The 52,835-nt window shown below is 56.1% G+C and carries 75 protein-coding genes, 3 tRNA genes and 1 pseudogene (1 of these 79 only partly in view); 30 read left to right on the top strand and 49 right to left on the bottom strand.

From position 1 onward, the window contains the following. Positions 1–1,829, bottom strand: the 5' portion of a protein-coding gene (locus B3M52_RS10700; RefSeq protein ID WP_286749537.1) for a hypothetical protein. The gene continues 361 nt to the left of window position 1, outside the view; 1,829 of the gene's 2,190 nt are visible here — the first part of the coding sequence; its start codon is at positions 1,827–1,829; the stop codon falls past the left edge of the window. Next, positions 1,829–2,956: a hypothetical protein gene (locus B3M52_RS10705; RefSeq protein WP_286749538.1), complete on the bottom strand. Its 1,128-nt coding sequence runs from the start codon at positions 2,954–2,956 to the stop codon at positions 1,829–1,831. Before B3M52_RS10705 ends, B3M52_RS10700 begins: the two co-directional genes overlap by 1 nt. Before the next feature lie 178 nt (positions 2,957–3,134). Between B3M52_RS10705 and B3M52_RS10710 the strand changes: the two genes are divergently transcribed. Further along, the gene (locus B3M52_RS10710) at positions 3,135–3,683 is read left to right on the top strand and encodes a PEP-CTERM sorting domain-containing protein (protein WP_286749539.1); all 549 of its coding nucleotides are present in this window, start codon (positions 3,135–3,137) and stop codon (positions 3,681–3,683) included. Positions 3,684–3,878: 195 nt separating this feature from the next. On the opposite strand, the gene B3M52_RS10715 is transcribed toward B3M52_RS10710, so the two are convergent. The 17 genes from B3M52_RS10715 to B3M52_RS10795 all read right to left on the bottom strand — a co-directional run bounded on the left by B3M52_RS10715 (position 3,879) and on the right by B3M52_RS10795 (position 11,847). Further along, complete coding sequence (locus B3M52_RS10715; protein ID WP_286749540.1) at positions 3,879–4,280, bottom strand: DUF2570 family protein; 402 nt, start codon at positions 4,278–4,280, stop codon at positions 3,879–3,881. Continuing rightward, complete coding sequence (locus B3M52_RS10720; RefSeq protein WP_269399856.1) at positions 4,277–4,486, bottom strand: hypothetical protein; 210 nt, start codon at positions 4,484–4,486, stop codon at positions 4,277–4,279. The genes B3M52_RS10715 and B3M52_RS10720 overlap by 4 nt, the downstream gene beginning before the upstream one ends. Then, positions 4,479–4,847 carry a hypothetical protein gene (locus B3M52_RS10725; protein ID WP_286749541.1) on the bottom strand — a complete coding sequence of 123 codons (369 nt, stop codon included), beginning with the start codon at positions 4,845–4,847 and terminating at the stop codon, positions 4,479–4,481. The genes B3M52_RS10720 and B3M52_RS10725 overlap by 8 nt, the downstream gene beginning before the upstream one ends. A 29-nt stretch (positions 4,848–4,876) precedes the next feature. After that, entirely contained in the window at positions 4,877–5,284 is a 408-nt protein-coding gene (locus B3M52_RS10730; RefSeq protein WP_286749542.1) for a M23 family metallopeptidase, read from the bottom strand. A gap of 256 nt (positions 5,285–5,540) precedes the next feature. Next, positions 5,541–6,059 (bottom strand): hypothetical protein, encoded by a 519-nt coding sequence (locus tag B3M52_RS10735; protein WP_286749543.1) that lies wholly within the window; start codon positions 6,057–6,059, stop codon positions 5,541–5,543. Between the two features lie 29 nt (positions 6,060–6,088). Next, the gene (locus B3M52_RS10740) at positions 6,089–6,352 is read right to left on the bottom strand and encodes a hypothetical protein (protein ID WP_286749544.1); all 264 of its coding nucleotides are present in this window, start codon (positions 6,350–6,352) and stop codon (positions 6,089–6,091) included. A 133-nt stretch (positions 6,353–6,485) separates the two neighbouring features. Further along, positions 6,486–6,653, bottom strand: coding sequence for a hypothetical protein (locus tag B3M52_RS10745; RefSeq protein ID WP_286749545.1), 168 nt, complete (start codon positions 6,651–6,653; stop codon positions 6,486–6,488). Next, a complete protein-coding gene (locus B3M52_RS10750; protein ID WP_286749547.1) occupies positions 6,650–6,955 on the bottom strand; it encodes a Ref family recombination enhancement nuclease in 306 nt (101 codons plus the stop codon). The genes B3M52_RS10745 and B3M52_RS10750 overlap by 4 nt, the downstream gene beginning before the upstream one ends. Next, on the bottom strand, positions 6,945–7,697 hold the full coding sequence (locus B3M52_RS10755; RefSeq protein WP_286749549.1) for a hypothetical protein: 753 nt from the start codon (positions 7,695–7,697) through the stop codon (positions 6,945–6,947). Before B3M52_RS10755 ends, B3M52_RS10750 begins: the two co-directional genes overlap by 11 nt. Next, positions 7,694–7,930 (bottom strand): hypothetical protein, encoded by a 237-nt coding sequence (locus tag B3M52_RS10760; protein WP_286749550.1) that lies wholly within the window; start codon positions 7,928–7,930, stop codon positions 7,694–7,696. Before B3M52_RS10760 ends, B3M52_RS10755 begins: the two co-directional genes overlap by 4 nt. Beyond that, positions 7,923–8,255 carry a hypothetical protein gene (locus B3M52_RS10765; RefSeq protein WP_286749551.1) on the bottom strand — a complete coding sequence of 111 codons (333 nt, stop codon included), beginning with the start codon at positions 8,253–8,255 and terminating at the stop codon, positions 7,923–7,925. The genes B3M52_RS10760 and B3M52_RS10765 overlap by 8 nt, the downstream gene beginning before the upstream one ends. A gap of 30 nt (positions 8,256–8,285) precedes the next feature. After that, a complete protein-coding gene (locus tag B3M52_RS10770; RefSeq protein WP_286749552.1) occupies positions 8,286–8,588 on the bottom strand; it encodes a hypothetical protein in 303 nt (100 codons plus the stop codon). A gap of 150 nt (positions 8,589–8,738) precedes the next feature. After that, positions 8,739–9,140: a hypothetical protein gene (locus B3M52_RS10775; RefSeq protein WP_286749553.1), complete on the bottom strand. Its 402-nt coding sequence runs from the start codon at positions 9,138–9,140 to the stop codon at positions 8,739–8,741. A 37-nt stretch (positions 9,141–9,177) separates the two neighbouring features. Further along, on the bottom strand, positions 9,178–10,086 hold the full coding sequence (locus B3M52_RS10780) for a replication protein (protein ID WP_286749554.1): 909 nt from the start codon (positions 10,084–10,086) through the stop codon (positions 9,178–9,180). A 35-nt stretch (positions 10,087–10,121) separates the two neighbouring features. Beyond that, entirely contained in the window at positions 10,122–10,868 is a 747-nt protein-coding gene (locus B3M52_RS10785) for a Rha family transcriptional regulator (protein WP_286749555.1), read from the bottom strand. A gap of 65 nt (positions 10,869–10,933) precedes the next feature. Then, complete coding sequence (locus B3M52_RS10790; protein ID WP_286749556.1) at positions 10,934–11,338, bottom strand: endodeoxyribonuclease RusA; 405 nt, start codon at positions 11,336–11,338, stop codon at positions 10,934–10,936. 179 nt (positions 11,339–11,517) lie between these two features. Next, the gene (locus B3M52_RS10795) at positions 11,518–11,847 is read right to left on the bottom strand and encodes a hypothetical protein (RefSeq protein WP_286749557.1); all 330 of its coding nucleotides are present in this window, start codon (positions 11,845–11,847) and stop codon (positions 11,518–11,520) included. 669 nt (positions 11,848–12,516) lie between these two features. Between B3M52_RS10795 and B3M52_RS10800 the strand changes: the two genes are divergently transcribed. From B3M52_RS10800 to B3M52_RS10870, 15 genes are all read left to right on the top strand, one after another. Continuing rightward, positions 12,517–13,434: a hypothetical protein gene (locus B3M52_RS10800; RefSeq protein WP_286749559.1), complete on the top strand. Its 918-nt coding sequence runs from the start codon at positions 12,517–12,519 to the stop codon at positions 13,432–13,434. A gap of 115 nt (positions 13,435–13,549) precedes the next feature. Then, positions 13,550–13,723, top strand: a complete 174-nt coding sequence (locus B3M52_RS10805) for a hypothetical protein (protein WP_286749560.1) — start codon at positions 13,550–13,552, stop codon at positions 13,721–13,723. A 144-nt stretch (positions 13,724–13,867) separates the two neighbouring features. Next, complete coding sequence (locus B3M52_RS10810; protein WP_286749561.1) at positions 13,868–14,266, top strand: response regulator transcription factor; 399 nt, start codon at positions 13,868–13,870, stop codon at positions 14,264–14,266. 190 nt (positions 14,267–14,456) lie between these two features. After that, positions 14,457–14,906: a hypothetical protein gene (locus B3M52_RS10815; protein WP_286749562.1), complete on the top strand. Its 450-nt coding sequence runs from the start codon at positions 14,457–14,459 to the stop codon at positions 14,904–14,906. 17 nt (positions 14,907–14,923) lie between these two features. Beyond that, on the top strand, positions 14,924–15,115 hold the full coding sequence (locus tag B3M52_RS10820; RefSeq protein ID WP_286749563.1) for a carbon storage regulator: 192 nt from the start codon (positions 14,924–14,926) through the stop codon (positions 15,113–15,115). Continuing rightward, positions 15,108–15,317: a hypothetical protein gene (locus B3M52_RS10825; protein ID WP_286749564.1), complete on the top strand. Its 210-nt coding sequence runs from the start codon at positions 15,108–15,110 to the stop codon at positions 15,315–15,317. Before B3M52_RS10820 ends, B3M52_RS10825 begins: the two co-directional genes overlap by 8 nt. Positions 15,318–15,321: 4 nt before the next feature. Continuing rightward, the gene (locus tag B3M52_RS10830; protein WP_286749565.1) at positions 15,322–15,549 is read left to right on the top strand and encodes a hypothetical protein; all 228 of its coding nucleotides are present in this window, start codon (positions 15,322–15,324) and stop codon (positions 15,547–15,549) included. A gap of 3 nt (positions 15,550–15,552) precedes the next feature. Beyond that, positions 15,553–16,167, top strand: a complete 615-nt coding sequence (locus tag B3M52_RS10835) for an HNH endonuclease signature motif containing protein (protein ID WP_286749566.1) — start codon at positions 15,553–15,555, stop codon at positions 16,165–16,167. Then, a complete protein-coding gene (locus B3M52_RS10840; RefSeq protein WP_286749567.1) occupies positions 16,167–16,397 on the top strand; it encodes a hypothetical protein in 231 nt (76 codons plus the stop codon). Before B3M52_RS10835 ends, B3M52_RS10840 begins: the two co-directional genes overlap by 1 nt. Then, on the top strand, positions 16,394–16,654 hold the full coding sequence (locus B3M52_RS10845) for a hypothetical protein (RefSeq protein ID WP_286749568.1): 261 nt from the start codon (positions 16,394–16,396) through the stop codon (positions 16,652–16,654). Before B3M52_RS10840 ends, B3M52_RS10845 begins: the two co-directional genes overlap by 4 nt. Then, positions 16,635–16,826, top strand: a complete 192-nt coding sequence (locus B3M52_RS10850; RefSeq protein ID WP_286749569.1) for a hypothetical protein — start codon at positions 16,635–16,637, stop codon at positions 16,824–16,826. The genes B3M52_RS10845 and B3M52_RS10850 overlap by 20 nt, the downstream gene beginning before the upstream one ends. Further along, complete coding sequence (locus B3M52_RS10855; RefSeq protein ID WP_075196182.1) at positions 16,820–17,047, top strand: hypothetical protein; 228 nt, start codon at positions 16,820–16,822, stop codon at positions 17,045–17,047. The genes B3M52_RS10850 and B3M52_RS10855 overlap by 7 nt, the downstream gene beginning before the upstream one ends. 296 nt (positions 17,048–17,343) lie before the next feature. Then, complete coding sequence (locus B3M52_RS10860) at positions 17,344–17,661, top strand: hypothetical protein (protein WP_286749570.1); 318 nt, start codon at positions 17,344–17,346, stop codon at positions 17,659–17,661. After that, positions 17,603–18,730, top strand: a complete 1,128-nt coding sequence (locus B3M52_RS10865) for a hypothetical protein (protein ID WP_286749571.1) — start codon at positions 17,603–17,605, stop codon at positions 18,728–18,730. The genes B3M52_RS10860 and B3M52_RS10865 overlap by 59 nt, the downstream gene beginning before the upstream one ends. Continuing rightward, complete coding sequence (locus B3M52_RS10870; protein ID WP_286749572.1) at positions 18,727–19,107, top strand: hypothetical protein; 381 nt, start codon at positions 18,727–18,729, stop codon at positions 19,105–19,107. Before B3M52_RS10865 ends, B3M52_RS10870 begins: the two co-directional genes overlap by 4 nt. Positions 19,108–19,109: 2 nt before the next feature. Here the strand turns inward: B3M52_RS10870 and B3M52_RS10875 are convergent, their stop codons facing one another. Continuing rightward, positions 19,110–19,772, bottom strand: coding sequence for an SOS response-associated peptidase (locus B3M52_RS10875; RefSeq protein ID WP_286749573.1), 663 nt, complete (start codon positions 19,770–19,772; stop codon positions 19,110–19,112). Positions 19,773–19,879: 107 nt separating this feature from the next. Here B3M52_RS10875 and B3M52_RS10880 point away from each other — a divergent pair, with 107 nt between their 5' ends. The 11 genes from B3M52_RS10880 to B3M52_RS10930 all read left to right on the top strand — a co-directional run bounded on the left by B3M52_RS10880 (position 19,880) and on the right by B3M52_RS10930 (position 25,773). Then, complete coding sequence (locus B3M52_RS10880) at positions 19,880–20,149, top strand: hypothetical protein (RefSeq protein WP_286749574.1); 270 nt, start codon at positions 19,880–19,882, stop codon at positions 20,147–20,149. Then, on the top strand, positions 20,083–20,535 hold the full coding sequence (locus B3M52_RS10885) for a hypothetical protein (protein WP_286749575.1): 453 nt from the start codon (positions 20,083–20,085) through the stop codon (positions 20,533–20,535). The genes B3M52_RS10880 and B3M52_RS10885 overlap by 67 nt, the downstream gene beginning before the upstream one ends. A 10-nt stretch (positions 20,536–20,545) precedes the next feature. Further along, on the top strand, positions 20,546–21,214 hold the full coding sequence (locus B3M52_RS10890; protein ID WP_286749577.1) for a hypothetical protein: 669 nt from the start codon (positions 20,546–20,548) through the stop codon (positions 21,212–21,214). Next, positions 21,211–22,518 (top strand): hypothetical protein, encoded by a 1,308-nt coding sequence (locus B3M52_RS10895; protein WP_286749578.1) that lies wholly within the window; start codon positions 21,211–21,213, stop codon positions 22,516–22,518. Before B3M52_RS10890 ends, B3M52_RS10895 begins: the two co-directional genes overlap by 4 nt. After that, on the top strand, positions 22,515–22,937 hold the full coding sequence (locus tag B3M52_RS10900) for a hypothetical protein (RefSeq protein ID WP_075196189.1): 423 nt from the start codon (positions 22,515–22,517) through the stop codon (positions 22,935–22,937). The genes B3M52_RS10895 and B3M52_RS10900 overlap by 4 nt, the downstream gene beginning before the upstream one ends. Continuing rightward, a complete protein-coding gene (locus B3M52_RS10905; protein ID WP_083637243.1) occupies positions 22,928–23,470 on the top strand; it encodes an HNH endonuclease in 543 nt (180 codons plus the stop codon). Before B3M52_RS10900 ends, B3M52_RS10905 begins: the two co-directional genes overlap by 10 nt. 151 nt (positions 23,471–23,621) lie before the next feature. Continuing rightward, positions 23,622–24,071, top strand: a complete 450-nt coding sequence (locus tag B3M52_RS10910) for a hypothetical protein (RefSeq protein WP_286749579.1) — start codon at positions 23,622–23,624, stop codon at positions 24,069–24,071. Then, positions 24,068–24,271 carry a hypothetical protein gene (locus B3M52_RS10915; protein ID WP_286749580.1) on the top strand — a complete coding sequence of 68 codons (204 nt, stop codon included), beginning with the start codon at positions 24,068–24,070 and terminating at the stop codon, positions 24,269–24,271. Before B3M52_RS10910 ends, B3M52_RS10915 begins: the two co-directional genes overlap by 4 nt. Next, positions 24,268–24,465, top strand: coding sequence for a DNA-binding protein (locus tag B3M52_RS10920; RefSeq protein ID WP_286749581.1), 198 nt, complete (start codon positions 24,268–24,270; stop codon positions 24,463–24,465). Before B3M52_RS10915 ends, B3M52_RS10920 begins: the two co-directional genes overlap by 4 nt. Beyond that, positions 24,465–25,607 (top strand): phage integrase Arm DNA-binding domain-containing protein, encoded by a 1,143-nt coding sequence (locus B3M52_RS10925; protein ID WP_286749582.1) that lies wholly within the window; start codon positions 24,465–24,467, stop codon positions 25,605–25,607. The genes B3M52_RS10920 and B3M52_RS10925 overlap by 1 nt, the downstream gene beginning before the upstream one ends. 62 nt (positions 25,608–25,669) lie before the next feature. Beyond that, positions 25,670–25,773 (top strand) — tRNA-Val (locus B3M52_RS10930). A 139-nt stretch (positions 25,774–25,912) separates the two neighbouring features. Here the strand turns inward: B3M52_RS10930 and B3M52_RS10935 are convergent. From B3M52_RS10935 to dapA, 8 genes are all read right to left on the bottom strand, one after another. Beyond that, on the bottom strand, positions 25,913–27,172 hold the full coding sequence (locus B3M52_RS10935; RefSeq protein ID WP_075196195.1) for a TRAP transporter large permease: 1,260 nt from the start codon (positions 27,170–27,172) through the stop codon (positions 25,913–25,915). After that, positions 27,169–27,687: a TRAP transporter small permease gene (locus B3M52_RS10940; RefSeq protein ID WP_075196196.1), complete on the bottom strand. Its 519-nt coding sequence runs from the start codon at positions 27,685–27,687 to the stop codon at positions 27,169–27,171. The genes B3M52_RS10935 and B3M52_RS10940 overlap by 4 nt, the downstream gene beginning before the upstream one ends. A 20-nt stretch (positions 27,688–27,707) precedes the next feature. After that, positions 27,708–28,709 (bottom strand): TRAP transporter substrate-binding protein, encoded by a 1,002-nt coding sequence (locus B3M52_RS10945; protein WP_273623500.1) that lies wholly within the window; start codon positions 28,707–28,709, stop codon positions 27,708–27,710. Positions 28,710–28,891: 182 nt separating this feature from the next. Next, the gene (locus tag B3M52_RS10950) at positions 28,892–29,899 is read right to left on the bottom strand and encodes an NAD-dependent epimerase (protein ID WP_075196198.1); all 1,008 of its coding nucleotides are present in this window, start codon (positions 29,897–29,899) and stop codon (positions 28,892–28,894) included. Positions 29,900–29,918: 19 nt separating this feature from the next. Further along, entirely contained in the window at positions 29,919–30,647 is a 729-nt protein-coding gene (locus B3M52_RS10955) for a TIGR04219 family outer membrane beta-barrel protein (RefSeq protein WP_075196199.1), read from the bottom strand. A 35-nt stretch (positions 30,648–30,682) separates the two neighbouring features. Continuing rightward, the gene (gene purC / locus B3M52_RS10960; protein WP_036205376.1) at positions 30,683–31,396 is read right to left on the bottom strand and encodes a phosphoribosylaminoimidazolesuccinocarboxamide synthase; all 714 of its coding nucleotides are present in this window, start codon (positions 31,394–31,396) and stop codon (positions 30,683–30,685) included. Between the two features lie 44 nt (positions 31,397–31,440). Then, entirely contained in the window at positions 31,441–32,538 is a 1,098-nt protein-coding gene (gene bamC, locus B3M52_RS10965) for an outer membrane protein assembly factor BamC (RefSeq protein ID WP_041334314.1), read from the bottom strand. A 37-nt stretch (positions 32,539–32,575) separates the two neighbouring features. Beyond that, positions 32,576–33,451 (bottom strand): 4-hydroxy-tetrahydrodipicolinate synthase, encoded by an 876-nt coding sequence (dapA, locus tag B3M52_RS10970; RefSeq protein WP_075196200.1) that lies wholly within the window; start codon positions 33,449–33,451, stop codon positions 32,576–32,578. 74 nt (positions 33,452–33,525) lie between these two features. On the opposite strand from dapA, the gene B3M52_RS10975 reads away from it, so the two are divergent. Next, positions 33,526–33,993, top strand: coding sequence for a peroxiredoxin (locus B3M52_RS10975; protein WP_036205373.1), 468 nt, complete (start codon positions 33,526–33,528; stop codon positions 33,991–33,993). Here B3M52_RS10975 and B3M52_RS10980 read toward each other — a convergent pair. Both B3M52_RS10980 and B3M52_RS10985 read right to left on the bottom strand, forming a co-directional pair. Beyond that, on the bottom strand, positions 33,990–35,069 hold the full coding sequence (locus B3M52_RS10980; protein WP_036205372.1) for an AI-2E family transporter: 1,080 nt from the start codon (positions 35,067–35,069) through the stop codon (positions 33,990–33,992). The genes B3M52_RS10975 and B3M52_RS10980 overlap by 4 nt on opposite strands. Positions 35,070–35,099: 30 nt before the next feature. Next, entirely contained in the window at positions 35,100–35,327 is a 228-nt protein-coding gene (locus B3M52_RS10985) for a sulfurtransferase TusA family protein (RefSeq protein ID WP_036205371.1), read from the bottom strand. A 154-nt stretch (positions 35,328–35,481) separates the two neighbouring features. On the opposite strand from B3M52_RS10985, the gene B3M52_RS10990 reads away from it, so the two are divergent. Then, complete coding sequence (locus B3M52_RS10990) at positions 35,482–36,960, top strand: M48 family metalloprotease (protein WP_075196201.1); 1,479 nt, start codon at positions 35,482–35,484, stop codon at positions 36,958–36,960. Positions 36,961–36,962: 2 nt separating this feature from the next. Here the strand turns inward: B3M52_RS10990 and nadA are convergent, their stop codons facing one another. The 15 genes from nadA to aspS form a co-directional block, all read right to left on the bottom strand. Beyond that, entirely contained in the window at positions 36,963–38,024 is a 1,062-nt protein-coding gene (gene nadA / locus B3M52_RS10995) for a quinolinate synthase NadA (protein ID WP_036205367.1), read from the bottom strand. Positions 38,025–38,238: 214 nt separating this feature from the next. Continuing rightward, a tRNA-Lys gene (locus tag B3M52_RS11000) sits at positions 38,239–38,314 on the bottom strand. Positions 38,315–38,380: 66 nt separating this feature from the next. Then, positions 38,381–38,456 (bottom strand) — tRNA-Lys (locus B3M52_RS11005). A gap of 85 nt (positions 38,457–38,541) precedes the next feature. Next, complete coding sequence (gene ybgF / locus B3M52_RS11010; protein ID WP_075196202.1) at positions 38,542–39,327, bottom strand: tol-pal system protein YbgF; 786 nt, start codon at positions 39,325–39,327, stop codon at positions 38,542–38,544. Between the two features lie 12 nt (positions 39,328–39,339). Further along, the gene (gene pal, locus B3M52_RS11015; protein ID WP_036205364.1) at positions 39,340–39,918 is read right to left on the bottom strand and encodes a peptidoglycan-associated lipoprotein Pal; all 579 of its coding nucleotides are present in this window, start codon (positions 39,916–39,918) and stop codon (positions 39,340–39,342) included. 72 nt (positions 39,919–39,990) lie between these two features. Beyond that, on the bottom strand, positions 39,991–41,274 hold the full coding sequence (gene tolB, locus B3M52_RS11020) for a Tol-Pal system beta propeller repeat protein TolB (protein WP_083637244.1): 1,284 nt from the start codon (positions 41,272–41,274) through the stop codon (positions 39,991–39,993). 62 nt (positions 41,275–41,336) lie between these two features. Beyond that, a complete protein-coding gene (gene tolA, locus B3M52_RS11025) occupies positions 41,337–42,311 on the bottom strand; it encodes a cell envelope integrity protein TolA (RefSeq protein ID WP_036205360.1) in 975 nt (324 codons plus the stop codon). Between the two features lie 78 nt (positions 42,312–42,389). After that, positions 42,390–42,836 carry a protein TolR gene (gene tolR / locus B3M52_RS11030; protein ID WP_036205359.1) on the bottom strand — a complete coding sequence of 149 codons (447 nt, stop codon included), beginning with the start codon at positions 42,834–42,836 and terminating at the stop codon, positions 42,390–42,392. A gap of 43 nt (positions 42,837–42,879) precedes the next feature. Further along, positions 42,880–43,569, bottom strand: coding sequence for a protein TolQ (gene tolQ / locus B3M52_RS11035; RefSeq protein WP_007152467.1), 690 nt, complete (start codon positions 43,567–43,569; stop codon positions 42,880–42,882). 14 nt (positions 43,570–43,583) lie between these two features. Then, on the bottom strand, positions 43,584–44,027 hold the full coding sequence (ybgC, locus tag B3M52_RS11040) for a tol-pal system-associated acyl-CoA thioesterase (protein WP_036205357.1): 444 nt from the start codon (positions 44,025–44,027) through the stop codon (positions 43,584–43,586). Next, complete coding sequence (gene ruvB, locus B3M52_RS11045) at positions 44,020–45,048, bottom strand: Holliday junction branch migration DNA helicase RuvB (protein ID WP_036205355.1); 1,029 nt, start codon at positions 45,046–45,048, stop codon at positions 44,020–44,022. Before ruvB ends, ybgC begins: the two co-directional genes overlap by 8 nt. 162 nt (positions 45,049–45,210) lie before the next feature. Then, entirely contained in the window at positions 45,211–45,843 is a 633-nt protein-coding gene (ruvA, locus tag B3M52_RS11050; protein ID WP_075196204.1) for a Holliday junction branch migration protein RuvA, read from the bottom strand. 31 nt (positions 45,844–45,874) lie between these two features. Further along, on the bottom strand, positions 45,875–46,405 hold the full coding sequence (gene ruvC / locus B3M52_RS11055; protein ID WP_075196205.1) for a crossover junction endodeoxyribonuclease RuvC: 531 nt from the start codon (positions 46,403–46,405) through the stop codon (positions 45,875–45,877). A 9-nt stretch (positions 46,406–46,414) separates the two neighbouring features. Beyond that, positions 46,415–47,164, bottom strand: a complete 750-nt coding sequence (locus tag B3M52_RS11060) for a YebC/PmpR family DNA-binding transcriptional regulator (protein ID WP_075196206.1) — start codon at positions 47,162–47,164, stop codon at positions 46,415–46,417. 51 nt (positions 47,165–47,215) lie between these two features. Beyond that, positions 47,216–49,021, bottom strand: a complete 1,806-nt coding sequence (gene aspS / locus B3M52_RS11065) for an aspartate--tRNA ligase (protein ID WP_036205346.1) — start codon at positions 49,019–49,021, stop codon at positions 47,216–47,218. Positions 49,022–49,203: 182 nt separating this feature from the next. Here aspS and fabR point away from each other — a divergent pair, with 182 nt between their 5' ends. Then, positions 49,204–49,821, top strand: a complete 618-nt coding sequence (gene fabR, locus B3M52_RS11070; protein WP_075196207.1) for an HTH-type transcriptional repressor FabR — start codon at positions 49,204–49,206, stop codon at positions 49,819–49,821. Between the two features lie 27 nt (positions 49,822–49,848). Here fabR and B3M52_RS11075 read toward each other — a convergent pair whose 3' ends face one another. From B3M52_RS11075 to B3M52_RS11090, 4 genes and pseudogenes are all read right to left on the bottom strand, one after another. After that, positions 49,849–50,289, bottom strand: a complete 441-nt coding sequence (locus B3M52_RS11075) for an HIT domain-containing protein (protein ID WP_041334301.1) — start codon at positions 50,287–50,289, stop codon at positions 49,849–49,851. 1 nt (position 50,290) lies between these two features. After that, positions 50,291–51,634: a UDP-glucose dehydrogenase family protein gene (locus B3M52_RS11080; RefSeq protein WP_036205341.1), complete on the bottom strand. Its 1,344-nt coding sequence runs from the start codon at positions 51,632–51,634 to the stop codon at positions 50,291–50,293. A 50-nt stretch (positions 51,635–51,684) separates the two neighbouring features. Further along, positions 51,685–52,668, bottom strand: coding sequence for a UDP-glucose 4-epimerase GalE (gene galE / locus B3M52_RS11085; RefSeq protein WP_075196208.1), 984 nt, complete (start codon positions 52,666–52,668; stop codon positions 51,685–51,687). A 9-nt stretch (positions 52,669–52,677) separates the two neighbouring features. After that, positions 52,678–52,835 (bottom strand): annotated as a pseudogene (locus tag B3M52_RS11090) (tRNA-specific adenosine deaminase); the annotation flags it as partial.

Genomic DNA, 52,835 nt, shown 5'->3' on the forward strand with positions numbered 1-52,835 from the left:
TCGCCAACGCTGTTCAGCGTCAGTGTGGCGTTGTTGCTTGAGACATCCTGTAGCGTTCCGCCTTCCAGTGTGAGGCTGGATACAGCAATGCCGTTGTCGTCTTCGTCACCAGCCTGCACTGTGTAGGTGAACACCAGGGCGCTTGAGCCGCTACCGGATACGTAGTCGGCCTGGCGAGACGTCCCACCTATATCAAGGTTCAGCGCCGGAGTGCCGGTGACCGTAACGGCCTCATCCCAATTGACGGTAAAGCTCAGGTCGTCGCCAGTGGCGTAAGTGCCAGCAGTTGGCACGCCCACGCTTTGGGTAACCGGCCCCGTCACATCGGGCGGCTGCTGGGTGCTGTTGTTCGTTACCGCCTGCCCGCTGAGCGTTGCCAGATCGTTTGGTGTGGCCGCCTGATCCTGGAAGCCGTCTCCGGGCTGCGTGTAGCCAATGGTCAGCGTGTCTTCGTCGGTCAGTGTGCGTGATGGCGTCAGGTTGACAATCGTGTCGTCTGTGCCGTCTACCGACGCAGAGCTGGCAGAGACGCCTGCAAGGCTGATGGTCCAGCCGCCAGATCCGCCTGCGCCAACCTGCATGGATTCGGACATCTGTACGGCAATGTTATTGCCCGCCGTTGGTACAGAGGCGCTTGAGATGGTGGGGGCGGTTTCGTCCGTGCCATCAACGGTCGCCGTCGCCTGAAACGTTCCGGTGGCGCCCGACTCTGGCACAAAATACTTCAGGGTTGCTGTGGACTCTCCAGCAGCAACTTCGGTGCTGTGGAGTGCAATGTCGTTGAGTTCGTCTTCCGCCGCGTCCATGGCGGCCCAATCGACGACGACCACGCCGGAATCAAAGTCAGTTACAACGCCCCACTCTACCGGGCCATCTGTGGCGAATGCAGTATCGAAGAATGCTGAGTTCGCGTCAGGCTCCCCGTGCGTGACCAGCTCATAGGGGTAGCTGTTGGCGTAGCTAATGACTGTGCTGGCTGTCGTGCTGTCCACAGATACAACCAGGTCCGCAGTGTCGTCATCAGCAATCAGCGGAGCGGTGTAGCTGTAGGTTGATCCGCTGACCAGCGTCAGGGTGCCAACGTCTGTTCCATTGAGTGTGGCGCTAACCGGTGCGGCACTATTGTCTGCGAGGGTGAATTCAGCCGTATCGCCTTCGCTGGTGATATCGTCTGCGGCACTAACAGATGGCCCTGATGCAGCAGGATTAAAAACGGCCAGTGCGCCAACGGGGTCCGTCTCGCTGGAATATCTCAGCCCAAGCGTCTCCGATCCTGCCGCGCTCAACACGCCAGAAATCGCCGAGCCTTCATGCCCTGCTGTAGTTTGCGCGTGGTCAACCGTTACTGTCGTTGTTGTGGCAGATATAGTGGACGACTGGTTCAGCGTATCAGCCGGCGAGTTGGAGCCTGCGCCAGCAACTAGAACACCACCATCAACGCCGTTAAACGTTATATCGAGGTCGAACAGGCTCACGCCAACAGCGGAATTGAAGTTATTGACGGGAGTAGCCTGATCAATTCCGCCAAGAGTGTAGACAGCCCCGGTAAATGCATCGTGGACCTGCCCGTCCCAATCAACCGCTATAACACTTGAGCCTGCGGGTATTTGCGACTCCAGTATGTAGTAAACCCCGCCTTTGGCCGTCTCGGTGTCGCCCGTATAGGCTGCCCGAGTCATTGCAACACCACCAAAGGTTATGCCGACAATTTCACGGCTTGAGAATGCGGATTCACCCGTACCGGCAACAACAACCGCCCTATTGCTTCCGGCGACGGCTGTGTAGGAATCGCCCTCCTGTATTGCGAGCTTGCCAAGAATCGATGCCATTAGAGATCGACCCCCGCAATAAAGCTCATATCTTCGTCATACACCAGGATTGCCTTTCCTGAATAATCGGCGAACGTGCCTTTCCAAAGCTTCAGCGTTGCTGTTTGGGTCCCGCTCACAGAAACCACTCTTAATGGCCAGAACAGGCCAGCAGAGGCAGGGTTAGAGTTGTCGGACAAAAAGAAGTGCGTTCCGTTGAGTTGCCAGTATTGGTCGGTTCTCTGAAGCAGAATATTTGTGGTGTTGTCGCCATTGTTTCCAATATAATCCTGAATGGATGCAAACCGAGGGCGCTCCGACTCAGAGCTGCGGACGGTGTCGGTTCCAACATCACCACCCGAATTTGTCATGGTAGAGTCCATGACAATGCCGGCGTCTCCTTCCTTCTGCGTGACCTTAACCATAAGGCCATCTGACTGATCCGGGGTGTTGATCTTCCAGAGCCACCCGTGGTTAAACCAACCATCGCCGTGTTTGGGTACGCTGGTATATAGAGATGCCGCAGCCCCATCATTACCCTCGTACTCCACAATCCGAGATCCAGAGCCCGCCGGGGTTGTCTCGGCAATATAGGCTGAGTTGTGACCAGCTCCGCTGAGGTTGATGTACGCCCGGATGCGCTCCTGCTTCCATTGGAAAGATGCATTAGGCACGTCGCCATCCGTACATCTGACCCGGGCAAACATAAAGATAGCGTCGCCAGCGGCGATAGCAGCGCCATTATCCCAGTTAATGAACCCGGCGTTGAAATCTGTGCCAAGTGACGGAATCAGCGTTGATTCTAAAACCTTTATCTCGCCAGCCGTTTTAACGAATCGCTTTTCGCTGCCGACGCCAAATTCATAAGTGATCGTCTCGCCATTAACACTAACAGATTGGGCCATCGGCGTATCATCAGATTGGCTGTACAACCAGCCTTCGCCAAACCCAAGCCAGGCCGACTTTGACGGGGCGGAAAACGTATAAGTATCAGTCGTTAAAACGATCTCGTTCTGATCACCCAGGCCGCTTGATGCCGACCAGGCAAGGGCGCTCGTGCCACCCGAGCTGCCGCCTCCGCCGCCATCCAGGGACAATACAAGAGCCCTCGCTGCTGCAACGGACAGGGGAGAGTCGTTAGTTGCCATATCTCAGAACCTCAACTCTTTCATGGGTGCAGTCATTGGCGGGCTCAAGAAACTCTCAATATCAATTCAAGGCGTCAGCTTTCGTTACACACAAGCTTCAGCTCGACCTGTAACTAACTGTTTGCATTGAGTAGGCATAAATCGTGCTTTTGGGAATCACCAATACACGGAGGTGCATATGACTTATCTACAAAAATTTCTTCTGCTGCTATTGCTCAGCGCTTCAGCCAGTAGCCACGCCTCGCTTTTGCGGTATGACATGACCTTTAGAGCGTCCAATCCCGAAAACAGCATTGATGGCGAGGGGTATTTCGTTGCTGATACTGAGCTGAACGCTTTGGTCCGGGCTAGGTTCACGTCAACTTATTTTGACGTCCTTTTCACAGGAACGAACCCGCTAACGTCCAACGAATACTATTATTTCGGCCACGTTGTAGAGGCCCACGATATAGCGGACCCCGCATCGGGAATCGTGTTCAGCCCCTTATTTCTAATCAGGGCGCCTGAAGGAGATCGCGAGTTTGCCAGCAACCTTCACAATCACGAAAATGGCGAGTTTTGGGGCTCACTCATCGTTCCGCTTGCAAGCCTTCCGCCTGGCTCTCAAAGATCCTACCTCGACCTGGACTTTCAGATTGGTCAACCCTATTCAGTGATGGAGCCAGCCACCCTGCCACTGCTATTTCTCGGCCTGGCCGCTATCGGCATCAGGCGACGATTCCGCTGACCAGTTGCGCAGTTCGGTTTTGTCGATGCGGGAGATCCAGGGCATCAGTCACTCTCCAAGGGTCGGTCACTCCACGCCTTAATATCGGTCTTGTCGCCTTCACATTTGCCGGCAACGGTCTTCAGTTGCTCGGCCCAGACTGGACACCAGTCAATGCGCCTGGGTGGCGCCGGTAGTTGACGGGGAATCAGGTACTCAGCGGGTACTGGCTTCTTCTTTATTTCGGTCCGGGTCAGCCACTGTGCCGGCCCGCATCCGCTCATAAACAGCATCAGGCCACAGATAATCAGGGCCGCTACAAGGCGCATCTTTTACCAACTCCTTCAACTCGCTTTCGGTGGCGGCAAGTTGGTCGCTTAGGTCTTTTTCGCGCTGGTCGCGGATGACGGCTTGCTGGTCGCGCCAGCGTATATCTGCCTCCAGCCTGGCTATTTCGGTCTGGTTCTGTTCGTTGGTGACCTTGGCCTGGTTGATCGCCTGGGTAAGGTTGGCGTTTTCTTCGAGTAAGGTATCCCGCGACTGCATCAGGGCCCAGATCGTGCCGGCCATTAGCAGGATGACGATGCCTGCACCGCCGATGACGTACTTGTTAATCATTGGTCGCTCGGCTTGCTGCGATACAAGGTGATCACAGTTGCCAGAATGCCGATGACGCCGGTTACGATGGTGGCCACTGCCCCACCGCCAATGACTTCCATTACCTCTGGCTCAGTCACGCGCAGGACGACGATAGAGATCAGCACGCAGGCCCATATCAAGACCAAGCGCGGGATCAATCTGTGTCGTTTCAGAAAGTCAGGCATCACGTTGTTCCTCGTCACTCATCCGGCGCTTCAGTAGCTCAATCTCGCCCTTCATGCCGGCCATCTTGGCGTTGCATTCGTCGCGTTCACGCTGCATCGCCTCACGGTGTTCTATCGCTTGAGTCTTCAGGGCGCTATCGAGATCCGTGACCAGCGCGTTCAATCGGTTGAGCTCTGCCGCCATGTGCTCGGCAAACAACGCTTCCCGCTCCTTCAGGTCCGCATCGCGGGACGTTTTGCCAAGCAGCATCAATTTCACGAACGCCAGCGCGGCGAAGCACATCGTTGTAAACACGACGCCCAGGAAGGCCCAAACGCCATTTACATCCGAAAGCTGGGCTTGAATAGAACTCCAGGGCATTCTCTCGTCTCGGGTCATATGGCTCGGATTTACGCCCGCTGCGCGAGCATGACAGGAGTGGGGTCGATGAACTCGCCGTCAGCGTTCTTGATTTCAAGGTGAACGTGCGGCGTGATACTGGAATAACGGGGCCGCAGATCTTGAGCCTCGCCGATAATGGTGTTTTTGCTGACGTTCTGGCCTTCCTCAACCATCGGATCAACGTAGAAGACGCGGAAGGCATAGCCCTGGTCGCTGATCTCGACGTAGCGGAAGCTGAGATCGTCGCCGTAGGGATAGCCGAGCTTTGTAACTGTGCCGGCGATGGGTGAATGCACCTGGGTTTTCGGCCTGCAGTCCTTATCGATGCCGTGATGCTTTCGGGTGCCGCGTGACGCGAGGTAATGGCCGCAGCCATGGCCGTCGCACTTTCTGTCAGGCATTTCGTGCAGGTGCATGGCGACCTCCAGAAATAAAAAAGCCCGCAACAAGGCGGGCAATGGGTCATGCGTGGTTATGGCTACTGAGTTAGAAAGAGGGCGCCAAGCTCACCGAGCGGCTATGTGTATGCACCGGCCAGGCCGCACGTTGTATCTGGTTCGGGCACAAAAAAACCGCCAGCTCGGAGCGAGGGCGGTTTTTTGGGGGCAATTCGGTAATCTAGGGAAATTGTGCTATTAACCGCGCACGATGTCAACATGTTGTGTTTTCTGCCTATGAAGCCTTCCTGGCAATGCGCTCGAGCGACCGAATTTCAATGTCATCCAGGTAGCGCATGATGTCGGTGAATGGATCGTTCAATCCGTATTTCCGGTACGTGGTTTCGGGTATGCCGCTCATCCTTGCCCTGCTCGCCGCTGATTTATCGGCGTTGCCTGAGCCACCGCACCCTTTACAGTCCGCTATCTTCGAGTCGACTGTTTTGCTGCCCGTACCCTTACAGGAACGGCACCTGGTTGCGCTCACGAATTCCTGAACCATGGCGAGGCCGATCTTGTATCGAATACCTGCATCGCAGTCAGCCCAGAACCGGCTCTTATCGCACATCAGATCCTGAATCTCATTCAGTGCAGCCAGGGCGCTATGTATATCATCGCAATACTTGGCCATTATCAGATGCATGTGCAGCGGTTCAAGGCCGGAGCATGCAGCTGCGATGTCAGTTCTGGTCAGTTCCGGAATGCCGCCGAAAATCATCCCGGCCTGCAGCCCTTTGGTTGTCAGTCTTGCCATTAGATACGCCGCCTTGTTTGAGCTCACTGTTACCCCCGCAACACATTGAAGATTTCCCGAACCTCTTTCTCGTCATCTTGCTCTTTCAGCCAGGCCTCTAGTTCCTCCCGGCTTATCTGTTTTTCCCTGTACTCGCCCCACTTGCTGCGGGCCTTGGTTTCGGTTGGTATCGGTGCGAACCCTTCAAACCTAGCCCCGAAGCGGTCTCTGCAACTCCTGGCCGCTTCTGCAATGCTCCCTTCGGTAAGCATCGTTGCTCGCTTGCCGTCTACGATGGCAGTCAGTTGGAGCATGGTTTACCCTCGCTGGGTGGGCTACTTGCTGATCCTGGTAGCTGCTCCAGTAGCCTGATCACCTCGTTCGGGTCCAGGGGCTTGCCATCTCTGTAGATGTCATAGCCCCCAGGGTGATTCTTTACTGAGTAGGTCATTGCGCTATTCCCCGTACCAACGCAGTCAATAGAGCGGCCGCCAGCCCAGCGGCACTACCAAAGGCCAAAGCGACGACATAATGGCTTAGCCTGCGCCTGGGTGGCACAAGCACGGCAATGAATACCGCCAGCATTGCGATAGCAGGCCAGGCCAGCCAGGTCATGCGGCCTTTTCCAGTAGTTCGTGACACAGCAACAGGATCTCTTCCTGCTTTCCGTATAGCTGCTCAAAACGACGCTTCCAGGGGTGCACGGCCACCAAACCCGGCATTCCGGTGCCGTCCTGGTGGTGGCCTGCGCATAGAGGAATAACGCTCAGGTGAGCGCCTGGCTTTGTCCGGCCGTCTATGTGGTGAATGCTCACCTCTTCGGTGTAATGGCCGTCCAGGTAACAGGCGATACATCCAAGGGCCGCCAGCTGGTCGTGAAACTGTTTCTCAGCCTTGTTTGGGGATCTACCTTTCATCACTCGCACCTTTGCGCAGCATTCCGGCGTCGTAGAGATAGTTTGCAAATTCGGATAGCAAATTGAGCTCTGGAGTAGATGCTGGTTCGGCGCGAGATTTTCGGAAGCCTCCCAAAATATCTGTCAGTAGATCATCCCGTTCCCGGTCTGCCTGTGTGCGGACCACAATGCCAGTGCCTGTCCAGCCAGAAATCTCATCCGGATAGAAGCAGCCACCCTTTGGGTGCTCCTGAAAGCGCGGGCCGTCGGACTGGAATTCGCATAGGAAATAAACGCCGGGGTTCGCCTTTTCGTCGGCTACAACGACCAGTTCGCCGTCGTCGGGCATTTCTCCGTTAAGGCCAGCCTCGGATGGCTTGGAGGGGCGGGGCGCCTCTGGAGGACATTCGTTGTAGTGGCCACATGGCGACTCTTCGCAAACTCTGCATGGCTCTGGCTTGGTGGGCCGGGGGAAGAAGTCTGTCTGGACCTCAATTACATCTGCGGCATACTCGCTCCACTTGCCGCTAATCGTCCATGCATACCAGTAATCGCCTTCTTTCTTCATCCAAGCATTAGGGGCGCCGTCTCCAATGTCATAATGCGTCGCATCTTCTGGCGCATACTCACTCCACCAAACCGGATCTTTCAGTTGCTGCTCCGCTGATTCTTCCATAGGACTTTCTTCTGAGAAGGGAGCCCCAATAGCCAAGGTTGCGGACGCTTGCGCAAACATGCGGCGGGCAGTATCAGCGCGGTTCATGCCGCCACCCCGCCACCAGGCCCCGGCGTAAATCCGCCGTTCACAAGCTCATACTGACGACCGTCGCGGTGTACCTTGACCACGCCGTAGTGCATCAGGTCACTGACAGCCTGGCGCACGTTCTTCGGGTGCCGATCGGTGGCCAGGCACAGCTGGTAAATGCTCGCCGCTCCATTGCCCAGGAAAATCTTGATGCGCTCCATCAGAACCTCGTCAGGGACGTGATCAGTCATGGGTCACCTCGGTTTCATCGCTAGGTCTGATTACCCCTTCCATTTCATCTTCAACCCAGTCACCGCTTTTCAGGAGCTCGGCGGCGCATTCATCGCAAATGCCAAGATATTCGCCGCGTGACTCTTGATGGAAAACGGTGTGGGGGCGGTGCTTGGAGCAAAAGTACTTCTCACACGAAACCTCATCCTCGCCGTGCATGTCGCCGCAGACATAACTCAAGCCGCGATCGATCTGCTCGTCGCATCCAGGGTGATCACAAGTGGCAGCGAACACGTATCCGATCGGACGCCCTTGCGAATCTGTTCCGCAGTCTCCCCACCCCATCACGCACACCCTATGGCTATCAGCTTCATATCAATCCCCATGGTAGGTTTGACCCATCGGGCCATGGCCGCGGGGCCTGCCCTTCGTTCTGCTCAACTGGTCCCGTAGCTGGCGGTTTTCCTCGTTCTTCTCGTTCAGGCGGATCCGCAGCTGTAACACCAGGTCCGCCAGCGGCAGCCCTTCCCCCGTATCCTTGTCGACGATCCCGGAGGCATGGCAGGTGGCACAGGCCATCTCATAGAACATTGGCTTTACCACCCCCCTACCCTTGCACTCGTCACACCGGGCCAGCGCTACCTTCTGCTGGCGGAACGCCGGACCCGATTTCTTCATGCACCCTTTTCCCCGTTCACCATCGCCTTGAGCACCCCCAGCTTCTGCAGGGCCCGTTCCGGGCTTGTCTGGCGATGAGTAGTCCCGGATACGCCTTCAGTTCGATAGCAAGAGTGATCACAGTTCTTGCAACCACACCCCTTCATAGGCTTAGTTTTCATAGGTCACCTCTGGCTTGTCCTCGAGGAAACAGGCGGATCCCGCCAATACTGCCTTCACTGTCTGTGTCGCCAGCCTGCCCCGGGCCATGCGCCTTTGCTTTACCGACTCTGGTTCAGGAAGTCCTCTCGGCAGTACCTGGTGCGATGCGTGGCGGCAGTTTGTTCTCGCCAGCCTCAAAACCTTCGGGATGTCCGGCCAGGTATAGTCCGGGTTCCCATCCGCCAGCTTCTGCCTGAGTCGATCGAAGATGATGTCCAGGCCCTCAAAGCTGAACTTCCCGATCGTCTTGGCCCATTCCTTACGCATCACCTTCAGCTGGTCCTCTGAATCTCCCCACAGGGACTTGACCTTGCCCCGTCCGTAGATCGTCGTCAGACGACTGAAGAACACAGCGACCTTCTGCTTCTCGTCTTCAGTGAATGCACCCCTAATCCCAGTTGTCGATGGCGTAGCCGGGATCTGTGAGTTGTTTGTCGAGTTCGTGATTTGGGCGAGAACCCGATTGATGTTTTCCATGTCCAGCTACCTCGTCACGTTGGGCTTTGCGCTTCATTGCCAGCTTTGTCCAGTTGCGCCGTAGCGCGGCCGGGGATTCGATATTGCCGCTCCAGAAAGAGTCAGCCATTGCGAATGCGAACAGAGCCTTGATCATCTCTGGCGTTCGCTTGTCCTGCTCTCTGATGAGTCGGATATCGTTGGCCCAAGTGGTCATGTTTCGATTTGCAGGGGCGTCCCTGCCAAGCCGGTTATCGACAACCTGGGCGATGAGCTCGGCGAGCTCCACGTCGATCTCGTATCCGAACTTTGTTCCGGAGGGATTTTGGACGGCGGCGCCTTGCACGGTTTTGGAAGAGGATTTTTTCTTACCGGAATTCTTCGAGGAATAATCCGTAGGATTATTACTTTGTCTTTTGTCTTTTAATTGATCGGAATTACTGTTCTCTAAAGGAACAGAATTACTGTTCACTGAACAGAAAGTTGAGTTTTTGTTCACTCGCAGGTTCTGACGGCCATCCGTCGCCTTTTCCCGGAAGCTCCATTGCTCGGTTTTCGTGTTGATCTTGAGAGCTCCCCGGCTTCCTCCCTGACGGATCAGAACACCAGCCTCGAGCAGTTCAGCAACCACCGTCGAACACCGCTGACGGCTCATGCCGGTGATCTTTGCAAGAAGCCCTCCCGGCACCTTCCCTTTCGGCTTTTGCCATCCATAGGTGGCACGAATAACGCCCCATACAACACGCTGCTGGGTGGCTGTCAGAGGGTGTGATGCCAAGCCCTCGGCCAGAGCATTAACGACACGGCAGTAGCCGTCACCGAGCGTCGGTTCGTCATCCATCTGCTGCTCCGGACTGAACTGTATGACCTTGCCCATCACGCCACCTTGTCCATTGCCTTATCGTGAGTGAACTGGCCGTCCCATGTTTGCTTCATAGGCAGCTGGCCGGCGAGGTAGTATTTGTGGATCTGGCTGGCGCCCTTGTGAAGCAGAACCGGTGTGGACCGCAGCATCACCTGGCCATTGCTGCGAGGGATGTTGCTCTGCCGCTCCGTCAGGTAGTTGTCTCGGGCATAGGACGTCGCTCGCCAGTTGCCGACGGCGTCCTTGTAGAGCCACTTGCGCTGTTCCAGCAGCTGGCAGATACGCTGGCAGTTCACGCCATTCAGGCGCTTGGCGAACTCCACTGGCGTCATGCCGTCGGCAAACAGGTTCTCGAGGGACTGGATTTGTAGTGACTGCTGGTCATTCGCAAGCTTCAGGGTTTGGTTCTGCTCCACCTGGTCAGCCCAGGCCCTCGCCGCAATGGCGGGATTGGTGAAATCAGGGAGGTTGGCGGCTTTCTGTTCAAGCTCCTGCCACCGATCAACCACAGCCGCGGTGAATTCCGGGGACAGCCGGGCAACCAGAACCAGAGAATCCCGCTTATTGAAACGGTACTCCTGGTAAAGATTCCCCTTGTGCTCAAAATCTAACCCCTCCAATGGAGAGGTTAAAATTCGGTCAGCCGCCAGCCTTTCAGCAGATCGTTTGACGTTGTCGTGACGACTGCCGGTAAGCTCCGCGATCTCGCGGCTGCTCATCGTTGGGCTACTGTTGCCACTTAGTATTAGGTCAGCCATAATCATTCCCTCTTGGACGTATCCCGCCGAGGTGTTGACGCACCGTTTGAGGCGGGATTTCTCGTTTAGGCCTCTGGCCCATCTTCCCGAATCGTTACCACGACCATTCCTCCTGGATGGGTCTGATCCCTCATCAGTCTCGGGTGGATCCGAAAATTCCGGTCATCAATCTTCAAGGCGTCCGCCACCCCATCCCTGCCACTCTTAAAACTGGCAACCAGGTTGTCGTCGTCACGCCGGCGGGCATCCGGTGGGTAGAAATCGATAAAGACGTGGATGCAACCGCCAGTAGCGACCACATCACGAAGGCGTTTAACGTCCCAGCTGTGCACCTGTATGGCATTGAGTGTCCGGATCTTGGCCGCCCATCGGTATCCGCGGACCACTTCGCACCGGCGTCGCCAGTGAGTTCGTGAATTGGGGCTCAACACCTTGTCAGGCCATTTCAGTGATACGCGCATATCAGCCATGTTTTCTCCGCCGTGCCTGGTTCAGTATTTCCAAAGTTGTTCCAACGTGACATGTCACGTTTCCGCTCCTGGCATTTCGGGCTCCGTTGTCATCGTCATCACCCCTTCAGTTGTCGAACCCGAAGAAAGGGCCTGTCTGGCAAGCCCTTTCCGGCTTCGTGCTCTTTCGAGCAATTGACTTAACTTGTGGTGGGTCCGCGTATACCGATGCCGGCAACGCCATCTGCACCCCCGGGCAGAACTTCTTTTGCGTGGTCGGTGACTTTGGTTTCGCTGGTTACCTTCGCGATCACCCCGCCGGGTGACTCTGGCAATCGCTGGAAACCTTTGATTTCCGAATGCACGGCGCCGGTATCGGTTGCGGTATCCGCAATCAGTTCGGTGGAATCATCCACAGTGGTGAAAGCCTGAACTTCTGAGCCTTCAGCCGCCGGCACGGAGGCCAGCAAGAACAGCGCGACTGCCACAAAGACGATTGCCAGAAAATTTCTCAGGCTCAGTCCCATCATGTGCGTTCCTCGCGTTCAGTTGCCGGGCTTCAAGGCGGGCCCGGAGTCGCCTTACTGGTGTCCGTCTGACGGTTACATGGCTGCTCTCCCCTTCCGGTTGAAATCAGTCTCATGATCAATTCGGCTATGCCGTCACCGCCTTAAGCCCTCGCGGGGCAATGCCCCCAGGGCTCTGAATGCTCAAGGTAGAGGCGGCCTGAACACTCAGCGACTACCGGACGCCTCTCGGCGTTCTACAAGTTCGCAACCATCGTTGCTTGATGCGGGCCGGTCGCTTGCCGGCATTGCCTCGGGCACTGTGCAGCCTTGTGAGTGAGGCAATCCCCTGCACTGAGTCGCTTGATTCCGCATCCGTGGAGGACTCTACCTGACGCGACAGATTGGGGACCTGCCAGGTCATCCTTGGCTGTGGGAGTAGAGCCCTCCCGGATGCGCCCTGCTTCCAGGGCCAATTCGTCACTTCTACCAACTTTGGGGTACTGCAAGTTCAGTCCTTCCGATAACCTGCATCCATACTCAGGCGGCTTTATCGGAACGCCGGAACTCAAGGTTTTCATCTCTGAGCTCTCTATCCGTAACCGCTCCTTGAGTAAGAGACTCGATAATCAGGCCGTAAGAGGTTTGTCGGCGACCTCCAATCTCCGTGATCTCTGTCGCAGGCAGCACGCCTTGAGCAAACCACTTGCGAACTGCCTGGTGAGACTTTCCGCATGCGGACGCCACTCGGGCAATGGAGCCGTGGCCGCCGAGTGCTTTTTTGGTTCGGTCGAGAGCGTTCATAAACAAAGAGTACACCTGTCGGTTGTAGTTTCGCAAGCAAGTATACACCGGTTAGGTGCAAATGGTCAGGATGACAATACCGATGACTGGTTGTATTTTTCTCTCATGAAAAAACTTACCGATGAAGAACGTCAGGCCGTAAAGGCGCGACTTACTCAGCTGGCTGAAGAGAAGGAACGCATTGACGGGGACTCCTCGCATGGAAGATATGCGAGAGTGCAGCGCTTCCTTGAATCCAAGGGGGTAAAAATCAGCCATCAATCGGCAAGAAAGTGGTTCAGTGGCGAGAGTGTTCCAAGCACGGACTCAGCAAAGCTCCTTGCTCAGTACTACAGATCATCATATCTCTGGATACTGCACGGTGAAGGATCAGCCCGAACAGCAAAAGATGCCGCCACCCAAGAAAGCGTCCCGGTATACCTCCTTCCGCTTCTGCGGCCAAGCCAACTCAATGACTGGGCACAAGGAATTTTGACGGACCCAATAGAAGATCATGTCGAGGTTTTTGAGAATTTCGGACCAACCGCTTTTGCTTTTACAATAAATGACAATTCAGCCCTACCCCATGCCGCTAAAGGGATGAGAGCGGTTGTAGAGCCTGACGCTTCGGAGCTGGCGGATCCGGTTACATCACGTAGATTTATTGTGGTCAAAGATCAAAACCAGTTCCTGGTAGGTGAGTATTCCAAGACACCGTATGCCACTATAACCCCGCCAAATAAAGACTTCCGCCCAATCGAGCTATCCGATAACCATCAGATAGTCGGGGTTCTTGCAGCTCTTGCTCAACACAAATTTGAAGGCTGAACGTAACTTCGTGTAATTCCTGTCGCCAATAGCGTGCCTTAGATTTGGGGTATTGCCAGTGTGTGAACTTGCGTCTACTGTACATAAACACACTATATTGGCATCAGAGTTATCAATGACAAAAGCCGCTGTAATGCTTGACCCCTACAAGAAGAAGGTGACCATCCATCATGATGGTAAAATTCAGACCTGCAGCTACCAGGAAGCTATCGGCAACCCCGGAACCGCAAACACCCTTCCGAAAGAAGCCATCACGACAATCTGCAAAGCCCTTTCAAACCCCTGCTAACAACTTTTCTGGCATTTTTTTGAATTAATTTTACCTTTAATATTAACGACTAACACACCTATTGGGTGTACTAATACAAATTAATGGTTGCACAAATACAACCATCGGTTCTACTATGGAGTTGTACTTCAGGGAGAGCCAAAAATGAAAACCTTCAAGCACTGCGAAGTTGAGCTGGGGCCGGCGTCAGACAGACTAACTGGCCAGCAAAAGGCAATTGTCGTTTTTCTCGCGATGGGTCTGAGCAACAAGAGCATTGCTTTGATGATGCACCGATCCCCTGAAACGATTGCCATGCATGTCAGCGCACTGCTGGCTGCCTTCAACACAAGCAGCCGAGCCGGCATTGTCGGACAAGCATTCTGCCACGGCGTGCTTCGACCCTCTATCAAGTCTGTTTCCGTTGTAGCCCTTGGCTTTTTTATCAGCATGAACCCAATAGCACAGTTGGAAGACCGAGCGCCAATCCGACGCGGGCCAAGACCTGTCCGAGTTACGAGCGCCAGGTATGAGCAGGCGAACCTGGGTGTGCTGACGGCATGAATTCCTTTGATATTCGAATAACTTGGCGTGAGGCCAATGAATGCAATCCCCTGCTGGCGTTGACGACGCTGTTTAAGGGCTGGTCTCCACAGTCAGCCCTTCTTTTTCACGCCAGCGATGAGATGCGGCCTTGAGTCGCGACTGACCTCGAACAGATTCGTCCATTCCAGACATGACCAGGAGAACAAATATGGCAACGCTCACGATAGAACTTCCAGAGCAGACGACACAGGGCCAGATGATGCAGGCGCTGGAGTCCCTGGGGTGCGAGCTCCGGCTCGCCCGTGATGGGCGCAACTACATGGCGGTACCACGGGTAAGGTCCGCCCGGCTGGATAGCACGACACTGCAGAGCCAGGCCGCGATCTTCCGAAAGCAATACGACAAGACCCATAGCGGTGGTTACGTGATCTTCTTCAGGGGCCAGGCCGTCGCGTGGAAGCAGCAACTGGATCACCCCAGTGGCTGGGAGCCTGGTTGTATCGCCCTGGACAAGTACGGCAAGCAGTGGGTTGCCGCCGGCGGCAATGGCTATGAAGGCGCCATGCGCTGGGAAGTCGTCGGCAAGCAGCCATCAAATGTAACCCGCATGCCGCCGAGGATTCGGGAGGTCCGCCAGCCGGGCCCGGGCGCAGCGTAACCATAAAGGAGCATGTAATGGCACTCATCTTAACGCGCCGCCCGGGAGAGACGATCGTCGTGCAAACGCCGAGCGGTGAAGTCGTGGAATTCACTGTGGTCGGCACCAGTGGCCCTCAAGTTCGCCTGGCTATTGATGCACCTAATCACACGAGCATCGATCGGCGAGAGATCTACCAGCGCAAGCAGCGGGAGAAGGCACATGGCTGACCCTGTCGTGGTCCAGAAGTATTCAGCCGAATTGCACCAGGTGCTTAGGGATCTGACCGGCTTGGCAAAGCTGGCCAGTGCACCGCTGAACACTTATCAGGCCGCGGTGCGGAATTCGGACGAGCTCCTGAAGCAGATCGAGCGCGAGTCCACTGAGCGTGAGCTCCTCGAGCAAATAGAACGCGAGTCCATGGAGGAGTGATCCTGTGAAAAACAAACTGATTGATCTGAACAACCACCTTTTTCAGCAGCTCGAACGGCTCAATGACGAGGATCTCAGTGGCGAGCAGCTTCAGGATGAGATCGAACGCAGCAAGGCGATCACCGGTGTCAGCAAGGAGGTTGTCTCCAATGCCCGTTTGGTCCTCGATGCCGAGAAGCACCGGCGTGAATACGGCCTTGGCAAAGGCCAGGGTCCGGAGTTGCTGGAGTAAGTCATGGTTACCTGGACCGCACAAAAGGATGACTGGCTGCGATCGCTCTATCCGGACACGCCAAACCGGACCATCGCGAAGATGCTTTGCTGCAGCTACCTGGCAGTGAAGAACCGGGCCACGACTCTCGGGCTGAAAAAGGATCCCGGTTACATGGCCAGTAAGCCTGGCTGTTTCAGACCTGGACAAACCAGCTGGAACAAGGGGCTGAGCTATCAACCCGGTGGCCGGATCGCTGAGAACCAGTTCAAGCCTGGGCACAAACCCCAGACTTGGGTGCCGGTGGGCACTGAGGCGGTCGACAAAGATGGCTACCTAAAGCTCAAGGTCAGTGACGATCGGACAGTGCCGAGCCGGTACAACTGGAAGTTTGTCCACGTCATGAAGTGGGAGGAGTACCACGGCCAACCGGTGCCACCGAAGCATGTCGTTCGCCTGAAGGACGGCGATAAGAGAAACTTCGATCGGGAGAACCTGGCGCTGGTGAGCATGGCCGAGAACGCAATCCTGAACAAGTTCTTTGCCATGAAGAATCCGCCGGAGGGTGGCTTCGATGTCCTCCTGAATCTGGCCAGGATCAAGCTGGCCACCACCAAACGTAAACGGGAGATGGCGTGATGAGCGGCTATACCCCCCCCCAGATCAAGGTGTTGCAACACATGCGTGACACCGGGCAGTGCATCAACGTGGACGCCGGCGGCAAAGCTTTCATGGTCGACGGTACGCAAGTGAACCAGCTGACACTTCAGGCCCTGGTTAAAAAGCAGGTGCTGATCCCGTGCGGGAAGGATCTGTTCGGGCAAGGGGTGACGGCATACAGGATTTCAGAGGAGGCGATCGCGGCATGAACGGAATAGACGCGAGAACAGTTATCAGCCTTTCCGATAAGCGGGACCAGGCCGAAGCCGATAAGCGGCAAGCGCTTCTGGAACTGGCCGAGATGAAACACGAGCTGACGCTGCTGCGGCACATGAAGCGCGAAATTCTGGTTTGCCTTCTGGATCGCCGGTTGCCAATGAGCAAACGCCCCGGGGCGTCCGCCAGCTGCCAACACACGATCGGCCGTATAGCGAGGATTGTTCGGAATGCTCATTCAGGGAAATAAGCCGAGCTACGAGCTCGACGCAGAGGCCGTTATCGAAAAGGTCCAGGAAAACGGGCTGGCCTACATCCATGGCAGCGGATGCGCGATTTTGAAGGATGGCACCTGGCTCCAGCCTGAGCAGTGGGCTCTGTGGCTGGCGCACCTGGAAGAACAGGAGAAGGAAGCATGCTGACTGACGAACAGAAGAAACGGGCCGTGGCCGTTATCGGAACATCCGCCAGCGACTGCGAGATCTCCATGGTTCTGCAGGCTGGCCACAACCCATTGCGCACCCTGGACGAGGTTGCCGGGGCGCTCCACTACATGAACACACACGGCATCGAGAGAATCAGCCACCGAAAGGCTCTGATGAAGGCCGGCCGGAAGGCATTGAATGTCCTGGGGGAACTGTGATGCACCAGGTACACCTCTACGGACTCTCGGAAAATCACCCGTTACGGACAGATCCAACGCGGCCATGGCCATACAAGGTTCTGGTCGGGTACCGGGCACCTGGTAACAGGAAGATACTCGCCACCCGCTTTATTTACGTTCTGTCCTCGGGTGAAGACAGGGCGCGAATGGTGGCTCTGCAAGAGGCCCGGAAAATGATGCCAATGGTTCTCGATGGCCAGAGACTCAAATGTTCTCGGATCGTCAGCAGTCGCCCTCTGGACAAGCAAGACGCGATAAATCTCGGAGGTAAGTAGATGGCCATGACAGCAAAGGAGCGCAAACGGCAGCAGCGCGAAAGGGAAAGGGAAAGGGAAAAGGCCCTGGACATCAAACCCTACACCATGGAACTCGCCGCCACTGAGCGGGCCGCGATCGCAGAGGCCGCAAAGCTCCGGGGATTCGAGGACCAGACCGAATACGTTATGGCGCTGGTTTACAAAGATCGTGACATGTCACGAAAAGAAAACGTGTGCACCTATCCCGACTGCCGGTGCCCGTTCGATATGGGGCCAGATGGTAAATGTTTGGTGGGCAATCCCAGAAAAATTGAGGTGGAAAATGGCACAAATTAACAGACAGGGAAAAGTAAGCTTCGGCGACGCAAGCCTGCGCGTTTGGGAAGACCCGGATTGCCCGGTGTTCTCCGACACCGACTGGGGCCAAGAATTCAAGAAAGATGTGTTCTTACGGATGGCGCAACAGCTTCGAAGGATTGGTTGGGAAACGGAGGTCCCTGCAGACATGATCAAGCAGTATGGCCGGCGTTTTGCTGAAGGACATCGCTACTGCAGGAAAGGTGATCTTCAGGGCTTTCTGGATCTGAGTGGCCGTTGCATTAAGTTCGAAATGTGGCAGGACGTGGCCAATGGTGAAAATCCGAACGGCGGCCGCTACGACTTCGACAAAGAAAAGCGGATGCCGTATCTGCTGTGGCTGGAAATGGAGCGCACCCGTCGCCGGATTCGTGACTACCTGTGTAACGTGTTCTCCGGCTATGAATTCCGGACAGACAGAAATGACGGCCGGATGAACAAGGGGGGGCCCGGCTTCCTGACGGCGCTTGAGTGGTTGGCTGGCTGCTATGAAACCAGCTGGCACTTCAAGGGCGATACCAGCCAATACAAGATTGCCGACTACAACCGAGAGGCTGCCGATGGTTCGATGCTGAGCCACGGTCAGCGCGTCTGGTTCGCGGACCGTAAAGGCAGGATTTGCACCGGCGTTGCTTACTACAACATCAACAATATGTGGTGGGTAGTTACTGGGAAGTACGACGTGAGAAACGAGGCCTCATTTTACCTCTATAACAGTTGCCCAGATAAGCCCAGGCAGAAGCGAAACGCCAAGCTTCGCCGGGACAGATTGGAAGCAGAGTTATCCAGAGCCGCAAAGTCCATGGACTTTATGCGCGCCCAGACCCTCAAAGAAATTCTTTTCCCAGCCGCTGAACCGCTTTTTATGGTGTTCCACAAGCAGCACGGCTGCTATCACCGCTCGAACTTCTGCGGATATACGAGGGATTCAGTAGATGCCGGCCGGTTTACCTGGGAAGAACTCGGTAGGTTCCGGCCCAGAAACGGTGGGATGGAGGACGATCTAAGCCGAATTGTCCCGGTTGATCAGGAGGTACAGGCGGCATGAGTGAACACACCAGGATCTATCTGCAACCAGAATGCTGCGCCGGCGAGGAAGGACGACTGTGGTGCCAAGATAACGAACCGGAAACCTGCCCGGATGGTGAGAATTGGACGCCATACATACTGCTTAGAGAGTACGACGAGGTTAAGGCTCGGCTGGAGAAGGCGACCACCAGAATCGCAGCTCTGGAAGACAGTGAAGAGGTCGCTGCCCGGGAGCTTCTATTCTGGTGGGCGGAACGGTTGAGCAATGCACCAAGCGAGAACCTCCGGCAGGTTGTCAAAGAGGGTTATCAGCGAATAATCAACCTGGCGAACGTACTCGAGGATCCATCTATCCGAATTCGATCGGACGTAGCTGGCTCGGGAGGCGCTCAATGATGTCAATCTGCTGCCAAGATTTCTGCTTCACCCACGGGATCCAGATCGTTGGCGCTCCGAACAGGCTCGCAAACAAGCGGTGCCGCAATGTGGCTCTTCATCAGGCCCTGGAATGCATCGGTCTGGTGGAAGTCCGGGTCCAGCCACATGTCGAAGTCTGCTGGCCTGAGCATCAGCGGAATGCTCTTCGGGTGGATATGGCTGAATCGCGGGTGCGGCGGAAGCGTGATCACCGTGAAGGAGTTAACCAGGTCATCTCCAAACCGCCAGCTCTGCCACAGGCCGGCCAGCACCGTGGCTTCACCCTGGGGGTGAATGTTGTACACCTGCTTACCTCGCCATTCGTGAAAGGCGCTCACAGGGACGATGCAACGCCGGCTCGGGTAAGCCTTCTTCCAGAGCGGACTGGAGGTGAGCCGATCGGATCGGGCATTGAAGGTGTGGAACTTGGGGTTCGGCCTGTATCCGGTACCGTCTGTCTTCTCCTCGATGAGCAAAGACCAAATGCCAGGGACCAGCTGGCGGCCGCCTCCATCGTCCAGGACAAATTCGGCCGTGCCACCAGGTGGGACGTTAAGTTGAGGCTTGGGCCGGTACGGCATTCCCAGCTCGTCCATCAGCTCCCCGACCACAGGGCTGTCAGTCACATTGAATCTGCCACACATGGCAATACCTCCCTTCTCTCCGCCAGCAGTATAGACCAGAGCCGGCGGGCGGTATTAACGATTGGCCAAGAGAAGGTAGTTACCGAGGCACAGCAGGAGAAGGCCGCATGACACCACTCACCTTCACTCACGAAACCCTCGCCTTCTTTGCGAAGTGCAAAAGTAAGGGCATGACCAAACGGGAGGCGTGTACCGAACTGGGAAACCCGAACAGTACGGTCAACCGGCGGGCGAAAAAGGCAGGGCTTTACGACGAGCTTCAGAAAATCTATCCGCCCAGTTTCTCAATGCCGTTCCCGGACAAGAGTACATGGAAGCCAAAGAAACAAATTCTTCATTTCCGGGCGGCCACCATGCAATGGAGAAAGGCGTCATGAATCAGGCTGAGCTTTTCCTGGAGGATCCGCCAGCCCCAGAGATTGAACACGGCGGTTACCTTCCGCCAGCGCTTCATATTTACCGAGGCCATGAACTCTCAACAACTTACATGGTTCTGCACGGCATGACGAAGTGGAGGGTTCCCACTCTATTCTGGCTCATGGATCTGATCATCGAGGCGCTGCAGGCCGGTCCTGTCCATTGGCACAACCTCTGCCGGACCTTCAATGTCCCGGTCGACACAGACACTCTCTCGAGACATCTAACGCTGATGGAGACCAGAGGGCTCATACATGCGGAGCCGGTTTATTACGGCAGCTCCTCGCCGCACCTGGGAAATTATCGGGGCTTTCAGTATCGCTATTCACTAACTGGAAACAGGTAAGGACTGAATCATGATCAAGGAAAAACCAATCCTGTTCAAAGACGAAATGATCAGAGCAATTCTGGAAGGCCGGAAGACGCAGACGCGGCGGGCTGTGAAGTCGCCCGCGAAGAACATGCAGGCAAGCGGCGCGGAGGTTATCAAGCGCCGAGAGCCGGGGGATAAATGGTATGGCGATCGCATCTGGTCTATGAGGGGCCGCACTGGCGTGTGGGGCGACTACACGCATGAGAGATTCCTTTCGATGTGCCCATACGGCAAGCCCGGTGACCGGCTGTGGGTACGGGAGACTTGGGCGGCGCACTTCATCTGGGAGCCCTGCGCACCGTCACGGATTCCTGTCGATGAGGGCTCATGCCTCTTTTACCGTGCAGACGAGTTTTGCCGGGGCGGGTGCGATGAAGGGCAACGCGGAAAGTGGCGTCCGTCCATTCATATGCCGCGCCGGATCAGCCGGATCACGCTGGAGATCGCCGATGTTCGGGTGGAGCGGTTGCATGATATCAGCGCCGAAGACGCTAAGGCCGAGGGTGTTGAGCCGTTTCACCTTAACGGCTGGTGCGATGACCAGAAGTTTCGTGGTGAGTTTTACAACCTATGGATGGAGATCAATGGCCCCGACTCATGGGACGCCAACCCCTGGGTATGGGCAATCGAATTTAAGCAGGTGACGCCATGACCACCGACCACAAACCAGATCCAGAGTTCGTTGAATACCTGAAGAGCCAGGTGAAAAACCCTTTCCTGTCTGCGGCCACCGTCATGCAGATGGAGCGGGTGTTTATCGATCAGCGGGAGAAGTATGAGGCGAAGTTGCAAGCAGCCCGCGAGCAGGAGGGCGGGGAGGCTGTGGTTGTAAAGGACGCCTATGACGGTGCGCGTGAAGACTTGCAGATATGGAAAAAGCGAGCACTGGAATCAGAGAAGTTGCTTCAGGAAGAAATCGAATCCAATGCTCGTCTTGTGGAAGTCTGCAACGATCTTACGGGACCGACTCACATGGGCGAGCCTGTACTTCCGCCAAGGCAGGGAGCGCAAGAAGCGAAACCCATCGCCTACACGAATGGTTCACAGCTATTTTACCTCTGGGACGAAGAGGGCGAAGGAAAGATGTTTGCAGAGCGGGAGGGTGACTACGATATAGCTCTCTACACCCACCCGCCCCGGTCTCAGGGAGTGCCGGATGAATGGCTTGAAATGCTGGCCCGGAGGGCTGAAGACTCCGACATAACATACGAAGCGACTTATGATCCCGGTTACGACAAACCAATACATCACGGCTGTGATATTGAGGAGCGGGTAGCTGATTGGATACGCGCACAGAAGGGCGCCACACCCCAGCCAGAGGGTGGCACCACGCAGATCGAATACGCAAAGCTCGCAGAATGGCGAGATGCCCTTGGCCGATTATTCAATGACTACGGCGACTGCTCCGGCAGGCACCATGTGGACGGATTCTCGTTGTGGAATGAAATACAAAACCAGCTAGTAGAGGCAGGCAAGAACGAATGGCACGACGGTGTGTTGCCGGGTGATTATGAATCCAGAACGCCCGCCTCCCAGCAAGGGAGTGTGCCGGAGGGGCAGATTGTGGACTGTCCATATGCCTGCGGGTGGAAGAATCTACAGTCGATAATTACTAAAAACGCCGCCTACTTTGCGCGTGAAACGATTGATGATGACTTCCCTGAAGAGATCAGGCAAAGCGGCATAGCGTCAGGCCAGTATGCGTTGGAACTGTGCAGGTTCGCTAGACGCCTCTCCGCCCCCGCCGCGCCCCAGGCTGACGAGTGGGTTAAGTGTGCGGATCGGTTGCCGACTGTACAAGACACAGATGAAGGTGGCCGCGTCTGGATTTGCTCGCCTATCGAAGCGGTATGGCTTTGCAGCTTTGTAGAAGCGCGGACACATGGAGCGGGATGGCACTGGAAACCCACCGGCCTAACCCGCCCGCAGCCGCCTGAACAGGGGGATGGTGTATGACTGATTTTACAAAGCTGCCTCGAAATATCGCCGATTGCATGAAGCGGGCAGGCACCCCGCTGTCAGACGATCAGCTAATGCTGCTGGTCGGATACTTGGCGCCAGTTCAGCAGGAACTGCAGCAAGCCGAGGCGCGGTGTGCGGAGCTGGAATCTGAAAACGAATCCCTTTGGGAAACGTTCGTTAAGGTTTCGGACTATCTAGGCGTCGACAACGAAGCGGCTCGCAAGATTCCCGGAAAGCCTTCGCAGGTATTTATCAGCGCCATTATTCGAAAGCAGGCAGAGGCGGTTGAGCAGGCAGCTCTGTGCTTTGGTGGTAGAGACTTTGCAGATGTACGCCTTGGCCTTTCCGAGCAGGCCCAACAATTACGACAGCAAGCCGACGAACTGGAGAAAGGGGGCGAAGGGTGCCAATAAAGACAAACAAGCTTCCCCCTCTAGAATGGCTCCGGGAACACTTTGAGTACGACGCCAAGACGGGGAAGCTCACATGGAAGAAGCCTCAGTTTCGAAGTAAGGCAAAGGTGGGCGCCGAAGTTGGCGTCACCAGGGTTACCCAGTGGGGCAAGAGGTACCGGTGCTTTTTTATTCGAGGAAAGATCTACCAGGTGCATCGGGTTATTTGGAAGATGCAGCGTCACGAGATACCAGATGGTTATGAGATAGATCACATTGACGGCAACAGCCTCAACAATCGAATTGATAACTTAAGGTGCGTTACTAGTTCGGAAAACCGCAAGAACAGGAGAATGGCAAGAAACAATACCACTGGAATAGTTGGTGTTCGCCAGTTGAGGTACGGGAATAAGTGGGGCGCCCACATAAAGGTTGAGGGCAAATATATCCACCTCGGCACATTTGACACCAAAGAATCTGCTGCGAGAGCCAGAAAAGAGGCGGAGCGTGCGCACGGATTCCATGAAAATCACGGCAAAGAGGTGGCGGCATGAGTCAGCACATACCGCGCGGCTCCATGTGCGCAGCCTGCAAACACAGAAACGGCCCATGCAGTCACCTGCCGTTCCATGAAATGCCGGTGTGCAACGTGCTTCCGGATGGGACGAAGGTGGTGATATGTCGGGAATTCGAGCGGAGGAAGGTATGAGCAAACGACCAATCGAGCCTGCCCCTTTCAACATCGGTGTCCGCGTCGTGGATATCGGGGATGTGCGAGTTGCCCGCGGCAAGGCGCGATTCAACCACGAGACATGTAAGCACAACCGGATGGTCTACGACCAGCAAGAGCGCCGGATCTGGTGCGAGGACTGCGAGAACGATGTGGATGTGTTCGACGCCTACTGCAGATTGGTTGAGTGCCACGATTCGGCCTGGAAGAAAATCACCCGGACATGGAAGGAGGCGAAAGAAGCGGCAGACTTCCAGTTGCGCAGTCGGGCGGCGAAGGTAATGGATAAGGTTTGGCGGGGGCGCCGGATGGTTCCGAATTGTCCGCACTGCGGAGAGGGCTTGTTGCCGGAGGATGTACTGAACAATCAGTCTGCATCATCCGCCGAGTTGACCAGGAAGAAGCGAGAGAGGGCGAAATCATGACCGAATCACTGGCAGAAGCACTACCAAAAGAGCAAGAGCGCGTCCGGGAGATTGTGGCAATCTATGACACCGTCCCGAACGGTCACTTTGCCGCGGCGATGATGCGCCAGTCACTGGCTGAAGCTGAAAGAGCAGCAGCGACTGGCGATGTCGTTGCGATGATTGCGGCCTACGAGGATTTGAAGGGGTATAAAGTATGAGCAGAATAGCCCTGAGTGAGTGGAAGAAAGAGAATTACCCAGGCAAGCGCCCTACTCTGCGCACTGTGCAGAATTGGGCAAATGATGGGTTGATTCCGGGCGCCATCAAAGTCGGTGGGCTATGGTTTGTTGATAAGGACATCGAGAAGCAGTCCAACGGTAACAATAGGGTCGCAAGGATACTGGCAGCGTAATGGCACCACGGAAACGACTTCGACGGAACGCGGATCTGCCCGACAACCTTTATCCGAACAAGGTTGGTGGCGTGATCTATTACCGGTACAAGCGGCCCGACACCGGCACCTTTCACAGCCTGGGCACCGTGAAGGGCCAAGCTATTGCCGATGCCCGCCAGCTGAACGCCGTGCTCATGAAGCAGGCGGATCGCGTTGGTGAAGTGCTGGGAACTGCCGAACAGACGATGAGCCACCTGATCGGCCGGTATCGGAAAGAATATCTGCCGGAGCAGAAGTTGGCGGACAGCACTTTGCAGAATATTGGGTATCGGCTGGACCGGTTCAGCGAGGATCTGGGCAATTCGCTGGTCGAGAGTTTCGATGTCAAAACCGTGGCCGAATACCTGGATGAGAACTTTGTCCGGGACAGCTACATCAAGCACCGGAACCAGATGGTCGAGCTATTCCGGTTTGCGCAGATGAAGGGGCTGTACCCGTCCGATCTGGATAACCCGGCTGCCGTGACCTATCCGAAGTCGAACTATGAGAAGCAGCGGCAGCGGATGACCCTGGATCAGTTCAAGGCCATCCATGCCCTCTCCCCGGAATGGCTCAAGATCGCCATGGAGCTTTGCCTGGTGACTCTACAGGGCCGCGCCGAGGTAATCCGGATGCAGTTTTCCGACTATGATGACGACGCCAAAGCAATCGACGTGGTTCGCCAGAAGGTAAAGAAGCACGAACACGCCTTCCTGCGGATCGAGAGCCCGCACTTGGCAGCCATCGTGTCCCGTGCCAGGCGATCAGGCATTGCCAGTCCCTACATCGTGCATCGTGCGCCAGAGCGGAAGAACAAGGCGAAGGACCGAAGCCACTGGAGCCAGCTGACAGCGAACCACTTCACCGAACAGTTCCGCAAGTACCGGGACGAAACCGGTCTGTTTGACGATATGCCCCGGGAGAGCCGCCCAACGTTTCATGAGATCCGGTCCCTGGGATCATGGCTCTACAAGAAGCAGGGCTTCGACAATGAGAGCTATGTTCAGCCGTTGATGGCACACGCCAGCGAGCAGATGACGGAGCATTATCAGAAGGGTCACGAACAGGAATGGGTGCACGTTCGCGCGGACCTGGACATCAGCCAGGTGCTACCGAAGTGACTGGATTTATACAGTATCTATTTCGTTGATTTCGTAGGGTTCGCTATGTTCGTTATATTCGCGGGGCGTTTAATGGTTTTTGTTATTGGTTACAGATACTTGCGGCCATTCCGTCGCTGCCTTGACATGGCAGAGGTCGGCAGTTCAAATCTGCCTGGTCCTACCATTCCTGCTTAACGATCCGTTTCTTGCAGTTCCCTTCTCTATACCGTCTTTCTTTCCCGATACTGTTTCAAAGCTCTTCCAATAAGATTCCTACTACCACTCCCGTTTCATCACGACAACTGAGACGCAGCGATTCCTGCCTAACCTGATATGCCTGTAAAAATCGGGACATAAACCACCAGAAGCAACACTGCGATTAAGCCAAGCAGGTAGGGAATGATAGCGCGGGTGATGCGCTCGAGCGGCAAACCGGTGACAGAGGACGCCACATATAGGTTGATTGCGACTGGAGGCGTAATCATACCAATGGCCAGTCCCACCACAATTATGAGACCGAAGTGGATTGGGTCGATTCCTAGCTGGATGACCAACGGCAACAGAACCGGGGTCAAGATTATCAGGGCACTCGCTGTTTCGATGAACACTCCCGTTATCAGGATAATACCGACGACGAGTAGCATAATGATGTAAGGGTTAGTGGACAGTGACAGGACCGATTCAGCAATCGCGCCGGGTACCTGCCAACTTGATAGTGTCCAGCTCAGAACGGCCGATGTGGCAATGACGAACATGATAACGGCGGTTGTAATCGCAGAGCGGATCAATATCCGATAGATATCCGGAAGCTTGAGGTCGCGATAGATAAACAATGAAACTAACAGTGCGTAATTGACCGCCACTACTGCCGCTTCGCTGGGTGTAAAGATGCCAGAGAATATTCCACCCAGAATAATGACGGGTGTCATCAACCCCCAGCTTGCGCTCTTGAGCGTGCCCCAAATAGTAGCGATGGATAATGCTGTCCCACGCGGATAATTCCGACGGTAACCCTGGGTAATGGCAATAGCGATGAGCCCCAAACCCATGATAAGGCCGGGAATAAAACCATTTAAAAACAGCTTGGAAACCGATTGCTGAGCAATGACAGCATAGATAATCATCGGCACTGATGGCGGGATCACCACACCAATAGTGCCGCTGGCAGCAATCAAACTGGCTGCCGCCGCCGGGTCATACCCTTTTTTACGAAGCTCCGGCACCAGGCTGGAGCCAACAGCTGCCGTTGTGGCTGCCCCTGAGCCGGATATAGCCGCAAAGAACATGCCTGCCAGTACGGCTACGATAGAAAGCCCACCTTTCAGAAACCCAAACAGCGAGTCCGCAAAACTGACCAGCTTCTCACTGACCTTGCCTTGGGCCATGAGGTCGCCGGCCAGTATGAACATAGGTACCGCAACCAGGGCGAAGGAGTTAATCCCCTGAAACATCTGCTGGGTAACCACCATCAGTGGCACACCCTGAAAAAATAGCGCTGCCATCGTACTGGCACCGATTGACACGGCAATAGGTACGCCAATGAGCATGAACAGAAAAAAAAGTAGGAACAGCAGACCAGTCACAGTGGCGGGTCACTTATATCAGAAGCAGTCTCGGCGGCGTCAGGTCCTTCGGACACCAGTTCAACCAGATCAACAAATGCATACCAACTCATCAGCGCTCCACAGACCGGGATAATCGCGTAAACGTAGGTCATTGACCAGCCAAGAGAGGCCGAGGTCTGGAAGCTTTGCATCTGCATATAGCGATAGCCAACAAGCACTAACGCAATCATGAATCCCAAAACAATGGCCACAGCCAGAATACGCGTCACTTGCCGCAGCCTGCCTGGCAGCGCATTGACGACGAAGGTAACAGCGATATGGCGACCACGCTGAAACGCGAGGGTGGCCCCCATAAAAGTGATCCAGATAAGCAGGAACCTGGCTAGCTCCTCAGTCCAGCCCGCCGCTGTAAAGAAAACCCTGGATATAATCTGCAGCGTGATCACGGCGATCAATGCCACCATCGCCGCAAACACCATAGGCTGCATGATGGCATCGATTGCACGTTCAACTCTCTTCAGAATTCCCAACATAACGTCGTCGGGTCCTTTAACTATTGCTGCTGGAATTCACGAATCCGCTCCAGGTAATCACCAAACTGATTACCGTACTTTTCATAGACGGGGGCGACGGCAGCCTGGAAGGCATCAATCTCAGGATCCTCTACGATTTCCATCCCCGATGCTCGAAGCTCCGCCAACTGTTTGGACTCCATTTCAGCATTAACGCTGCGCTCATGTTCCGCAGCTTCCTGGGCCGCCTGTTTGATTACGCCTTGAGCTGCCTCCGGCAAGCGGTTCCATACTGGCATCCCCATGACAAATATCGCCGGCGCGTAGGTGTGGCGAGACATCGTCATATAGTTCTGAGTCTCATTGAGCTTAAAGGAGTGTACGACGTTGACAGGATTTTCCTGGCCATCGATAGTGCCTTGTTGCATTGCTGTCAGCGCTTCGGTCCAGGCCATGGGAACGGCATTTGCCCCCAGCTCACGGAACGTATCAACGTAAACAGGATTCTCCATGACACGCACGCGCAAACCGTCAATGTCATCCGGATGACTGACCGGCCGCTCGCTGTTGGTGAGGTTACGGAAGCCGCGCTCCGCATATGCGAGGCCTTTGAGGTTGACTTCGCTTAACTTGTCCAGCAACTCCTGGCCAATGGGACCATCAAGCACGGCATAGGCTTCTTCCGGGGAAGAAAACAGGAAGGGCAGTTCAAATACTGCCATTTCTTCTACGAAATTGGCGACCGGACCATTGGTTATGACGCCCATATCCACGGTACCAATTTGCATACCCTCAAGTAGGGTGCGCTCGTCGCCGAGAGAAGCATTGGGATAAAGTTCGATGGTCACCGCACCTTCTGTGCGCTTACTGACCAGCTCCTGGAATTTTACAGCGGCGATGTGGAAGCCATCCTGCTCGTTAACGACGTGAGCCAGGCGCAAAGTGACGGGATCCATATCCGAAAAGTCATCGGCAAAGACCGAGGAAGTCAGGCCAAGTGTGAGGCCAAGTACTGCAGTAACGCAGGCGAGTTTATTCATCATCTTTCCTTTTTTATTTTGAATAATTGTGAATCCAATCTCAGAATAACAGCAATAAACTACATAGCAAGCTCTCGACACGGTAAACGCTTGATTGCGTTACGCTAAATACTGGCCCCCAGTAATGGGGGCATAAAAAAACCGCCGAAGGTGCCCTTCAGCGGTTTTGTGTGCGCCTGAAAAACCTAGACCTTGTAGAAATCCCGATACCAGTCCACGAAGTTGGCAATGCCCTCTTCCACCGTGGTGGATGGCTTGTAGCCCACATCTTCAATCAGGTCATCCACATTGGCGTAGGTAGCCGGCACGTCACCGGGTTGTAGGGGCAGCAGGTTCTTCTCAGCCTTTTTACCAACGCGCTCTTCGATGATCTCAATAAACCGGGACAACTCCACCGGATTGTTGCTACCGATGTTATACAGTCGATATGGCGCCTTGCTGGTGCCGGGGTCTGGAGTTTCACCACTCCACTGCGGGTTGGGGGTGGCGACACTGTCCAGGGTCCGGATAACGCCTTCCACAATATCGTCAATGTAGGTGAAGTCGCGCCTGTGGTGCCCATGATTGAACACATCAATGGGTTCACCGGCCAGGATCTTCTTGGTGAAGATGAACAGCGCCATATCTGGTCGGCCCCATGGGCCATAGACGGTGAAGAAGCGCAGGCCGGTGGTGGGCATGTTGTAAAGGTGGCTGTAGGTGTGGGCCATCAGCTCGTTGGCTTTCTTGGAGGCCGCATACAGACTCAGGGGGTGGTCCACGTTGTCGTGGATGGAGAACGGCATGGTTTCATTCGCGCCGTAGACGGAGCTGCTGGAGGCGTACACCAGGTGCTTCACATCATTGTGACGACAACCTTCAAGAATGTTGGTAAACCCCACCAGATTGGCGTCAATGTAGGCATGAGGATTCTCCAGGGAGTACCGCACGCCCGCCTGGGCCGCCAGGTGAACCACACGCTCTGGCTTGTGCTCTCGGAACAGGGCCTCCATGACGGGCCTGTCGGCCACGTCCTTACGAACCTCGGTGAATCCTGGCTTACAGGTCAGGCGCTCAAGCCGCGCTTCCTTCAAAGTGGGGTCGTAGTAATCGTTGACGTTATCTACGCCGATTACTTCATCACCTCGGTCAAGCAGCCGATGCGCCAGATGGGAGCCAATGAAGCCCGCCGTGCCCGTAACCAGAATTTTCAACGTGTTCTCTCCTGTTCCTTCAGAACGTCAGCCCGGCACTTACAAACGGGCCACCGAGTTCGATGTCCAGACGGTCATCGCTGTCTTCGTAATCAATACTGATCTGACGGTATCCGGCGCGCAGCTGTAACAACGACAGTTCGTATTGGCCGTAAGCGTTGTAGTCATAGATGGAATCGCCGTCGAAGCTGATGAGGTTGGCCTCGCCACCGACGGAAACACCGGTAAAGGGAAGATCAAAGCGGGCAGCCAGATAACCCATCGGAATCACGCCGTCGACCTCAGTCTTACTGACCTGGCCATTGGTGGCCTGCTCACGAACAATCAGTTCGCCATCCAGATTGCGGGCGGTCACGCCCAGATCCAGATTGGCCCAGTTGTCGAGCACTTCGTAATACAGGGTGACGTCAAACTGACTCAGGTCCAAATCCGAATCGACGTCGCCGGACACCAGGTCAAATTGCGTGGACACTTCGCCACTACCGCTTTGTTCAATGCGGGTGTAATTCAGGCGCACGTTGGGCAATACCGGCACCGGGTGCTCGAGGTAGGCACTCAGGTTGGCATTGGTGTCGCTTTCCAGGTCAAGGTCGTTTTCGACGTCGACCACGTCGTTGTTTTTGCCGGCTTTGCCCGAGAGGTCAGAATCCCAGTAGCTGACATTGGCGCCCACACCAACCACATCAGCGGTTGCGACTGGGGCGGCGATGACCAAAGAGCCGCCGATGGCAAGAATCAGTTTACGCATAGTGCACCTGTTTTCTGGTTGTTGTACCTGACTGATCAGTCGAAACGGATGCCGAGACGACGACCAACCTCTTCGTAGGTCTCAATCACATCGCCCAGTCCCTGACGAAAACGGTCCTTATCCATCTTCTTTCGGGTTTCCCTGTCCCAGATACGGCAGCCGTCAGGGCTGAATTCGTCACCCAGGACAATCTGGCCACCCGAACGACCAAATTCCAGCTTGTAATCCACCAGCAGCATGCCGGCTTCCTCAAACAACGCCTTCAGTACGTCATTTACCTGATAGGTCAGTTCTTTCATTCTGGCAAGCTCGTCTGCTTTCGCCCAGCCAAAACTGACCGCCAGTGACTCATTGACCATGGGATCATGCATGGCGTCGTTCTTCAGGAACAGTTCAAAGGTGGGCGGGTTCAGCGTCAGCCCTTCCTCGACACCCAACCTGCGGCACAGACTGCCGGCGGAGATGTTACGAACCACGCATTCAACCGGAATCATATCCAGCTTCTTGACCAGCGATTCCGTGCCGGAAAGCAGGCCCTCAAAGTGCGTGGGAACGCCGGCCGCTTCCAGTTTTTCCATGATGAAGGCATTAAAGCGGTTGTTCACCATGCCCTTGCGGTTGAGCTGCTCTTTCTTCTCGCCGTCAAAAGCCGACGTATCGTCGCGAAAGACCATCACAAACCGGTCGGGGTCGTCGGTACGGTATACGGATTTGGCCTTGCCCGCGTAAAGCTCTTCACGCTTTTCCATGTCAGATCTCCGGACGTGCCCGCTCGGTGCAGGCACTGCTTGCATTAGTAAAGATATTCGAACAGTTCTGAAAGCAGCTCGGTCGAGCGATTCTCACCATCGTAACTCTCGGCGATGGCGGTGGAAACGACAATGTCGCCGTCGCGTTCCTCAAGCCGTATATCAAACGAATGTACCGGTTCCGGGGCGTCGGAGAACCAGCTGAACCATCCCGGCTCGCGCTCGGATTCCGGCCGGAAATCCACAAAGAAATACCCGTCTTCACGGTTCAGGTCGATCACCGGTATGCCCGCGTCATCCACCGCTCGGCGAACCTCCGCCCAAGCCCGGCCGTAATCCAGGCTCATTACAATTTCCCTGGGCGTTTCGTCGTCCGATACCAACTTGACCAGGGGTTCGCTGGCCATGCCCAATGCCGCACGGGAGTAAGACTTACTGTCTTCCCGGTTGCGTAAATACTGGGCCAGGTCTTCGAGCAGCTTCCGACTGGTATCGAGTTGCTCGCGGCTACGGGTGTCCCCACCGCCCCAAGCCATCAGTTCGTTCGGGTCATCAGCAACTTCGAAGGAACGGAACTGAACCTCTGTGGTTTTGCGGCGCACACCGGGCGCAACACGGGCCTGGACAACCACTTTCGCTTCTGGTCCGTCGGGGTTGTCCGGCAGCCCCAGCAACCCCCTCGCCTGCTTGCTGAAGTTAACCAACTCACTCTGCATCAGGCCGAGCTGGGGGCTGTCGTACGCCACACCAAGGCCGTTCTCATTCATGTAGGAGGTGACTGCAGGCCAAAGGCGACCTGGAACATCATTCACCAGCAGCCATATCTGGCCATCCAGTTCCTCAACCAGATAATTTTCGTCAAGGATATCGGAGGTCATATCCGGCGGCCTGGGTATGCTTCCCCGATACATACGGCCCGAGTCGGCAGCGGTCGCTTCGCGTATCGGCATGATCTGACCAAACTCGCCTTCATCCGCCGTTTCCGGCAGTTTCAGAGGCGTGCCTTCCGAGGCATTGACATAGCGCTCTGAGCGGTCTTCGATCAAGCTACAGCCTGACAGGGCCATAACAAACATCAGGCCCGCCAGGGGCCTGATGCATTTTTCGGTTTTTTTGATTTCTGTCCTGAACCTAAACGCCATCAGGCGACTCCAGTTACGATAGATGGTACAGCCTGACTCAGAGTACGCCAGAGGCTTTCAGTGCGTCTTCCACTTCGCCGTGGAACCTGTCACTCAGAGGGGTGAGCGGAAGGCGAATGCCCTCCCCGATCATACCCATATGATAGAGAGCCCACTTCACGGGGATGGGATTGGCCTCGAGGAAAAGTTTGCGGTTCAGAGGCATGAGCAACTCGTTAAGCCGCTCAGTTTCCTCCTCATTTCCGGCGATGGCGGCTTCGCACAACGCAGCCATGCCCTTGGGCGCCACGTTGGCGGTAACGGAGACGTTGCCTTTGGCGCCGGCAAGCATCAGTCCGGCGGCCGTCGCGTCGTCGCCAGAGTAGACCACCAGGCGGCCTCTAACGGCTTCAACCAGCTCTGCACCACGGGGAATATTGCCGGTTGCATCCTTGATGCCGATGATGTTCGGAATATCTGCCAGGCGCTCAACGGTCTCGTTCAGCATGTCGCACGCCGTTCGGCCGGGAACGTTGTAGAGAATCTGATCGACCGGGACAGCCTCGGCAATGGTCTTGAAGTGCTGGTAGAGCCCTTCCTGGGTCGGCTTGTTGTAGTACGGGACGACAAGCAGACAGGCATCGGCACCCAGCTTGTGAGCCTCTTCGGTCAGCTCTATGGCTTCACGAGTACTGTTACCGCCGGTACCGGCAATCACAGGAATGCGGCCCTTGACGCGTTTTATGATATGCCCCACCACCCGCATGTGCTCTTCCGGGTCCAGCGTGGCGGATTCACCCGTCGTTCCAACGGCCACGATACCGTGCGTTCCGTTGTCGAGATGAAAGTCCACCAGCTTATCAAGGTGCTCCCAATGAACGCTGCCATCGGAATGCATGGGCGTGACCAGTGCGACAAGGCTCCCCGTAATCATAAAAACTCCGTACGAATAAAAACGATATGGTAATGTTGGGCACCCACTGACACAAGGGAATTAAAGGAGATGTCATGTCAGCACCCGAACTGAACCGTCCTGTTGATGATTTTGAGGCCCCGGCTACCGGAGATCAAACCATTCGTTTATCGGACCTGAAAGGCCAGAATGTGGTGGTCTATTTCTACCCCAAGGACAACACCCCCGGATGCACCACTGAAGGTCAGGATTTCCGCGATCGGCACGACCAGTTTGAAGCACTCGATACGGTTATTTTCGGCGTGTCACGTGACGGCCTGAAAGCCCACGACAACTTCCGCGAAAAGCAGGCATTTCCCTTCCACCTGATTTCCGACAAGGACGAAGCCCTCTGCCAACAGTTCGATGTCATCAAGCTGAAGAAGCTCTATGGCAAGGAATATATGGGCATTGACCGCAGCACCTTCCTGATCGACAAGGACGGGGTCCTTCGCAGGGAGTGGCGAGGCGTGAAAGTACCAGGCCACGTTGACGAAGTGCTGGAGGCCGTCAGGAGTCTTTAAGACTCCTTTGGCAACGTCTCTGCCTGCCCGTACTTGACCGGCCATGCCGAGAAGATCGCCTTGAGCATGGTCGCCAGCGGTATGGCGAAGAACACACCCCACAAACCCCAGATGCCACCAAAGAACAACACAGCCACTATGATGGCGACAGGGTGCAGATTATTCACTTCCGAGAACAGGATGGGAACCAGAACGTTGCCATCCAGCGCCTGGATCACACCGTACACCACCATGACCCAGATAAACTGGCTGCCCCACCCGAAGGCGAACAGGGCGATCATGGCGACCGGAATGGTGACAACAGCCGCCCCGATATAGGGAATCACCACGCTCAGACCCACCATCAGTGACAGCAGGGCCGCATAGGGCATACCCAGAACCTTGAAGGCCACGTAGGTGATACCTCCAACGATCAGTATCTCCACCGCCTTTCCCCGCACGTAGTTGGCACACTGAAGATTCACTTCATGCCATATCCGGACCATCATCGGGCGTTGGGATGGCAGCATGCGAGCGATCGCACCCAGTAGCACCCGGCGGTCCTTGAGGAAGAAGAATACGAGAATCGGCAGCAACACCATGTAGATCAGCAGCGCCACCAGATCCGGAATGCTTTCCAGTGAAAAGGACACCAGCCATTGGGTCATGCGGCCGGCTTCGGTGGTTACCTGATTGTAGATGGTGTTGATGCCTTCCATGGATATCAGCGTTGGATACTGCTCAGGAAGCACTTCAAGATAGGACTGCATCTCTCTGAAAATACGAGGCGCTTCGCCCGCCAGCCCGGTCACCTGGGTCCAGATCAGAGGTAACAACCCGAACAGGACGCCAATCAACAGCCCCAGGAAGACAAAGAACACGCCTATGATGGATACGATTTCCGGAATGCCGAGCCGATTAAGCTTGGTGACCAGCCCCTGGAGAATAAAGGCAACAATAACCGCCGCAATCGCGGGCGCCAGCATGGAGCCGAAAAAAATGATGAAGACGACGCCTGCCAGTATCAGCAGGAAAAGAATGACGGCTTCTTCATCTGAAAAGTATTTGTGGGCGAGACCACGTAAAATTCTGATCATCAACGACTCCGGAGGGTCATTACTACGGGCTTAACCGCCGCACTTTATCACAAAGGTGAAACAGCCACCCTGTTCGGATGTGCGGACCAGCTCATGACTCGACAGTTCGAGGAACGCAGGAATATCCCTTGCAGAACCGGCGTCTGTGGCGATAACTTCAAGTTCCTGGCCGGGAGACATGCTGTTGAGTTCGAGCTTGGTTTTCAATAGCGGCATCGGACAGCGCAGGCCCGATGCGTCCAGTGTTCGATCAGCCATGGCGATAAGGCATCCGTATGTTCAAAACAGGAGCCGGCATTATGCCCACAGTGGTACTGTATTGCACCTCAATCGTAACAGACGAACCCCGAAAGAACTTTCGGTGGCACAATGCTGTCAGAGAGAACCCCATGACAACGGACATCGCCTATTCATGACTGTAACAAACCGCCACCGAGCTCAACGGCCAGGCATCCTGGCATCCGCCTTTGCCCTGGCGTTTTCACTGACGGTCAGCCAGGCCTCGGCACAATCGTCGGATAGCACACTGCCGTCCATTGGTGGCGCCGGTGGTGGGCTTATCTCTGAGCGCCAGGAAACGGATATCGGGCGTCAAGTGATGACATCCATCCGGCGATCCGCCCCTCAGATCACCGATGCCCTGGTCCAGGACTACCTGAACTCGATCATTTATCGCCTCGTACCCTCGGCACCTCTGAGTAGCAGCGACCTCACGCTGGCGATCATCGACAGCCCCGACATCAATGCCTTTGCGGTCCCCGGCAATGTCGTCGGCGTTAATGGCGGCCTGTTCCTGAATGCCGAGAGTGAGCAACAGTTTGCCTCGGTTCTGGCCCACGAACTGGCGCACCTGAGCCAGCGCCATTTCGCCAGGCGCCTGGAGCAACAGGAAACCAGCGCCCCGCTGACCATTGCCGGCATGATCGCCGGCATCATCCTCTCAGCGGTTACCCAGTCGGATGTCGGCATAGCAGCCATCGCAGGCACTCAGGCACTGGCAGTGCAGAATATGCTGGCTTATAGCCGGGCCCATGAACAGGAAGCTGACCGGGTTGGCATGGACATACTCGCCAGCTCCGGCATGGACCCGAGAGGGATGCCGGAAATGTTCGAGATCATGATGCGACAGAACCGCCTGCAGGGAAACCGGGTTCCGGAGTACCTTTCCACCCACCCGCTGACGCAGAATCGTGTATCCGACACCCGCAACCGCGCCGAGCAATACCCCCGCAGGGATGTGGCCGATGCCCAGGAGTATCATCTGGTTCGATCCCGGCTTCAGGTTCGCTACGCAAAGTCCGCAGACATCGCTGTGGAAACGTTCAAGGACTACCTGAACCGTTCGGACACCGAAAAGCCGGATGCCATTCGCTACGGCCTGGCGGTGGCGTTGCTGAGAAATGGAAACCAGAGTGAGGCGATTATTGAGCTTGAAAGGCTGCTCGATGGAACACCGGGGCGCATCACCTATCAGGTGACACTCGCAGAGGCGCTGATTGAGCAGGACAAGCTCAACGAAGCTCGCAGCCTGCTTTCCGAAGCCCTTGCAAGGAACCCCGGCAACTACCCGATTACCGACATGCTCGCACACCTGGAAACCGCGGCGGGTAACGGCGAACGTGCCGCCGAATACCTCCACAGACTGACGCGGGAACTGCCGAAGAAAGAGCATCTCTGGCTGAGGTTGGCGGAAGCCGAAGGGTTGGCGCGCAACATCGTTGGGGTGCACCGGGCGAGGGCCGAATACGATATCCTGATGGGCGACCTTGAGGCAGCCCAGCGCCAGTTGCGGCAGGCCCAGGAAAGACTCCCCGCCGGAGCGCCATTGCGCCAAATCGTGACCGAACGATTGTCGCAGGTGTCAGAGCGGCTGAACCAGCGCCGCAGCTGACGTCAGGCGTTGCCGGCGGCCTTCAGATTCATCTCGGCGGTGAAATCCAGCATTCGCTGAAGCGGCCTCAACGCATCCTCCCGCAACGACGGGTCCACATGAACCTCCTGGTCGCCGTTCTCAATCACCGACAGCAGGTTCTCGAGGCCATTCATCGCCATCCACGGGCAATGGGCGCAGCTACGACAGGTGGCGCCGTTTCCGGCTGTTGGCGCCTCAATCAAGGTCTTATTGGGGGCCAACTGCTGCATCTTGTAGAAAATGCCGTTGTCGGTGGCAACGATAAACTGATCGTTGGGCAGCGTCTGTACCGCATGAATCAGCTGAGAGGTCGAACCGACAACATCGGCCATCTCGACCACCGCGTTGGGCGACTCAGGGTGCACCAGAACCGCCGCATCCGGATACAGCGCTTTCAGATCCTCCAGCCCCCGGTACTTGAACTCTTCATGTACGATGCATGAACCATCCCAGAGCAACACATCCGCACCGGTGGTTTTCTGCACGTAATGGCCCAAATGCTTGTCCGGGGCCCAGAGTATTTTTTCACCACGGGCATCCAGCGACTCCACAATGGCCTGAGCACAACTGGAGGTAACCACCCAGTCCGCCCTTGCCTTCACCGCTGCGGAGGTATTGGCGTAGACCACAACGGTACGGTCGGGGTGCTGGTCGCAAAAGGCCGAGAATTCGTCCGCGGGGCAGCCAATATCCAGTGAACAGGTGGCCTCCAGCGTGGGCATCAGCACACGTTTTTCCGGGTTCAGAATCTTGGCGGTTTCGCCCATGAAACGGACACCTGCCACGACCACGGTTGACGCTTTGTGCTGGTTGCCAAACCGGGCCATTTCCAGCGAGTCGGCAACACAGCCGCCGGTTTCCTCCGCCAGGCGCTGAATGTCAGGGTCGGTGTAGTAATGAGCCACGAGCACCGCATCCTGCGCTTTCAGCGCTGCTCGAATACGGGACTCAAGGTTTGCTTTCTCGTCGTCGCTCAGGGTCTTTGGCTCTGCCTGGTGTGCCAGATGTTCCTGAACGAGAATACGGTCTTCAACTCGCGTCATTACTGCATCTCTGTATTGCGTTAACGTCGGAAGTATATCACTTCGGCCACGACTTTCACTGGGCTGACACCCTGCTGTCACAGAGTTTTGCTTAGGTTACTTACACGCACCCTTTTAACTACGCCCACTATCACAGATGTATGACCGTATACCCAAAAAAAAAGAGCCCGAAGGCTCTTTTTTCGACAGGAGCCACTTTGGCTTCCTGTTCTATTGGTGGGTCGTGAAGGATTCGAACCTTCGACCAATTGGTTAAAAGCCAACTGCTCTACCAACTGAGCTAACGACCCATAACTGTCGGCCCGAATCCGGACCAAAACAACGCGACGACTCAGTCCACCGCCTCGTTCGTAATTTGGTGGGTCGTGAAGGATTCGAACCTTCGACCAATTGGTTAAAAGCCAACTGCTCTACCAACTGAGCTAACGACCCAAACGAGGCGCATATAGTAATGATTTTTCAGCGCCGATCAACCCCTAATTCCCAGGTTTCTCAACATTCTTCGTGGCAAGCACGATCAGCCGTTACTGGAGTCGAGGTACTTCTTGGCCAACTCAGCGGCGCTGGTATTCGGATAGTCGCGGACCACGGTTTCCATACGCCCGCGAGCCTGCTCCTTGTCGCCAAGCCGGTCCAGGGTCACGCCAAGCTTGTAAACAGCGTCCGGCGCCTTGCGATGATCCCCATAACGGGTTGCAACGATGGTGAACGCCTGCCGCGCCTGTTCGAGTTGTTCCTCAACGAGGTACACTTCGCCCAGCCAATAATAGGCGTTGACCGTCAGGTCCCCTTCCTCATACTCATCAATGAAGTCGTACAACCCGTTGATCGCCTGGTCGTAGTTCTTTTCCTGATGGATCAGAGTCTGGATTTTCTGGTATTCCGTTCGCTCCTTGTCGGAAGGCTGCCGGTAGATTCTGGTTTTCACCCCCGAATCTCCTGCTGCCTCAGCCGAATCGGCCGCACCCTCTGAGCTCGCTGAGCTCGTCGCTGGTGCTTCCGAGACCTTTTCAGAGAGTTTCAGAATTCGCTGGTCAAGGTCGATGTAGCGGTCCCGTGACTGCTTGGTAAGCCGATCAATGAGGTTGCGCTGCTCTTCGACCCGCCCCTGCAATCGACGAACCTCGCCCTGCAGTTGCTGAATCATGTAGAACAGTTCCGCATTGGCCTGACTGTTGCCAGCCTTGCGTTCTGCCTCGGACGCATTGTCCTGGAACGCTGGAGAAACGGATTGCGCCAGCGCGCCGCCCGCATGCCCGAAGGCAAGCGGGAGCATCACTGTCGCCATGAGCAGATGTCTCATGGGGTTCGCCTGTTACTGGAAAACGAGTTCAACGCGACGGTTCTGGGCCCACGCGCTCTCACTGGAACCCATCACTGCCGGCTTTTCTTCACCGTAGCTGATGGTTTCCGTCTGGCCGCGGGAAGCACCGTTCACGATCAGGAAACGCTCGATGGCGTTGGCACGACGCTCGCCCAATGCGAGGTTGTATTCTTTGGTGCCGCGCTCATCAGCATGCCCTTCAATACGGACATTCTGCCCCGGATTGGCTTGCAGGAACCGGGCGTGGGCCACCAGCACATCGCGGGCTTCGGTTTTGATTTCGGAGGTATCAAAATCAAAGTAGAAGGTGGTGATTTCGCGCATGGCGGCTTCTTCCGCCCGCGCAGCACGAGCTTCCGCTTCACGACGCTGCTCTTCGCTCATCTCGGATGAAGACACACCGCCGTCATCATCGCCGCCATAAACAGTGCTGCCACCTTCCTGGTCGACAGCAGAGACATCGGAACCGTACGCACCGTCTTCAGTGGTCTCACCGGTGCTGCTGCAACCGGCGATCAGACCAAGAGACATTACCATGGCGAATAATTTGTGGTGAGCTGATACGTTCATAATCACTTCCTTCCTTTTTGAGAGTCTGTTGTACGTTAATGCAAACGAACCTGTTCTGTTCGGAGTTCCGGTTTACTTGACGATCGGTGACCATGCCGGTTCACGCACATCACCCTCCGAGGCCGGCAGACTATAGGCCGCTCCGCCATCCGCGGCAATTACAGTTAGTACACTGTCGCTGCCCTGCTTGGTTGCATAGATCAACATCCGGCCATTGGGCGAAACACTGGGCGATTCATCGGACTCAGTTCGAGTGAGAATCGTTTCTTCCTCCGTCTGCAAGTTAGTCCGTGCTATATGAAACGCCTTGTCTCTCTGATGCACATAGTAGACGTACTTGCCGTCGTTGTCTGGCCGCGGGCGGGCATTGTAGCGGCTACCGAAGGTAATCCTGCGGGGTTCCGCACTCTCACTGGACTTGTGGTAGATCTGCGGCCCACCGGAACGATCAGACGTAAAGAAGAAACCTTCACCCGTATGATCCCAGGTGGGCTCAGTATCAATAGACCAGTGATTGGTCAGCCGCTTGAGCGAGCGACTCTGAATATCCATCTTGTAGACCTCGGCATTGCCGTCCTTCGACAGGGTCATAAGCAACGACCGACCATCCGGGCCCCATGCGGGCGCTGAGTTCAAACCCCGGAAGTCCGCGATCCGCGTGCGGTTGCCCGATGAAAGCTCGTGGATATAGATTGCAGGCTTACCGGTTTCAAACGACACATAGGCAAGCCTCTTACCGTCGGGCGACCAGGCTGGTGACAAAATGGGTTCATCGCTTTCCAGCCTGACCTTGGCCCTTTTGCCATCCACGTCACTGACCTGCAGCCGATACAGGGCTTTGCCACCGGATCGCTGAAGCGTGACGTAGGCCAGCTTGGTAGAAAATGCGCCCGGCACCCCGGTGATAGCCTCATAGACCTTGTCACTGATGTGGTGGGCAAGGCTCCGTGTGCTGTTCACCGATGAGGACGCCGTTGCCCCAAGGATCCGCTCCTCGCGGTTCACATCGTACAACTCATACCGGGCTTCAATCTTGTCGCCGGTACGTGTCAACTGACCGACCAGAACGTAACGCTGCCCCAGAAGTCGCCAGTCGCGAAAATAGACCTCATCACCCTTTGACGGCAGGCTGAGCATTTTCTCTGGTGCCAGTGGCTTGAATTCACCGCTCATGGTGAGGTCGTCGCGGACGATACTGCTGATCTTATCGCCGGACGGCATGGTGCCGGATTCAGCGAATGGGACCACGGCGACCGGGATGGCCGAATCCGCACCCTCCGTGATTCGGATCAACAGCTCTGCCTGGGCCGCCGAACTGCTCCCTATCATCACCGCCAGCATCAGCAACCATGTCATTACCATGCCGGTTGGGGTTGTGCCTTTAGTACTCCGGTTCGTCATTTGATTTCCCATTGTCCTTATCTCAACCGCCGAGGATTGAACTCAATCGTAAACTGGCGAAAATACTTTTCAAACGTGTCCCGATCATCGGGAATCGGATAACGATTCAACGACTTAACCGCGCCCAGCGCCGAATTGTCGAATGCCGTGTTGCCACTGGTGGAGACAAGCTTTACCGAGGCAAGTTCACCAGTCGGTAGCAAAGTGATCTGAAGCCGCGCAGTCATCTCCTCGGTTGCCGATGATGGCGGATACCAGGCCTGGCTCAATCGTTCACGAATCAGCGCCTGATATTTCTGGCTTTCCGTCAGCATCTGCGCTTCGCGCGCCTTGGCCGCGGCCGCCTCCCTCTTACGGCGCTCCTCCGCCTCGCGTTCCTGCTGGGCTTCTTCCGCCAAGGCTTCAAGTTGCTGTTCTTTCAGACGCCGCTCACGCTCCTTGCGTTTGCGTTCAGCTTCCTGGCGCTCTCGCTCTTCCCTCGCCTTGCGCTCAGCTTCTTCCTTGCGGCGCTGCTCCTCCGCACGACGTTTTTCCTCGGCGGCCTTCCGGGCAGCCTCTTCTTGGCGACGCTTTTCTTCCTCGGCCTTTTGACGTTCACGCTCCTTGGCTTCAGCAGCAGCCTTCTGGCGGGCAGCCTCTTCCGCTTTGCGCTGCTGTTCACGTTCGCGCTTCGCCGCCTCTTCCTGGCGCTGCTGTTCCTGCTTGCGCTCTTTCTCCTGCTGGATGCGGCGAGCCTCTTCCCGTTCGCGTTCCTCTTCGGCCTTTCGACGTTCGGCTTCTTCCTTACGCTTCCGCTCTTCCTCCTGCCTGCGTTCTTCATCACGATCCGGTTCATCAACCGGTTCCGTCACCGGACTGGGTTCGGGCTCGTTCGGAGTGATCAGGCGCGCAGAAATACTGGGCGGCGGCGGATCCTCCGAGGGATTGGTCCACGTCCATCCGGCCAAGGCCACGCCCAGGATCAACCCATGCAGCAGGATTGACAGAGCCACGGGCGACTTCCAGGGCGGCTGGCCCGTGTTGGTTACATCACGCTCATGACCTCTCACAAAAACCTGCCTGCTCTGTACCTACTCATCAATGGATGGCGCTTCGGTGATCAATCCGACATTAGACGCCCCTGCGGCCTGTAACTGAGCCATCAGTCGAACAACGGTACCGTACTCAACATGCTCATCACCCCGAACAAGCACTTCGCGGTCCGTACGCTGGGACAGGATTTTGGCGATCCGGTCGCGAATGTCCGCGAGTGACATCGGGTCACTGCTTTCATCCCCGATATCCATGAAATACGCACCATTGCTGTCGACGGACACCACGATAGATTCCACGTTCTTGTCGGACTGGATCGGCTGCGATGTGGTTTCCGGCAGATCCACTTTTACGCCTTGCGTCAGCATCGGCGCCGTCACCATAAAGATGATCAGCAGCACCAGCATGACGTCGATGTAGGGTACGACGTTGATTTCAGACATCGGCTTGCGACTTCTCGCCGGCATCATTCCCATGCCTTTCATGTTTCTGCTCTCCCGACTGGCTGTCCGTTACTGGCTGCCTTCCTCATGCGGCTGACTGCTCGCTGTTATGCACACGGCGATGGAGGATGCTCGAAAACTCATCGGCAAAGGTTTCATAGTTCTTCAGCAGCGCATCGGAAATAGCGGAGAAACGGTTATAGGCAATCACGGCGGGGATGGCCGCAAACAGGCCCATTGCCGTTGCTATCAATGCCTCGGAAATACCGGGGGCTACCGTGGCGAGGGTCGCCTGCTGAACCTGAGCCAGTCCCCGAAATGAATTCATGATGCCCCAGACCGTGCCAAACAGACCGACATAGGGGCTGGTGGAGCCGACGGTTGCAAGAAACGGCAAGTGCATCTCCAACCGCTCCTGCTCACGGGAAAACGCCACTCGCATCGCACGCTGGGTGCCTTCCATGACGGCATCGGCATCCCGGCTTTGCTGGCGCAGACGGGAAAATTCCTTGAAACCAGCCCGGAACAACGACTCCATGCCGGAGAACGGCGTCGGATTACTGTTCACTTCCCGGTAGAGCTGACCCAGGTCCATTCCGGACCAGAACCGTTCCTCGAACGCATACTGGGCCTGCTTGGCCTTGCGGAACACCTTCAGGCGCTGGAAGATCAGTGCCCAGGAGATAATGGACGCCAGGGCAAGCAACAGCATAACCAGCTGAACCAGCACGCCGGCGTTGGCGATGAGATACCAAACAGAAACTTCTGACTCCACCTTTTACTCCTGGATTATTCCACTTGTGAATTGGTTTTCAGACTGCTTTCCAGCAACTCCAGCATGTTTACCGGAAGGCGTCTTGGCCGGCCGGAATCCAGTGCTATACAGGCCACACGCACATCCGCCGAGGCCAGTACCTTGTCATCGGAGCGGCGAACAACCTGTTGACGAAAATCCATCCATACACGGCCGAACGCCACTGGCTCCGCGGTCACTCGCAACTCATCGTCGAGCCTGGCCGGAGCACCGTAGTGAATCGACAGGCGCTGGACAACGTAACTGATGTTATCCGCCAGGCCGGCGCGAAGCCCGACACCCTTGTGACGAACCCACTCCGTACGGGCACGCTCCATATAGTGCAGGTACTTCGCGTGGTATACGATACCGCCGGCGTCGGTATCCTCGATGTACACGCGAACCGCCAACCCGACCGATGAATCATAACGCTCAGTCAAACAGGTCCTCCCGTTCCGGACCGGATGGCACGACGCCGAAATGCTGGTAGGCATTGGACGTCACCATACGCCCACGGGGCGTACGTACCATGAAACCCTGCTGAATCAGGAACGGCTCAAGAACGTCTTCGATAGTGCCTCGTTCTTCACTGATCGCCGCTGCCAGACTTTCGACACCGACCGGGCCACCATCAAACTTTTCAATCATCGCCAAAAGCAGGCGCCGGTCCATGTGATCAAACCCCTGGGCGTCCACTTTCAGCATGTTCAGTGCCTGGTCCGCAATGGACTCACTAATGCTGCCATCCGCTTTTACCTCAGCAAAGTCACGCACTCTGCGTAGCAGGCGGTTGGCAATACGGGGTGTTCCCCGGGAACGACGGGCAATTTCGTAAGCACCGCCGTTGTCGATAGCGACCGATGACAATCGCGCGGAACGGAGAATAATATCCGTCAGATCCTTGGTGTTATAGAACTCAAGGCGCTGGACGATGCCGAAACGATCCCGCAGCGGCGACGTCAGAAGCCCGGCGCGTGTCGTGGCACCCACCAGGGTAAAGGGGGGCAGGTCCAGTTTGATGGAGCGGGCCGCCGGGCCCTCTCCAATCATGATATCCAGTTGGTAGTCTTCCATCGCCGGGTAGAGCACTTCTTCCACGGCGGCGCTGAGACGATGAATTTCATCAATGAAGAGGACATCACCCTCTTCGAGGTTGGTCAGCATGGCGGCCAGATCACCGGCTTTTTCCAACACCGGGCCGGATGTGGTCTTAATGGACACACCCATTTCATTGGCAATGATGTTGGCGAGCGTGGTCTTGCCTAGCCCCGGCGGACCAAAGATCAGCACATGATCCAATGCCTCCTGGCGACCTCGCGCGGCGGAAATGAAGATTTCCATCTGCTCCCGCACAGCCGGCTGACCCACATAGTCCGCAAGCACACCGGGACGGATCGCTCGATCCTGCACTTCCTCATATTGTCCGGCCTGGGCTGTAATCAGGCGATCCGATTCAATCATTGAACTACCCGCTCAGAGGAAATCAACAACATGCCTGTACACTCGTATCGGGTTCATTATGCCCCAATTGTACAAACGGCGCTTTTGCTGTCACGTTACGCTCTCTACACATATGGGGCCAGGATGCGATTAATGACACTCTTTTAATCAGCCCGTTACCCATTAGTTGGCAGGAATCATTGCCCGTAGCGCCAACCGAATCAATTCCTGGCTCGACATGTTCTCTTCCGCCACTTTGCTGATCGCCTTGGACGCCTCCTGTGGCTTGTACCCCAGGGCAATCAGTGCGGCTTCCGCCTCTTCCCTGGGGTCATGACCTGCAGCAATGCTCGCGTTGGCTGAGTCGGAGGTAACCGTCGCATTTGGCGACGCTGGCGTGAACTGCCCTTCAAGTTGCCCTATACGATCTGTCATTTCAATAAGCAGGCGTTCGGCGGTTTTCTTGCCAACACCGGGAAGCTTGACCAGGGCATTGGCATCGCGAGCCTCAACGCAGCGGATAAACTGATTCGCATCCAACCCCGACAGAATCCCGGCGGCAAGCTTGGGACCAACCCCATTAACCTTGATCAGCAACCGGAACAGGTCCCGGTCCAGCCGTGAAGAGAAGCCGTAGAGGCTCTGGGCGTCCTCGCGAACAACAAAGTGGGTGTGGAGAACCAGCTCGTCGCCGGTTTCAGGAAGGTTAAAGAAGGTGGTGTAGGGAATATCGACTTCATACCCCAGGCCGGCGCATTCCACCAATGCCTGGGCGGGGGATTTTTCAATCAGGATGCCTCGGATACGACCAATCAACGGGTTTCTCCCTGGACTTCAATGAGTCTGGTTATTGTCTTCGGACCCGGCCACTTCGCACTTTCCCGCCACCTCCGGACGCCAGCCGGGCAACGCTCTGGCTCATGTGGGCGTGGCACAGCGCAATCGCCAGGGCGTCTGCGGCGTCGGCCTGCGGCTTGCGGGACAGCGCCAGCAACACCTGGACCATATGCTGGACCTGGGACTTGTCAGCGCCGCCTTTACCCACCACCGCCTGCTTGACCTGGCGGGCGGAATACTCGTGAACCGGCAAACCGCTGTTGGCGGCCGCTACAATCGCCGCTCCCCTGGCCTGCCCCAACTTCAGCGCTGAATCCGGGTTACGGGCCATGAATACCTGCTCGATGGCGAATTCTTCGGGGCGGTATTCGCCAATGAGCGTTGCCAGACTATGGAAGATGGTTTGCAGGCGCTCCGCCATGGGCTTCTCGCCGACCCGGATGCATCCACTGTCAATATATTCGATCACCCGGCCCTCGGCCCGGACAATGCCGTAACCGGTAATGCGTGACCCTGGGTCCACCCCCATGATTATCGACACGTTGCGCCCTTATTGATGGAGTGCCTCCATCACGTCCGCCGGTATATCGGCGTTGTGATAGACATTCTGCACATCGTCCAGGTCTTCCAGCATATCGATCAGCTTGAGGATGGGCTCTGCGCCCTCCTCATCCAGCTCTACAGTGGTTGAGGGCACCATAGTGACTTCTGCGTTATCGGGTATCAGGCCGGACTCCACCAGGGACTGTTTAACGTCGAGGAACTGATCTGGCACGGTGACTATCTCGAAAGAGCCGTCGCCGAGCGTTGCCAGATCCTCGGCACCGGCAACCAGGGCCGCTTCCATCAGCCGGTCTTCGTCCATCTCCGGACTGTAGCTGATAATACCCTGCTTACTGAACAGATACGCTACCGAACCGTCAGTGCCGAGGTTGCCGCCCATCTTGTTCAGGGCGTGACGAATGTCGGCCACAGTGCGGTTGCGGTTATCCGTCATGACTTCCACAAAGATAGCAACGCCACCGGGACCGTACCCTTCGTAGGTCAGTTCCTCGTAATTGCTGTCGTCACCATCCCCGGCACCCCGCTCAACGGCGCGCTCGATGGTGTCCTTCTTCATGTTGGCGGTCAGGGCCTTGTCGATGACGCCCCGCAATCGCGGATTGTCATCCGGGTTTCCCCCGCCCTGACGGGCCGCCACCGTCAACTCGCGAATGATCTTGGTGAAAATCTTACCGCGTTTGGCGTCCTGAGCCGCTTTACGGTGCTTGATGTTGGCCCATTTACTGTGTCCAGCCATAATCAACTCCGTTCAGTCGCGGAGCACACGAGGGTGTGCTCCGGCATTGCGTTACTCGCCTGCCTGGGTGTCTTCCTTACTTTCGCCGGCCTTGGCCACGGGCTTGCGGCGGCGGATATGAAGCTCACGCAACTGCTTGTCGTCCACTTCTCCGGGAGCCTGTGTCATCAGACAGGTGGCGCTCTGGGTTTTCGGGAACGCAATCACATCACGGATAGAACTGGCGCCTGTCATCAGCATGATCAACCGGTCCAGACCAAACGCCAGGCCACCATGGGGAGGGCAACCGTATTTCAGCGCATCCAGCAGGAACCCGAACTTGGCTCGTGCTTCTTCGTGCTCAATACCCAGGGTACGGAACACGCTTTCCTGCATTTTTTCGTCGTGAATACGGATGGAACCGCCACCGAGCTCGGTGCCATTGAGCACCATGTCGTAGGCGCGGGACAATGCCGTCGCCGGTGACGCTTCCAGCTCGTCACCAGAACAGGATGGCGCCGTGAACGGATGGTGAATCGCAGTCAGGCTTCCGTCAGATGTTTCCTCGAACATCGGGAAGTCCACCACCCACATCGGCGCCCACTCGGACGTCAGCATGTTCAGGTCGTGGCCGACCTTGATGCGAAGCGCGCCCAGGGCTTCGTTGACCACGTTGGTCTTATCGGCGCCGAAGAACACGATATCGCCATCTTCCGCACCGGAGCGCTCGATGACAGCCTGCGCAACATCGTCACCCAGGAATTTGATGATCGGCGACTGCAGGCCTTCAACGCCCTTGGACGTATCATTGACCTTGATGTAGGCCAGCCCCTTGGCACCGTAGATACCCACGTACTTGGTGTAGTCGTCGATCTGTTTTCGGGTCAGCTCGCCGCCCTTCGGAACACGTAGTGCTGCTACGCGGCCCTTGGGGTCATTAGCCGGACCGGCAAACACCTTGAAGTCAACGCCCGCAACCAGATCACCCACGTCAACAAGCTCAAGCGGGATACGCAGGTCCGGCTTGTCGCTGCCATAACGCTGCATTGCCTCGGCGTACGGCATGCGCGGGAATTCAGGCAGATCCACTTCCAGAACATCCTTGAACAGCGAACGAATCATGTTCTCGTTCAGGGTCATCAAGGTCTCCTCATCGATGAACGAGGCCTCGATGTCAATCTGCGTAAATTCCGGCTGACGGTCGGCACGCAGGTCTTCGTCGCGGAAACACTTGGCGATCTGGTAATAGCGATCCACACCGGACACCATCAGCAATTGCTTGAAAAGCTGCGGGGACTGGGGAAGTGCAAAGAAGGAGCCTTCATGGGTGCGGCTTGGCACCAGGTAGTCACGTGCGCCTTCCGGAGTGGCGCGGGTCAGGATAGGCGTCTCCACATCCATAAAGCCGTTGCTATCCAGAAAGTTGCGAATATAGCTGGTCACCCTGGAACGGAAACGCAGTCGGTTCAGCATTTCCGGGCGACGCAGGTCCACAAAGCGATACTTCAGGCGAACGTCTTCACCGACATCCACATGCTCATCCAGCGGGAACGGAGGCGTTGCAGCGGCATTCAGGATGGATAACTGCTTACCCAGCAGCTCAACCTGCCCCGTCGGCATGTTGGCGTTTTCGGTACCAGCGGGACGACGGCGCACACGGCCGGTCACCTGAATAACGAATTCACTGCGGACCTTCTCCGCCAGATTGAAGCTCTCTGGGGTATCCGGATCGAACACGACCTGGGAAATACCGTCCCGATCGCGAAGGTCCAGAAAGATCACCCCACCGTGATCGCGGCGACGATGAACCCAACCGCAAAGAGTAACTTCCTGATCGATGTGAGATTCGTTGATTCCACCGCAATAATGACTGCGCATACCGGTTCCCGTTGTATCTGATGTGTGCGTAAAAGTTTGCAAAAATGGTTCTGGCGGACCCTACTGCAAAAGCGGCCCATTATAAACACAATGAACGGGAAAATCAGGCTTCCATCACCGTGGGTGACGGTAAAACATTTGGCCGCTAGAATGGGCCGATTTACCGCCCTATGGAGCCGCCCTTGTCAGCCCGAGCCGAACAGAAACTCCGCACTCGCCGTGCCCTGATGGACGCCGCCCTTGCTCAGCTCAGTGCGGACCGGGGCTTTGGCAGCCTGAGCCTGCGGGAAGTGGCAAGGGAAGCTGGCATTGCGCCGACATCGTTCTACCGGCACTTTTCCGAGCTCGACGAGCTGGGGCTTGCCCTGGTGGACGAAGGCGGTGTCGCCCTGCGACAACTCATGCGCCAGGCACGCAAGCGAATTGCACGAAACGGCAGCGCCATCAGCACCTCGGTGGACACCTTCATGGAGTATCTTGGCAACAACTCCAATCTGTTTCGTCTGATGCTGAGGGAAAGCACCGGGGTATCAAAACCCTTCCGCACCGCCATCAAAGCTGAAATCGACCACTTTGTGACCGAACTGGCTGCAGATCTGGCGCGCATCGCGGATGAAGAGAATCGCCCCCTATCCGACTCCAAACTGGTGGCAGACGCCATGGTGACACTGGTGTTTAACCAAGGCGCCGAGGCGCTTGACGCAACACCACCGGAAAAGGAAGCCTTGAAGGACAAACTGAAAACCGAGCTCAGGATGATCCTCGTTGGATCACGCACCATCGCCCGGCACAAACGCTAAGCTACCCGGCTTTGCCGGAAGAGATTGCTACGCCACTATTTGCGAGAGCCGACCCAGCAACGGCTTCAGTTGTTCGCTTATTCTGGCCAGATCGCTGACACTGTAGGGCTTCGGCGGAAGTTTGCCCCAGACCGGGCCCGGCCAGGCAGAGTCGCCGTCAAAACGCACGATATGATGAAGGTGAAGTTGCGGCACCATGTTACCCAACGCCGCAACATTGAGCTTATCCCCACCGAACAATTCCATCATGCCCTCCCCAAGAAGGGACGATTCCGCCAGCAGCTGCCGCTGTTGCTCCGGAGCCAGCTGATAGATCTCCCGCACACTGCCAACCCTTGGTACCAGAAGGATCCAGGGCCAGTTGCTGTCGTTCATCAGCCGAATTTCACACAGCTTGCTCTGTCCGAGGCTGACTGTGTCAGCTTCCAGACGCTCGTGCAGAACAAACGGCGACTCCGCCCCACTCATATTAACCTCCGTGGAACTGGTTCCGGCCACGGCCAATGGCGTAGTAGATCATACCGTGGCGCTCAAGCATTTCAGGTTCGTACAGGTTGCGCCCGTCAAACACGACAGGCTCCTTCAGGTTTGCGGCTATGGCTTCGAAATCCGGAGAGCGGAACTCCTTCCACTCGGTACAGATGGCCAGCACATCGGCCCCTTTCAGCGCCTGCTCCTTGGTGCCGCACAGGGTTAACCCTGGCTGATCGCCAAAGATACGCTGGGTCTCTTCCATGGCTTCCGGGTCAAAGGCCTGCACGCTCGCTCCGGCCTTCCAGAGGTCCTGCATCAGGGCTCGGGACGATGCTTCACGCATATCGTCGGTGTTGGGCTTGAATGCCAACCCCCAGATCGCGACGACCTTGCCCTTCAGGTTGCCACCGAAGTAATGACTGATCTTGTCGAACAACACGTGCTTCTGGGCATTGTTCACGGCTTCCACGGCGTTCAACAGGCGGGAGTCGTAGTCACAATCCCTGGCTGTGCGGGTCAATGCCTGCACATCTTTCGGGAAACAGGAGCCGCCGTAACCGCAACCCGGGTAAATAAAGTGGTAGCCGATGCGAGGGTCGGAACCAATGCCACGACGCACATTTTCTATATCGGCCCCCAAACGCTCCGCCAGGTTGGCTATTTCATTCATGAAACTGATCTTGGTGGCCAGCATGGAGTTGGCTGCGTACTTGGTCAGTTCCGCAGACCGGATGTCCATGAAAATCATGCGGTCGTGGCTACGATTGAACGGGTAGTAGACCTCATGCAGCAACTCTTTGGCCCGCTCACTGTCGGTGCCAACGATGATGCGGTCGGGCTTCATGAAATCGGTGATGGCCGCGCCTTCCTTAAGAAACTCAGGGTTGGACACGACATCGAAGTCCAGCTCCAGCCCGCGTTTGTCCAGCTCGGAGCGCACCGCAGCCTTAACCCTGTCGCCAGTACCAACCGGCACGGTGGACTTGTCCACCACCACCTTGTAGTCATCCATATACTGGCCAATGGAGCGCGCCACGGCGGTCACATACTGCAGGTCGGCGGAACCGTCTTCATCAGGCGGTGTACCCACTGCGATGAACTGCAGAGACCCATGGGCCACGGCTTCTTGGGTATCGGTGGTGAACGCCAGACGGCCTGCTTCGACCGTATGCTTTACGATGGACTCGAGGCCAGGCTCATAAATAGGTATATGGCCGTTCCTAAGCTTATCAATCTTGCCCTGATCCACATCCATACACAGAACGTGATGACCCACATCGGCCAGACAGGCGCCCGTCACTAGCCCGACGTAACCGGTCCCAAAAATAGTAATCTTCATCCGCCAAAACCCTGAAATTGAATTTGTTTAAAGCACAAAAACAAGCAGCCTCAGGCTTGCTTATCCTGCCAGATCTTTTCCCAGGCCAGGGCTGTGCCGACGATGGTATCCAGGTCGTCGTAATCCGGCTGCCAGCCCAGTACCTTTTTGATTCGCGAGTTGTCAGCCATCAGCGCGGCTGGGTCCCCTGCCCGACGGCCGGTTTCCTGCACCGGAAAGTCGTTGCCTGACTGGCGCTTGACCACATCAATAACTTCGCGGACGGTAAACCCACGCCCGTAGCCACAGTTCAGCACCCGTGACTCACCTCCACCGGCCATATACTCCAACGCCATCACATGAGCCTTGGCCAGGTCTTCCACGTGGATGTAGTCGCGGATGCAGGTACCGTCACGGGTGTCGTAGTCGGTGCCAAACACGCTCATGCCATCGCGCTTGCCCGTCACACACTCACACGCAACCTTGATCAGGTGCGTAGCTTCAGGCGTCGCCTGCCCCAGCAAACCGTCCGGATTGGCCCCAGCTACGTTGAAGTAACGCAGGATCACGTAATTGAGGGATGACGCGGCAGCCAGATCCATGATCATCCGCTCGCTCATCATCTTGGAGGCGCCATAGGGATTGATCGGCGCCAGCGGAAGATCTTCCGTCAGTACGGTTTCCTCTGGCATGCCATAAACGGCAGCCGTCGACGAAAACACCATGTAAGGTACCTGGTGTTCTTCTACTGCCTTCAGCAAATTCAGCGTGTTACGGGTATTGTTGCTGTAGTACTTGAGGGGGTTCTCGACCGATTCCGGCACCACGATATTGGCGGCGAAATGCAGCACGGCTTCAAAGCGGTGCTGGCTGAAAAGGTCCGCAATGGCCTGTTCATCGGAGAGATCTCCGATCACAAGCTCACCACAGGTGACCGCCCAACGGTATCCGGTGGACAGGTTATCGAAAACAACAATGTCGTGTCCGGCTTCGCCCAGTTGCCTTACGACATGACTACCTATATACCCGGCTCCGCCGGTTACCAGAACTTTCATGATCGATCGTCACTCCTTCCCTGAAAACAGTTGCCTCCGGCGGCGGATGTCGGCCCGCCGACGCGTGAAGAATTCGCTGATAACATGGCTGCACTGATCCACCAGAACACCTCCGACAGACTCAACACGCCAGTTGAGATGTGGCTCGTTCAGTGTTTGCCGAGCCT

The organism is Marinobacter sp. UBA2688, assembly GCF_002352785.1.
Classification (GTDB): Bacteria; Pseudomonadota; Gammaproteobacteria; order Pseudomonadales; family Oleiphilaceae; genus Marinobacter; species Marinobacter salarius.

Coding starts and splice junctions, on each gene's coding strand:
- B3M52_RS10705 (WP_286749538.1), bottom strand. CDS start 2,956: ATGGCAACTAACGACTCTCCCCTGTCCGTTGCAGCAGCGAGGGCTCTT.
- B3M52_RS10710 (WP_286749539.1), top strand. CDS start 3,135: ATGACTTATCTACAAAAATTTCTTCTGCTGCTATTGCTCAGCGCTTCA.
- B3M52_RS10715 (WP_286749540.1), bottom strand. CDS start 4,280: ATGATTAACAAGTACGTCATCGGCGGTGCAGGCATCGTCATCCTGCTA.
- B3M52_RS10720 (WP_269399856.1), bottom strand. CDS start 4,486: ATGCCTGACTTTCTGAAACGACACAGATTGATCCCGCGCTTGGTCTTG.
- B3M52_RS10725 (WP_286749541.1), bottom strand. CDS start 4,847: ATGCCCTGGAGTTCTATTCAAGCCCAGCTTTCGGATGTAAATGGCGTT.
- B3M52_RS10730 (WP_286749542.1), bottom strand. CDS start 5,284: ATGCACCTGCACGAAATGCCTGACAGAAAGTGCGACGGCCATGGCTGC.
- B3M52_RS10735 (WP_286749543.1), bottom strand. CDS start 6,059: ATGGCAAGACTGACAACCAAAGGGCTGCAGGCCGGGATGATTTTCGGC.
- B3M52_RS10740 (WP_286749544.1), bottom strand. CDS start 6,352: ATGCTCCAACTGACTGCCATCGTAGACGGCAAGCGAGCAACGATGCTT.
- B3M52_RS10745 (WP_286749545.1), bottom strand. CDS start 6,653: ATGACCTGGCTGGCCTGGCCTGCTATCGCAATGCTGGCGGTATTCATT.
- B3M52_RS10750 (WP_286749547.1), bottom strand. CDS start 6,955: ATGAAAGGTAGATCCCCAAACAAGGCTGAGAAACAGTTTCACGACCAG.
- B3M52_RS10755 (WP_286749549.1), bottom strand. CDS start 7,697: ATGAACCGCGCTGATACTGCCCGCCGCATGTTTGCGCAAGCGTCCGCA.
- B3M52_RS10760 (WP_286749550.1), bottom strand. CDS start 7,930: ATGACTGATCACGTCCCTGACGAGGTTCTGATGGAGCGCATCAAGATT.
- B3M52_RS10765 (WP_286749551.1), bottom strand. CDS start 8,255: ATGGGGTGGGGAGACTGCGGAACAGATTCGCAAGGGCGTCCGATCGGA.
- B3M52_RS10770 (WP_286749552.1), bottom strand. CDS start 8,588: ATGAAGAAATCGGGTCCGGCGTTCCGCCAGCAGAAGGTAGCGCTGGCC.
- B3M52_RS10780 (WP_286749554.1), bottom strand. CDS start 10,086: ATGGATGACGAACCGACGCTCGGTGACGGCTACTGCCGTGTCGTTAAT.
- B3M52_RS10785 (WP_286749555.1), bottom strand. CDS start 10,868: ATGGCTGACCTAATACTAAGTGGCAACAGTAGCCCAACGATGAGCAGC.
- B3M52_RS10790 (WP_286749556.1), bottom strand. CDS start 11,338: ATGGCTGATATGCGCGTATCACTGAAATGGCCTGACAAGGTGTTGAGC.
- B3M52_RS10795 (WP_286749557.1), bottom strand. CDS start 11,847: ATGATGGGACTGAGCCTGAGAAATTTTCTGGCAATCGTCTTTGTGGCA.
- B3M52_RS10805 (WP_286749560.1), top strand. CDS start 13,550: ATGACAAAAGCCGCTGTAATGCTTGACCCCTACAAGAAGAAGGTGACC.
- B3M52_RS10810 (WP_286749561.1), top strand. CDS start 13,868: ATGAAAACCTTCAAGCACTGCGAAGTTGAGCTGGGGCCGGCGTCAGAC.
- B3M52_RS10815 (WP_286749562.1), top strand. CDS start 14,457: ATGGCAACGCTCACGATAGAACTTCCAGAGCAGACGACACAGGGCCAG.
- B3M52_RS10820 (WP_286749563.1), top strand. CDS start 14,924: ATGGCACTCATCTTAACGCGCCGCCCGGGAGAGACGATCGTCGTGCAA.
- B3M52_RS10825 (WP_286749564.1), top strand. CDS start 15,108: ATGGCTGACCCTGTCGTGGTCCAGAAGTATTCAGCCGAATTGCACCAG.
- B3M52_RS10835 (WP_286749566.1), top strand. CDS start 15,553: ATGGTTACCTGGACCGCACAAAAGGATGACTGGCTGCGATCGCTCTAT.
- B3M52_RS10840 (WP_286749567.1), top strand. CDS start 16,167: ATGAGCGGCTATACCCCCCCCCAGATCAAGGTGTTGCAACACATGCGT.
- B3M52_RS10845 (WP_286749568.1), top strand. CDS start 16,394: ATGAACGGAATAGACGCGAGAACAGTTATCAGCCTTTCCGATAAGCGG.
- B3M52_RS10850 (WP_286749569.1), top strand. CDS start 16,635: ATGCTCATTCAGGGAAATAAGCCGAGCTACGAGCTCGACGCAGAGGCC.
- B3M52_RS10855 (WP_075196182.1), top strand. CDS start 16,820: ATGCTGACTGACGAACAGAAGAAACGGGCCGTGGCCGTTATCGGAACA.
- B3M52_RS10860 (WP_286749570.1), top strand. CDS start 17,344: ATGGCCATGACAGCAAAGGAGCGCAAACGGCAGCAGCGCGAAAGGGAA.
- B3M52_RS10865 (WP_286749571.1), top strand. CDS start 17,603: ATGGTAAATGTTTGGTGGGCAATCCCAGAAAAATTGAGGTGGAAAATG.
- B3M52_RS10870 (WP_286749572.1), top strand. CDS start 18,727: ATGAGTGAACACACCAGGATCTATCTGCAACCAGAATGCTGCGCCGGC.
- B3M52_RS10875 (WP_286749573.1), bottom strand. CDS start 19,772: ATGTGTGGCAGATTCAATGTGACTGACAGCCCTGTGGTCGGGGAGCTG.
- B3M52_RS10880 (WP_286749574.1), top strand. CDS start 19,880: ATGACACCACTCACCTTCACTCACGAAACCCTCGCCTTCTTTGCGAAG.
- B3M52_RS10885 (WP_286749575.1), top strand. CDS start 20,083: ATGGAAGCCAAAGAAACAAATTCTTCATTTCCGGGCGGCCACCATGCA.
- B3M52_RS10890 (WP_286749577.1), top strand. CDS start 20,546: ATGATCAAGGAAAAACCAATCCTGTTCAAAGACGAAATGATCAGAGCA.
- B3M52_RS10895 (WP_286749578.1), top strand. CDS start 21,211: ATGACCACCGACCACAAACCAGATCCAGAGTTCGTTGAATACCTGAAG.
- B3M52_RS10900 (WP_075196189.1), top strand. CDS start 22,515: ATGACTGATTTTACAAAGCTGCCTCGAAATATCGCCGATTGCATGAAG.
- B3M52_RS10910 (WP_286749579.1), top strand. CDS start 23,622: ATGAGCAAACGACCAATCGAGCCTGCCCCTTTCAACATCGGTGTCCGC.
- B3M52_RS10915 (WP_286749580.1), top strand. CDS start 24,068: ATGACCGAATCACTGGCAGAAGCACTACCAAAAGAGCAAGAGCGCGTC.
- B3M52_RS10920 (WP_286749581.1), top strand. CDS start 24,268: ATGAGCAGAATAGCCCTGAGTGAGTGGAAGAAAGAGAATTACCCAGGC.
- B3M52_RS10925 (WP_286749582.1), top strand. CDS start 24,465: ATGGCACCACGGAAACGACTTCGACGGAACGCGGATCTGCCCGACAAC.
- B3M52_RS10940 (WP_075196196.1), bottom strand. CDS start 27,687: ATGTTGGGAATTCTGAAGAGAGTTGAACGTGCAATCGATGCCATCATG.
- B3M52_RS10945 (WP_273623500.1), bottom strand. CDS start 28,709: ATGATGAATAAACTCGCCTGCGTTACTGCAGTACTTGGCCTCACACTT.
- B3M52_RS10955 (WP_075196199.1), bottom strand. CDS start 30,647: ATGCGTAAACTGATTCTTGCCATCGGCGGCTCTTTGGTCATCGCCGCC.
- purC (WP_036205376.1), bottom strand. CDS start 31,396: ATGGAAAAGCGTGAAGAGCTTTACGCGGGCAAGGCCAAATCCGTATAC.
- bamC (WP_041334314.1), bottom strand. CDS start 32,538: ATGGCGTTTAGGTTCAGGACAGAAATCAAAAAAACCGAAAAATGCATC.
- dapA (WP_075196200.1), bottom strand. CDS start 33,451: ATGATTACGGGGAGCCTTGTCGCACTGGTCACGCCCATGCATTCCGAT.
- B3M52_RS10975 (WP_036205373.1), top strand. CDS start 33,526: ATGTCAGCACCCGAACTGAACCGTCCTGTTGATGATTTTGAGGCCCCG.
- B3M52_RS10980 (WP_036205372.1), bottom strand. CDS start 35,069: ATGATCAGAATTTTACGTGGTCTCGCCCACAAATACTTTTCAGATGAA.
- B3M52_RS10985 (WP_036205371.1), bottom strand. CDS start 35,327: ATGGCTGATCGAACACTGGACGCATCGGGCCTGCGCTGTCCGATGCCG.
- B3M52_RS10990 (WP_075196201.1), top strand. CDS start 35,482: ATGACTGTAACAAACCGCCACCGAGCTCAACGGCCAGGCATCCTGGCA.
- nadA (WP_036205367.1), bottom strand. CDS start 38,024: ATGACGCGAGTTGAAGACCGTATTCTCGTTCAGGAACATCTGGCACAC.
- ybgF (WP_075196202.1), bottom strand. CDS start 39,327: ATGAGACATCTGCTCATGGCGACAGTGATGCTCCCGCTTGCCTTCGGG.
- pal (WP_036205364.1), bottom strand. CDS start 39,918: ATGAACGTATCAGCTCACCACAAATTATTCGCCATGGTAATGTCTCTT.
- tolB (WP_083637244.1), bottom strand. CDS start 41,274: ATGACATGGTTGCTGATGCTGGCGGTGATGATAGGGAGCAGTTCGGCG.
- tolR (WP_036205359.1), bottom strand. CDS start 42,836: ATGAAAGGCATGGGAATGATGCCGGCGAGAAGTCGCAAGCCGATGTCT.
- ruvB (WP_036205355.1), bottom strand. CDS start 45,048: ATGATTGAATCGGATCGCCTGATTACAGCCCAGGCCGGACAATATGAG.
- B3M52_RS11060 (WP_075196206.1), bottom strand. CDS start 47,164: ATGGCTGGACACAGTAAATGGGCCAACATCAAGCACCGTAAAGCGGCT.
- aspS (WP_036205346.1), bottom strand. CDS start 49,021: ATGCGCAGTCATTATTGCGGTGGAATCAACGAATCTCACATCGATCAG.
- B3M52_RS11075 (WP_041334301.1), bottom strand. CDS start 50,289: ATGAGTGGGGCGGAGTCGCCGTTTGTTCTGCACGAGCGTCTGGAAGCT.
- B3M52_RS11080 (WP_036205341.1), bottom strand. CDS start 51,634: ATGAAGATTACTATTTTTGGGACCGGTTACGTCGGGCTAGTGACGGGC.
- galE (WP_075196208.1), bottom strand. CDS start 52,668: ATGAAAGTTCTGGTAACCGGCGGAGCCGGGTATATAGGTAGTCATGTC.